The sequence below is a fragment of the Streptomyces sp. NPDC015345 genome (assembly GCF_043078805.1).
GTDB lineage: Bacteria > Actinomycetota > Actinomycetes > Streptomycetales > Streptomycetaceae > Streptomyces.
On the sequence record NZ_JBIBTX010000009.1, the window covers coordinates 1 to 57,671 of the forward strand.

Below are 57,671 nucleotides of genomic sequence, written 5' to 3' on the forward strand. Positions count from 1 at the left end.
GCACGCCGCACGAAGGCGTCGAAGTCGTCCAGCGTCCCGAGGTCGGGGTGCACGGCGTCGTGCCCGCCCTCCGGCGAACCGATCGCCCACGGCACACCCACGTCGTGCGGGCCCGGGGACAGGGAGTTGTTCGGGCCCTTGCGGTGGGTGGTGCCGATCGGGTGGATCGGCGGCAGATACACCACGTCGAAACCCATGTCCGCCACGGCGGGCAGCCGCTCGGCGGCCGTGCGGAACGTACCCGGGACCGGCGGCTCGCCCGCACGGACCACCGCGCCCTCCGAGCGCGGGAAGAACTCGTACCACGACCCGAACAGCGCCCGCTCGCGCTCCACGACGAGCGGGAACTCCGGTGAGACGGTGACCAGTTCGCGCAGCGGGTGGCGGTCGAGCGCCGACACCACCTCGGGGGTGAGGGCGGCCGCGAGGCGGGCCGCGGGCCGGCGGGCCGGATCGCGCAGGGCCTGCGCGGCGCCGAGCACGGCGGCCCGCCCGTCGCCGGGAATCCCGGCGGCGGCGCGTTCATGGAGGCGGGCGCCCTCCTCCAGGACGAGGTCGGTGTCGATGCCCGCCGGTATCTTGATCCGCGCGTGGTGGCGCCAGGTCGCGACCGGGTCGCCCCACGCCTCCACGGCGTAGGTCCAGCGGCCCTCGGCGTCCGGGGTGACGTCCGCGGCCCACCGGTCGGTGCCGGGCGCGAGCTCCCGCATCGGCGTCCAGGGCCCGGCGCGGCCCTCGGGATCGCGCAGCACGACATTGGCGGCGACCGCCTCATGCCCTTCGCGGAAGACGGTGGCGGACACCTGGAACGTTTCGCCCGGCACGGCCTTCGCCGGTTTTCGGCCGCAGTGGACGGCGGGCCGGACGTCCAGAACGGGGATGGTGGGCTGGGGGGTTGAGCCAAGAGGCATGTCTGACCGCTCCTGTCCGCGTGCACGGATACGGGGGTGTGGAGAGGTTCCGCGGCGCGTGCCGGCCGCGGTGTGCCGGAGTGCGTACCGCAGGAGCCTTCCCACACCCCCCGGGTGGGCAATCCGGCGCTTTGTTAACTACTAGTGCGTAACGGCACATGCAAGACCGGCCCCGACGCGAACGGTGTTCGAGGTCCGAAAATGCACTGTTCGGTACGGGACAGCCGCATATGCCCGAGGGGTGCTCGGCGGGGCGTCCGGGCGTCCGCCGCCCGGCAGGCACGTATGCCGCCGAGGGGCCCGCCCCGCGGCGACGCATGGCGCGGGCGCGCGCGACTGGCGTGTTTCTTCCCCACGGTGCCGGACCCGGGCAGCCGGGGGCGGTCAGGGCGCGTAGCCCGAGAGGATCCTGCCGTCGCCGGTGGCGGCGAAGAGGGCGCCGCCCGCGTACAGGGGCGCGCCGAGCGGCCGGCTGTCGTCGTACTCCGTCTTCCCTTCGGGGCGGGGGATGTTCTTCCTGCGGTACGAGTCCAGATCGTCGGCGGTGGAGCGGCCCCACATCTCGTACCGGCCCACGGCCAGCACCCGCTTGCCCGCAAGGGCCACCGCCCCGGTGTCCTGCGGGGCGCCGTAGCGCCAAAGGCGCCTGCCCGTACGCCAGTCGAAAGCCGACATGTAGTGCGTGACGGGGTCGTCGGCGTCGGGGTTGCGGGTCACCACCACCAGGACGCCCGCCTCGCCGACGACCGGGGGCAGCGCGGGCTCCAGGCCGGGGGCCAGCGTGCGGCGCGTGGCCAGGGTCGCCGGGTCGAGCTCGCGGATTCCCCGGGCGTCATGGTCCCAGCACAGCAGGGACGAGCGGTGGGAGAGCAGGCCGTAGCAGGGCTGCGCGGGGGCGGTGCGGACGGTCTCGCCGGTCTTCGCGGAGAGGGCGAGCACGCCCTTGCCCTCGATCGCCGCGTACAGCCGGCCGCCCTCGGCCAGGAGCGCGTGCTGGACCTTGGCGGGCAGGCGCGGTGACGTCCACAGCTCGCGGCCGTCCTTGGCCCGCCGGGCGCGGACATGGGCCTCGCCGGGCGCCGTCGCCTCGTCCGAGAAGCCGAACTCGGCGGTGTAGACCACCCCGTCCGCGTAGGTGAGCGCCATGACCGCCGTGCCCGAGGGCGCCGGCTTGCGCCAGCGTTCGGTGCCGGAGGACACGTCCACCGCGATCACGCCCCGCTCGCTGGGGACGTAGACCCGCTCGCCGTCGCTCTCCGGCGCCACGGTCTGGACGCCCTGGAGGGCGTCGGCGTCCGCCGCGAAGCCGCGCGAGGTCCAGCGGTGGCCGCCGGTCGCCGCGTCCAGGGCCGTCGCGGCGCCCTTGCCGTCCCGGCACACCAGCGTGGACGCCACGAGGACACAGCCGTGGCCCCGGTCGTCCAGGCTCTCGGGCCGTGCGACCGACCAGGGCCTCCAACCCTTGGGGCGGGCCGGGGCGCGGGTGGCGGCGGCCCCGAAGTCACCGGTGCGCCCGGGGTTTCCGTACTCGGTGACGATGCGGGGCGCGTTGCCGTCGCCGTCGCCGCTGCTTCCGGCGCCGGCGGAGCCGTTGCCGCCCGGGGCGCCCCCGTCGTCCCCCGGAAGCAGCACCGCCGCCAGCGTCACCGCGACGGCCGCCAGCGCCGTCGCGAGGATCCACGGCCGGCGGCGGGTGCTCACGGGGCCGGAAACCGCCGGGGCCCAGGGAGCCGGGGCGGGAGGCGGGGGCGCCGGCAGGAGCGGAGACCGGCCGCCCGTGGCCGTGGCGGTGTCGGCCGCCGCGAACGACGCGCGCGCCGCCGCCTGTTCGCAGCGCGCCACCGCCTCCCGGTGCTCGGCGAAGAGGGAGAGCACCGGAGCGGGCCAGGGCACGCCCGCCCTGGCGGCATCCGCGAGGCGGTCGGCGAGCCCGGCGGCGGTGGGCCGGTCGCCGGGCGCCCGGCGCAGGCAGTCGGTGACCACGTCGCGCAGGTCGTCGGGGACGCCGGAGAGGTCCGCGTCGCCCCGCGCGATACGGAAGATCACCGAGGCCAGTTCCTGGTCGTCGAAGGGGCCGCGCCCCGTCGCCGCGAAGCACAGCACCGCGCCCAGCGTGAACACGTCGGAGGCGGGCACCACCGCGTGACCGCCCTCGATCTGCTCGGGCGCCATGAAGCCGGGCGTGCCCACGACCATCCCGGCCGCCGTCAGCGCCGTCGCGTCGAAGGCCTGCGCGATGCCGAAGTCGATGAGCGTCGGGCCCTCCGGGGTGAGCAGCACGTTGCCCGGCTTCAGGTCGCGGTGCAGGACCTGCGCCGCGTGCACCGAGGCGAGCGCGCGGGCCAGACCGGCGCCGAGCGCGCGCACCGCGCCGGCCGGCAGCGGCCCGCACCGCCGTACCGTCTCCGCGAGCGAGGGCCCGGCGACGTACTCCGTGGCGAGCCACGGCACCTGGGTGTCCGCGTCCCCGTCGAGCAGTTCGGCCGTCCCCGGGCCCGACACCGCGCGCGCAGCCGCGATCTCGCGCCGGAAGCGGATCCGGAACTCCCGGTCGACGTCGAGGTCCGGCCGCACCGTCTTGACCGCGACGAGCGGCGCGCCGGGCCGTGCCGCGCGGGCGAGATACACCTCGCCCATGCCGCCCGCGCCGATCAGGGCCAGCAGCCGGTACGGGCCGACGTGGCGCGGCGGCCCGGACAGGGGGTCGAGCACGGCTCCTCCAAAGGGTGCGGGGCGTGGGGCGCGGGGCTCAGGAGGGCAGTTCGACCGAGACGACGGTCCCCTGGTCGTACACGATCGTGGCGATCCCGCCGAGCGGCAGGACCGTCGGCGGCTTCGGCAGGTCCGCGAGGACCGTGCCGGTGTCCTGCGGCGGCTCCGGGCGGCGGTCGCCGGGCGCGCCGGGGACCTTGACGCCGCGCACCTCGCCCGACTTGGTGAGCGGCACGGTGCGCAGGGTGGTGTTGTCGGCGGTCAGGGCGCGGTCGCCGATGACCAGCGCCCCGGAGGAGACGGGGCGCTCGATGACGTAGTCGACGACGGAGAGGCGTTCCTCGCGGGTGACGCGGCCGTTCTTCGGGTCGGCCACGAGCAGCCTGCCGCCCGTCGTGTCGTACGCGAGGGCGGCGTCCGGGGTGACCGCGCTCACCACGATGTCCAGGCCCGGGTGCCCGTCGGAGCCGATCGGCGGGGCCTTGAAGCCGAACTTCCCCTCGACCGCGAGCGTACGGGGGTCAAGGCGCGTCACGCGGGTCTGCGGGTCGGCGGTCGGGTCATCGAACTCCCCGGTGTCGCCGATGACCTGGGAGCACAGGAGCTGCCCCGACGCGGGCTCCGCCATGAGGGTGCGGCACTGGCCGTCGTCGTAGGCGCCGCCCACCCGGTCGCCCTTCTTCTCGTCGAGCGCGATGACCCCGTCCTCGGAGTCCGCGTAGACGACGCCGTCATGGGCGAGCGCGGCCGTGTAGCCGCCCTGCTCGGCCTTGGCGAGTGTCTTGGTGGCGAGGTCGTACGTCCACACGGGGTCGTCGCCGCGTCCTTCGCGGGGGAAGGCCTGGACCGTGGCCCCCAGAGGGCCGTCCGGGCCGCCCGGCTTGCCCTCCGAGGAGACGATCAGGTGGTCGTCCGTGAGCAGCGCTCCGGTGACCTTCTTGCCGGCAGGCGCGCCCACGGTCCACCGCACGTCACCGGAGCGGGACTCCCGCACCTGCAACCGCCCCTTGTACGCGATGACGGTCGTCCCGCCGCGCACGACGGGGTCCTGGTCGTCGCCCGGCATGAAGAGCGCCCCGGTCGGGCCGAGATACGCCTCGCCGTTCGTGCCGCGGTCCTCGGCCGAGCGGCCGTCGGAGGTCCACAGGCTGTGCCCGTCGGCGGCGTCGCGCGCCTCGTACGTGCCATTGGTCAGCAGGCACACCACCGCCTCGGTGTCGGCCGCGCACTTCAGCGGCGTGTGGCTGAACGTGGCCCGCCACGGCTGCCAGCCCTTGGGCCGCTGTTCCTCGTACTGCGGGACCAGGCCGCTGCGGTCGGCGGTGCCGGACGCGTCGACCCCGGCGCGGGCGACGAACTGGGCGCGGGAGAGGGACGGTCCGTCGGCCCCCGGCGTCCTGGACCCCGTGGCGCCCGCGCTCCCCGCGCCCTCGCCGTCCGCCCCGGCTCCGGAGCCGCCGCCGCGCAGGGCGAGCAGCGCGCCGACGGCGGCGCCCGCCACGGCCACGGCGGCGATGACGGCGACCGCGCCACGGCGTCCGAGGCCGCGCCTGGCGGACGGCGGCGGGGCGGAACTCATGGTGGGCAGGCCGTGCACCTCGGAGCTCTGCGCGGAGGCGGCCGGGGCCGGGGTCCAGGTGGGGACCTGCGTCGGCGGGTGCGCGGGGGCGGCCGCGGGCCGCGCGGGCAGGGGCAGCAGGGGCCGCCCCGAGGCGCACACCTGCTCGACGTCGCGGCGCACCTCGGCGATGGCGGTGAGCACGGCCGCGGGCCACAAGGAGCCGCCGCCTTCGTCGGCTGCTTGGTCGGCACCGTCACCGTCGCCGCCGTCGCCGTCCCGCAGGGCCGTCAGCCGGACGGCCAGCTCCGCCGGTTCCGGCCGCTGGGCCGGGTCCGCTCTCAGGCAGGACGCGACGACGTCCCGCAACGGCGCCGGTACGCCGCCAAGTTCGGCCTCGGCGCGCGCGACGCGGTACAGCACCGCGGCCACCGGGCCGTCCCCGAACGGGTCGGCGCCGGACGCCGCGTACGCCAGGACCGAACCGAGGCAGAACACGTCCGAGGCGGCCACCACATGGCGCCCGCCCGCCACATGCTCGGGGGACATGAAGCCGGGCGTGCCCACGAGCAGGCCCGTCGACGTCATCGTGGTCGCGCCGAGCGCCCGCGCGACACCGAAGTCGATGAGCTTCGGCCCCGCCGCGCCGAGCAGCACGTTCGCCGGTTTCAGGTCGCGGTGCAGGGCCCCCGCCGCGTGCACGGCCGCCAGCGCGCGGGCCACCCCGGCGCCCAGCGCGGCGACGGACGCGACCGGCAGCGGGCCGTGCCGCCGCACGGCCTCGGCGAGGTTCGGCCCGGCGACGTACTCCGTGGCGAGCCACGGCTGCCCGGCGTCCGCGTCACCGGCGACGACATGCGCGACGTAGGGACTGTCCACGGACCTCGCGACGGATATCTCGCGCCGGAACCGGTCCCGGAACGGTGCGTCGCCCGCGACATCCGCGCGGATGGCCTTGACGGCGACGAGCGCGTCCGGTTCGTAGGGCCCCGGCGTGGCCAGGAACACCTCGCCCATGCCGCCGGAGCCCAGCCGGGCCAGCGTCTCGTACGGCCCCACCCGCAGCGGCGAAGTCTCCCGCAACCGGCCGATCATGCGCCCCACCCCCCGGTGGTTCTGTTGTCAATTCCTGTGACGCGTCAGCACATCGCAGATTACAGCGGGTAGGGGGCCGACCGCGGCGTACGCGACTGGAACGCGGGGGATGGCGCGTGGCACGCGAGGCGTGCGCCCCGTGCGCCGTGGTGGCGGACGGCGGCCCGCCGCTACCTTCGTGTGGCGTAGGCCGATATGTGCCGCACCTCTGTGCATTGCAGCGAATTCCTGTGAATCCCCGTGAAACCCCGCGAAGGTGGAGACCGTGAAGGCAATCCGTCGTTTCACCGTCCGTCCCGTCCTTCCCGACCCCCTCGGCCACCTCGCCGAGCTGGCCCGCAATCTGCGCTGGTCCTGGCACCCACGCACCCGTGAACTCTTCCGGTCCGTCGACCCGGGCCTGTGGGAGGCGTCCGGCTGCGACCCGGTGCGGCTGCTCGGCGGCGTCCCGCCCGCGCGCCTCGCCGAACTCTCCCGCGACGAGGACTTCCTGCGCCGCCTCGGCGAGGCCGCGGGCGACCTGCGGGAGTACGTCACCGGGGAGCGCTGGTACCAGCAGCGGGCAGGAGGATCCGCGCACCTGCCGCGCGCCATCGCGTACTTCTCACCGGAGTTCGGCATCACCGCCGCCCTGCCGCAGTACTCCGGAGGCCTCGGCATCCTCGCCGGGGACCACCTCAAGGCCGCCAGCGACCTCGGCGTCCCGCTCATCGGCGTCGGCCTGCTCTACCGGCACGGCTACTTCCGCCAGTCGCTCTCCCGCGACGCCTGGCAGCAGGAGCACTATCCCGTCCTCGACCCGAACGAACTGCCCCTGACCCTGCTCCGCGAGACGGACGGCACCCCCGCCCTCGTGGCGCTCGCCCTGCCCGGCGGACGCTCGCTGCGCGCCCACGTCTGGCAGGCGCAGGTCGGCCGCGTACCGCTGCTGCTGCTCGACTCCGACGTGGAGGAGAACGACCGCGGCGAGCGCGACGTCACCGACCGGCTCTACGGCGGCGGCAGCGAGCACCGGCTGCTCCAGGAGATGCTCCTCGGCATCGGCGGGGTGCGCGCCGTACGGACGTACTGCCGGCTGACCGGCCACCCCGAACCGGAGGTCTTCCACACCAACGAGGGGCACGCGGGCTTCCTCGGCCTGGAGCGCATCCACGAACTGACCGGCCCCGCCGTGGGCTTCGACACCGCCCTGGAGGCCGTCCGCGCCGGGACCGTCTTCACCACCCACACGCCCGTCCCCGCGGGCATCGACCGCTTCGACCGGGAGCTGGTCGCCCGCCACTTCGGGACCGACGCCGAACTGCCGCGCGTCGACGTCGGCGACATCCTGCGGCTCGGCATGGAGACCTACCCCGGAGGCGAGCCCAACCTCTTCAACATGGCCGTGATGGGCCTGCGCCTGGGCAGCCGCGCCAACGGCGTCTCCACCCTGCACGGCGCGGTCAGCCGCGAGATGTTCGCCGGCCTGTGGCCGGGCTTCGACCCCGAGGAGATCCCGATCACCTCGGTCACCAACGGCGTGCACGCCCCGACCTGGGTCGCCCCCGAGGTCCTCGCGCTCGGCGCCCGCCAGATCGGCGAACGGCGCACCGAGGACGCCCTGTCGGTGGGCGGCTCCGACCGCTGGGACGCGGTGGCCGACATCCCCGACACCGACATCTGGGAGCTCCGCCGCACCCTGCGCGGGCAGCTCGTCGACGAGGTCAGGCGGCGCCTGTACGCCTCCTGGCGCCAGCGCGGCGCGGCCACCGCCGAGCTGGGCTGGATCGACGACGTCCTCGACCCCGACGTCCTCACCATCGGCTTCGCGCGCCGCGTCCCCTCGTACAAGCGGCTGACGCTCATGCTGCGCGACCGCGACCGGCTGATGGAGCTGCTGCTGCACCCCGAGCGGCCCCTCCAGATCGTCGTCGCGGGCAAGGCGCACCCGGCGGACGACGGCGGCAAGCGGCTCATCCAGGAACTGGTGCGCTTCACCGACGACCCGCGCGTGCGCCACCGCGTCGTGTTCCTGCCGGACTACGGCATGGCCATGGCACAGAAGCTCTACCCGGGCTGCGACGTGTGGCTGAACAATCCGCTCAGGCCCCTGGAGGCATGCGGGACCAGCGGCATGAAGGCCGCCCTGAACGGCGCGCTCAACCTCTCGGTCCTGGACGGCTGGTGGGACGAGTGGTTCGAGCCCGACTTCGGCTGGGCGATCCCCACGGCGGACGGCGCCGCCACCGACGACGAGCGCAGGGACGACCTGGAGGCCGCCGCGCTCTACGACCTCCTTGAGCGCCGCGTCGCCCCCCGCTTCTACGAGCGGGGCCCCGACGGGCTGCCCGACCGGTGGATCGAGATGGTCCGCAGGACGCTGACCCGGCTCGGCCCGAAGGTCCTTGCGGGCCGCATGGTGCGCGAGTACGTCGAGGAGCTGTACGCCCCCGCCGCCCGCGCCCACCGCGCGCTCGACGTCACGGCCGCAGGCGAGCTTGCGGCGTGGAAGGCCCGGGTGCGCGCGGCCTGGCCGCGGGTGACCGTCGACCACGTGGAGGCCTCGGCGACGGGTGCCACCGCCGAACTGGGCGCCACGCTCGCCCTGCGGGTGCGCGTGCACCTCGGCGAGCTGACCCCCGACGACGTGGAGGTCCAGGCGATCGCGGGCCGCGTCGACCCGGAGGACCGCATCACCGGCGCCACGCCGGTGCCGCTGAAGCCGGTCGGCGGGCCCGACCAGGAGGGGCGGCGGGTGTACGAGGGGCCGCTCGCGCTGGACCGGACGGGGTCGTTCGGGTACACGGTGCGGATCCTTCCGGCGCACCGGCTGCTTGCGGACGGGGCCGAGCTGGGACTGGTGACCGTGCCGTCGGAGGCCACCGGTGAGGCGGCGGGGGTACTGCTGCGGTGAACGCGAAAGGGGCGGCGCCCCGTCGGACGCCGCCCCTTTCCCGGGGGGTACTGCCTGCTACCTGCTACTTGACGTTGACGCCGGTCCAGGCCGCGGCCACGCGCTTGTACTCGGTGGAGTCCGCGCCGTACAGGTCCTTCGCGGCACGCAGCGTGCCCTTGCGGGCCGCCTTGTAGTCCGTGGTCGACGTGAAGTACGTCGTCAGGGCCTTGTACCAGATCTTCTCGGCCTTGGCGCGTCCGATGCCAAGGACCTTGGAGCCGTCGGCGGTCGGCGAGTTGTACTGGACGCCGTTGATCCGCTTCTTGCCGCTGCCCTCGGACAGCAGGTAGAAGAAGTGGTTGGCGATGCCCGAGGAGTAGTGGACGTCGACGTTCCCGGCGCCGGCCTTCCACTTGTCCAGGGAGCCGCCGTCCTTGCTCGGCTTGTCCATGTAGCGCAGCGGGGTGCCGTCGCCGTTGATGTCGATCTTCTCGCCGATGAGGTAGTCACCGACGTCCTTGGGGTTCTTGGCCCTGAACTCCACGGCGGTGGCGAAGATGTCGGAGGTGGCTTCGTTGAGGCCGCCGGACTCGCCGCTGTACTCCATGTTGCCGGTCGCCGAGGTGACGCCGTGCGTCATCTCGTGGGCCGCGACGTCGATCGAGGTGAGGGGCTTCTTGTTGCCCTCGCCGTCGCCGTACGTCATGCAGAAGCAGCTGTCGTCCCAGAAGGCGTTGACGTAGTTGTTGCCGAAGTGGACCCGCGACGTGGCGCCCTTGCCGTCGCCGTTGATGCCCTTGCGGCCGTGCACGGCCTTGTAGTAGTCCCAGGTGAGCTGGGCGCCGTAGGCGGCGTCGACGGCGGCGGTCTGCGCGCTGGAGGGCTTGCCGTTGCCCCAGACGTCGTTGGCGTCCTTGAAGAGCTTGCCCGCGCCGCTCTCCGCGTGCTTCAGGTCGAAGGTGCGGTGGCCGCCGCGGGCCTTGTCGGTCAGCTCGTAGCCGCTCGCGACCTTCTTGGAGCCGACCTTCACCTTGCCGCTGTACTGGCTGTTGCCGGTGCCGTTCTCGATCTCCTGGTGCTGGTACAGCTTCTTGCCGGTCGTGGCGTCCGTGATGACGTGGAGCCGGCTGGGCGTGCCGTCCTTCTGCACCCCGGTGACGACCGTCTCGTACGCGAGGACGGGCTTGCCGGAGGCGGCCCAGATCACCTTGCGCGGGGCCTGTGCGTCGGCCTGCGCGGTCTTCGCCTTCGCGGCGGTCGACTCGGCGGACCTCGCCACGGAGGACTTGGGCTGCTCGGCCTGTGTGGAGGCCACCTTGACGGTGGCCTCGGTCGCCTTGGTGACGCCCTTCGGCTCGCCGTTCCTCGCGGTGTGCACGACGAGGTCGCCGCCGAGGACGGGCAGGCCGTCGTAGGTGCGCTCGTAGCGCGTGTGGGTCGTGCCGTCGCGGTCCTTGACGACGTCGCGGACGACGAGCTTCTCCTTGGCGCCGAGGCCGATGCGCTCGGCGGTCGCCGATCTGTCGGCGTTCGCGTCCTGGAGGAGGTCCGCGCGGGCCGTCGCCGAGAGGGCGACGGGGGAGCCGGACGGCTCGGTGTCCTGCTCCGGCTGGGCGGAGGCGCCGGTGGTCAGTCCGGCGGTGAGCAGCGCTCCTGCCGCGACGGCGGTGGCTATCGCGAGCGTCGAGCGCTTGGCGGATATACGAGAGGTCACGCGGGCTCCATCTGTGGGGGCCTGGACGGCATGGAGGGCCGCCCAGGGCAGAAAAAGACGCGATGCGGATGTGCGGAGTGGTGCCGCACGTGCAGCGTGTTGCGGGGAAGCGTGTCATTCGAGCCAGGTACATGTCAGCATTTTGGCTGGATGTTGGCCGGATATGGTCCGTTGAGCGATGGTCGACATACGTAATGCGAACAGGGCGTGAACGTGCCCGGCCGCCACAACACGCGCGCCGCCCCGGGGAGTCGATCACCCGGGGCGGCGGCGTGTCTGTGTGCTGGGCGGAACTCGCGCTGGGCGCGGGGCCTACGGGAAGGTGACCTTCCAGCTGTTGATGTAGCCCGTGTCCTGCGCGGCCTTGTCCTGGACCTTCAGCTTCCAGGCGCCGTTGGCGACCTCCGATGAGGCGTTGACCGTGTACGTCTCCTTGACGTTGTCCGCCGAGTCCGAACTGCTCGTCGGCTTCAGCGGGTAGACCGTGCCGTCGGGGGCCACCAGGTCGACCTGGAGGTCACCGCGCCAGGTGTGCACGATGTCGACGCCGACCTTCAGGGCGCTGGGCGCGTTGCCGGTGCGTCCGGTGACGTTGACCGTGGAGGTGACCGCGGCGCCGTTGTCGGGAATGGAGACGTCCGTGGTGTTCTCGAAGGAGGTGCCGCCGGGCTCCTCGCCGCCGGGGCGGGCGCCGACGTTCACGGCGGCCCAGGCGTGGGCGACCGCCTTGTACTCGGTGCTCGTCGTGCCGTACAGCTCACCGGCGACCGCGAGCGTCCCGGTGCGGGCCGCCGCGTAGTTGGTCGTCGTCGTGAACTTCGTGGTGAGCGCCTTGAACCAGATCAGCGACGCCTTGTCCCGGCCGATGCCGGTCACCGGCAGGCCGTCGGAGGTCGGCGAGTCGTACTGGACGCCGTTGATCTCCTTCTTGCCGCTGCCCTCGCTGAGCAGGTAGTAGAAGTGGTTGGCGACGCCCGACGAGTAGTGGACGTCGATGCCGCCTATCCCGGAGTACCACGAGTCCTTGGACGAACCGTCCTTGCTCGGCTTGTCCATGTAGCGCAGCGGGGTGCCGTCGCCGTTGATGTCGATCTTCTCGCCGACGTTGTAGTCGCCCTTGTCCTGCGCGTTGTTGGCGTTGAACTCGACGGCCGCCGCGAAGATGTCCGAGGTGGCCTCGTTCAGGCCGCCGGACTCGCCGCTGTAGGTCATGTTGCCGGTCGCGGCCGTCACGCCGTGCGTCATCTCGTGGGCCGCCACGTCGATGGAGGTGAGCGGCTTGGCGTTGCCCGCGCCGTCGCCGTACGTCATGCAGAAGCAGCCGTCGGACCAGAACGCGTTGACGTAGTTGTTGCCGTAGTGGACCCGGGAGTACGCGCCGACGCCGTCCCCGCGGATGCCGCTGCGGCCGTGCACGTTCTTGTAGTAGTCCCAGGTCAGCGCGGCGCCGTAGTGGGCGTCGGCGCCGGCGGTCTCCAGGTTGGCGGGCAGGCCGTTGCCCCACACGTCGTCGGCGCCCGAGAAGAGGGTGCCGGTGCCGGAGGTGCCGCGGTTCAGGTTGTACGTCTTGTGGTTGCCGCGGGTGGTGTCGGTGAGCGTGTAGTTCGACCCCGACTGGGCGGTGCCGAGGGGCACCTGACCGCTGTACTGGGTGTTGCCCGTGCCGTTCTCGATGCCCTGCCACTGGAAGAGCTTCTTGCCGGTGGCGGCGTCCGTGACGACGTGCAGCTCGTTCGGCGTGCCGTCGTGCTGGAGACCGCCGACCACGGTCTCGTACGCGAGGACCGGCTCGCCCTTGGCCAGCCACACGACCTTGCGCGGCGCCCGGTCCGCGTCCGTCTTCTTCGAGCCCTCGGCCTTCGCGGCGCTCAGCGCCTGCTTCTCCGCGGCCGACGCCTTGACCTCGGCGCTCATGTCGATGCCCTTGAGCCGCGCCTTGGCGGCCTTGGTGACGCCCTCGGTCTTCCCCGACTTGGCGGTGTCGACGATCAGGTCGCCGCCGAGGACGGGCAGGCCGTCGTAGGTGCGCTCGTAGCGGGTGTGGACCGTGCCGTCACGGTCCTTGGTGACGTCGCGGACGACGAGCTTCTCCTTGGCGCCGAGACCGAGGTCCTTGGCGGTGTCCGCCTTGGTGGCGTTGGCGTCACGGATGAGCTCGGCGCGCTGGGCGGGGGAGAGCTTGGCGGCGAGCGCGCCGGGGTCGACCTTCCCGAGCCTCTGGGTCGCGGTGGGGGACTTCGCCGCGGGGTCGTCGGCCGAGGCGGGGCCCGCCTGGACGGCGACGGCCAGCAGGGCGGCGACTGCGGAGAGGGCGCCGACGGCGGTCGCGCGGGTGCGGGCCGAACGGCGGTGGGAGGTCGGTCTGTGGGAGGTGTTTCTCAACACGGACTCCTTCTGCGCGGCCGCGGGGTGGCGCGGCCAGAGCTACCGGGCGGCTGGATCGCCGTCCGGGCAGAGCGGGGGCGGTACGCAGAACTTGGGCGGTACGCGGAACTGGGCGTTGCACAAGGGGCATTGCGTGAAGAGAAACCGTCGCGTTGTTGAAAGCCGTGCGGCGGTCGAGGGGAAGAGTGGCACCGGAGCCGTGTCTCTGTCAGGAGCGCATCAAGAGTTGGCCGGAATTAGTCCGTTGGCCGGTTGGGCGCGTTCGTTATGCGGAGTGGTGGCCGGAGGGTGGGGCGACTCCGGTGCGGGCGGCCCGTGCGCGGTCAGGCACTCCTCTCGCGCACGGTGCGCTGCTCGAAGCTCAGCCAGCTGATCCGCCCGTAGCCCGCGGGCGCGGGTCGATCCACAACGCCTCGCCGACCGCGCACAGTTCGCCCCGCGCCGTGGCCACCGCCACGCCCATCGTGTGCTTGCGGCCCGTCGTGGCCGTCGGCCAGGCGTACGTGATGTGGTCCTCGCCGGTGGCCACCGGGCGCAGCAGTGTCGCCGTGAGCGAGGCCGTGACCGCGCCGGGCCGCAGCGTGCCGACGTGGATCCCGGCCCAGGCCGTCGGGCAGTCGAGGACGGCCCAGAGCAGCTCCGCCCGCAGCAGTCCCCGCGCGTCCGCGAACGCGGGGTGCGGGGTCCAGGCGGTCGCCACCATGTCGCTGCCCGGCACCCGCGCGCAGTGCTGGCGCAGGCCCCGGTCCGGCGGCCGGTGCCCGCAGCCGAAGCAGTCCACCGACGTCCCGTCCACGGCGAGGCCGGTGAGCCCGCCGGCATGGAACGCCTCGGTCGCCGCCCGGGCCCGCTCCAGGGACGGCGCCGGCGGCACGTCGGCCACGGACACGGCGGGAGCCGGCGTCGCCGTCGCCAGCACGGCGTCCGCCCGGCCGGTCAGCCGGGCGCCGCCGCCGTCCAGTTCCGCGAGCCTCAGCGGTACGCCGACCGGGGTCGCGGCCCGGAAGTCCACCCGGACGGTGCCGGCCGACGCGCACCCGGCGAGCAGCCCCGCGACGTACCCCCCGAAGGCGACGTCCGGGTACCCCTGGTACTGCGTGGGAATGGTGCACATGCCGTGGGACCGTTCACGGACAGCCTCCGCGACCGCCTGCGACACGCCGCCGCGCGCCCCTGGTCCCCTCGACGCATCCGCGTTCGTGCCCGTGCCCGTGCCCGCGTCCGTCATGCCGTCAGCTCAACTCCCCGCCCATGGTGCCGTCATGTGCTCGTCTCCCCGCCGGTTCTCCCGTGCCCTCAGCCCACCACACTCTCCCGCCACGCACGGTGCAGGTCAGCGAACGAGCCGGCCCCCCCGATGAGTTCGGTGGGGCTGCCGTCCTCCACGATGCGGCCGTGCTCCATGACCAGGACCCGGTCGGCGATCTCCACCGTGGAGAGCCGGTGGGCGATCACCACGGCGGTGCGTCCGCGCAGCACCGTGTGCATGGCGCGCTGCACGGCGCGCTCGCCCGGGATGTCCAGGGAACTGGTCGCCTCGTCGAGGATCAGCACCGCCGGGTCGGCGAGCAGCGCCCGTGCGAAGGCCACCAACTGCCGCTGCCCCGCCGAGATCCGGCCACCGCGCTTGCGTACGTCCGTGTCGTAGCCGTCGGGGAGCGCCGCGATGAAGTCATGGGCGCCGATGGCCTCGGCGGCGTGCTCGATCTCCTCGCGGGTGGCGTCGGGGCGGCCGATGGCGATGTTCTCGGCGACCGTCCCGGAGAACAGGAACGCCTCCTGCGTCACCATGACCACCCCGCGCCGCAGCTCCGCACCGGCCAGCTCCCGCAGATCGACGCCGTCCAGGAGGACGCTGCCCTCCGTCGGGTCGTAGAAGCGGGCCAGCAGCTTGGCCAGCGTCGACTTGCCCGCACCGGTCGAGCCGACCACGGCGACGGTCTGCCCGGCGGGCAGCGTCAGGTCGAAACGGGGCAGCACCTCACCGCCCGTGCGGTAGGCGAACCGCACCCCGTCGAAGCGGACCTCGCGGCCCGGGTGCGCCGACTCCAGCGCGGGCAGCGGACGTGCGGCGGAGGCCTCCGGCTCCGGCACGGTCGGGGTCTGGGCGAGCAGCCCCGCCACCTTCTCCAGGGAAGCCGCCGCCGACTGGTAGGAGTTGAGGAACATGCCGAGCCGGTCGATCGGGTCGTAAAGCCGCCGCAGGTACAGCACGGCGGCGGCCAGCACACCGAGCGCGAGGCCGCCCTCCGCGACGCGGTGCGCGCCCCACAGGACGATCCCGGCCACGGCGACGTTGGCGACCAGGCGGGAGCCGATGACATAGCGGGCCATCTCCAGGATGGCGTCGCCGTTGCTCCGCTCGTGGCGGCTGTTGAGCGCGGCGAACTCCGCGTCGTTGGCCCGCTCCCTGCGGAAGGCCCGCACCGGCCGGATGCCGTTCATGGTCTCCGCGAACTTCACGATGACGGCGGCGATCGCGGTCGAGCGGTTGCGGAACATCACCCCGGCGCGCCGCTGATAGAGGCGTACGAGGCCGTAGAGCGGCACGAAGGACGCCACCGCGAGCGCGCCGAGGCCCAGGTCGAGCCAGAGCAGCATCGCCGAGATGTAGACGAAGGAGAGCAGGACCGTGATGAGTTCCTGGAGACCCTCGCTGAGCAGTTCGCGCAGCGACTCCACGTCGGTGGTGGAGCGGGAGATCAGCCGCCCGGAGGTGTACCGCTCGTGGAAGTCGACGCTGAGCGCCTGGGCGTGCCGGAAGATGCGCCCGCGCAGATCGAGCAGCACGTCCTGGTTGACGCGCGCGGAGGCGACGATGAAGGCGTACTGGAGGGCACCCGACGCGCCCGCGCAGAGCAGATAGCCCACGGCGACCGCGATGAGCGGGCCGTAGTCGTCGGCGCGCACGGCCGGCACGCCCCGGTCGATGGCGTACGCGACGAGGAGTGGCCCGGCCTGCACGACGGCCTGCTGCACGAGCAGCAGGACCGCGGCGAGGACGACGCGCCCGCGCAGCGGCGAGAGCAGCGAGCGCAGGAGGGCGCGGGTGGCGCCGGGCGGCGCGGGAAGGTCGTCCTTGTCGAAGGGGTCGTCGGCGTTCGCGGAGTGCGGGTCCGGCACGGCGCTCGGAGGTGCTTCGGCTCCGGAGCCCTCGGGGCCCGAGGGCTTCGTGGTCCGCGACGTGGACGTCGACGTCGACGTCGACGAGGTGGTCATCGGGCAGCCTCCTCGGCGGTGCGGTCGGCGGTGACGGTGTTGTCGGCCGTGTCATCGGGGGTGTCGTCGGTGGTGTCGGCCCCTGACATCAGCCAGGCGTACTCCGCGTTCTCCCGCAGTAGTTCCTGGTGGGTGCCGACAGCGGTGATGCGCCCGCCCGACAGCAGCGCGACACGGTCGGCGAGCTGCACCGTGGACGGGCGGTGCGCGACGATCAGCGCGGTCGTGTCCGCGAGGACCCGTCGCAGAGCCGCCTCCACGAGCGCCTCCGTATGGACGTCGAGCGCGGAGAGCGGGTCGTCCAGGACCAGGAAGCGCGGGCGGCCCACCACCGCGCGGGCCAGCGCGAGCCGCTGGCGCTGACCGCCGGACAGGCTCAGGCCCTGCTCACCGACCTGCGTGTCCGTGCCCTGCGGCAGGGCGTGCGCGAAGTCGGCCTGCGTCACGTCGAGCGCCCGCGCCAACTCGGCCTCCCCTGCGGCCTCTTCGGCACCCATCAGGACGTTCTCCCCGACCGTGGCGGAGAACAGCGTGGGCTCCTCGAAGGCCACGGAGACCAGCGTGCGCAGCCGCTCGCGGTCCATCGCGGTGATGTCCTCGCCGTCCAGCGTGATGCGGCCACCGCTCACCTCGTGCAGGCGCGGCACCAGCGCGGTGAGCGTCGTCTTGCCGCTGCCGGTCGCGCCGACCAGGGCCATCGTCTCGCCGGGGCGGATATGGAGGTCGATGCCGCTGAGGACCGGCGGCGCGTCCGGCGGTGCGTCGGGATATCGAAACGCCACGTCGTGGAAGCGCAGCCCGCCGTCCGGGCGGGTCCTGCCGTCGGTGGAAGCGGCCGTCTCGTCTTTCGTGTCCGGGCGGGCCCCGTCGCCGCCGGCGGAAGCGGCCGGCTCCCCCTCCGCGCTTCGGCCGACGGCACACGCGTCCGCGGCACCCTCCGGCTTGGCGTCCATCACCTCGAAGTACCGCTCCGTGGCCGTCGCCGACTCCTGCGTCATCGCGAGCAGGAAACCGATCGACTCCACCGGCCAGCGCAGCGCCAGCGCCGTCGACAGGAACGCGACCAGCGTGCCCGCGGACAGGTCGCCGTCCGCGACCCGCACCGTGCCGAGCACGAGCGCCGCCCCGATCGCGGCCTCCGGCAGAGACATGATCACCGCGTAGATCGCCGCGAGGATCCGGGCCTTGGCCAGCTCCGTGCCCCGCAGTGTGTGCGACAGTTCGCGAAACGCCCGCGCCTGGCTGCGGTGGCGGCCGAAGCCCTTGATGATGCGGATGCCGAGCACGCTCTCCTCGACGACCGTCGTCAGATCGCCGACCTGGTCCTGCGCGCGCCGCGCCACCGCGGTGTAGCGCCCCTCGTAGTACGCGCAGACGATCACCATCGGCGCCACGGGCGCAAGCAGCACAAGGCCGAGCAGGAAGTCCTGGCCCAGCAGGATGACCACGCCGACCAGGATCGTCGCGCCGTTCACCAGCAGGAACGTCAGCGGAAAGGCGAGGAACATGCGCAGCAGCATCAGATCCGTCGTGCCGCGCGAGAGCAACTGCCCCGACGCCCACCGGTCGTGGAAGGCCACCGGGAGCCGCTGGAGATGGCGGAAGAGGTCCGCCCGCATGGAGGCCTCCACACGCGCCAGCGGCCGGGCGACGAGCCAGCGCCGCAGCCCGAAGAGCAAGGCCTCCGTCACCCCGAGCGCGAGCAGCAGAAGCGCCCCCAGCCACACCCCCGCGCCGTCCCCGTCGGCCACCGGGCCGTCCACCATCCACTTCAGTACGAGGGGGAAGAGCAGCCCCGTACAGGAGGCGACGACGGCCACGACGGCCGCGGTGACGAGGCGGGCCCTGACCGGGCGCACATACGGCCACAGGCGCAGCAACGACCGTACGGTGGACCGCCCCTCGGCAGGGGCGGCTGAGGCGGGGGCATCTGATTTCGGCATCAAGAGCGAGCCTACGGACGGCCACTGACAGAGCCCACCGAGTTTTGGCCCGTACGCGGTACTCCGCTGGTCGTAGGTCCAGGCGGGCCCGAGGCGTACAGCAGGGGCATCGTCGGCTGAGCCGCGATGCCCCTGAAAGGGGCGCGGGGAACTTGCGCGATCAGCCACGAACCACCCGCGGCCGACTGGTCAGCGCTCAGGCGGCTTCCCACAGCGCCGGGGTGCTGGGCGGCTCCCAGCCCTGCTGCGCCTGATGCGGCTGCAAGCACCGGTACGTGGCGCCGCCGTACGTGACCGAGTCACCCGCCGCGTACACCTTGCCGGCAGCCCACGTGCCGCCCGGCTCGGGCTCACCGGGACCAGGGCCCGGGTCGCCGCCCCCCGTGGTCCTCAGCGTCAGCCCGAACTGCTGGAGCAGCGGGTTGATCGGCTGGTGGAAGGTCGTGCCACCGCTGCGGCAGTTGCCCGAGCCGCCCGAGGTGACGCCCTGCGCCTGGCTGCCGGAGATGTAGGAGCCGCCCGAGTCACCGGGCTCCGCGCAGACCGTCGTCCTGGTCACGCCGCTGATGGTGCCCTCGGGATAGGTGACGCTGGTGTTGTGCTGCGAGATCGTGCCGCAGTGCCACCCCGTAGTGGAGCCGGACCGGCAGATCGACGCACCCACCGGGGACTGCGTGGAGCCCCCGACGCCGACCCGCTGGCCCCCCGGGCCCTTCACGTACGGGGTGGCGGTCCACTGTGAATTCGTGGCGACCCAGGCCATGTCCCTGCCGGGGAAGATGGAAGCCTGGAACGTGCCCTGGGCCACCCGGTTGTAGCCGGTGGTCGCCGTGCCCGCGCGTCCGCAGTGCCCCGCCGTGGCGAAGCCCTGCTGGGCGCCCTTGGTGACGGAGAAGCCGATGGAGCAGCGCCCGCCTCCCATGTAGTACGGGTCGCCGCCCACCAGGTCGTACAGCGGACGCGGCCGCTCGCGCGTCTCCTGGACGCGTACGAGGGAGGAATCCACGCCCGCGGCGGAGACGAGGGAGGTGGCGGCGGCGGCCTTGACGGCGCGCACCACGACCGCGTTGGAGCGCACGTCGACGTACCAGACGGGCGCGTCGCGCGTCGCCGTCTTCTTCGCCGCCCGGTCGAGGCGGGCCTTCGCGGCGTCGAGGCGGGCGACGGAGTGCCGCACGACCTCGGCGTTCGCGCCGCGCGCCTCGATGACGGGCACCTCGGCGGCGTCGGTGGTGGCCACGGTGAGCTTCTGGGAGGTGGCGCCGTGCACCCAGGCGCCCGCGAAGGAGCCGCCGAGCGCGTTCCGCAGGGCTCCCGCGTCGGCGCCGGCCTCGGCCTCGTTGACCAAACGAGCCTTGGCCTGCGCCGACGTGAGGCCGAGGTCGCGCTGCATCGCCTTCAAGACTCCGGGAGAGGTCTTGCCGACGGCGGCGCTCTCGGCGGGGGAGGGGAACGGGGAGGCGGCGGGGTCGGTCTGGGCGGACGCGCTGCCGGGCAGCCCGGCGAGGACCAGCGCACCGGCCGCGGCGAGCGCGGCACAGGCGGCCGCGGCACGTCTGTGTGGGGTGGGGAGCATGCGGGGATCTCCTCGGGTGGCGAGGGATGAGTGGGGATCGCCTCACACCGTAGAAGCCTCAACTGCCCCTCAGCAGCTGTCAGTCGACCCCCGTCCCCGGCGTTATGGAAGGTGCCGCGAGCCACGCCGTGTAGCTCTCGCTGCGGGCCGCGGCCTCGGTGTGCGCCGTGCGGGCCTGCGCGAAGACCGCGGCCGCGGTGTCGTGGGCCGGGGCCGCCGGATGCCAGCCGAGCACGTGCCGCCAGTACAGCGGCGTCCCCGCGAGCGCCCGCGTCACCAGACCCGGCGTCGGCGGGAACGTCGCCCGGCACAGCCCCACCGCCCGCCCCACCTGCACCAGATGGACGCAGGACGCGACATCCGTCTCGTACACCCGCGACGGAGTGAACCCGGCGCGCGCGCACGCCGCGTTGAAGCAGTCCGCGAAGCAGCCGTCACCCGGCACGTCCGTCCAGGCCTCACCGGCGAGCCGCCCCAGCTCTATCTCCTGGTGGCCGGCGAGCGGATGGCCGGTCGGCAGCATGACGAAGACGGGGTCGCGGCCCACCTCCCGCCACACCAGCAGGTCACTCTTCGGCGGCGCGCTCGCCCCGCAGGTCCCCACCAGCGCGAAGTCAAGGCTCCCGGCCGCCGTCAGCGCCGCGATCTCCCGCTCCGACCAGGAGGTGTGCGTCGAGACGGGCACCCCCGGATGCGCGGTGGCGAGCCGGTCCACCAGGGCGCCGAGCAGCGGCCCGTGCGTCCCGCCGAGCCGGAACCCGCGGCCGTCCTCCCAGGCCCGCGCGAACCGCTGCGCCTCCTCCCGCAGCCCGCTCACCGCGGGCAGTACGACCCGCGCCCGCGCCAGCACGAACTCGCCGAGCGCGGTGGCCCTTACCCCGTGCCGCCCCCGCTCGAACAGCTCCCCGCCAAGGGCGCGCTCGATCCGCTTCAGCTGCGCGCTCAGCGCGGGCTGCGCCAGCCCGAGCACGGTGGCCGCCTTGGTCAGGCTGCCCGCGTCGGCGATCGCCCGAATCGTCTTCAGGTGCCGCAATTCGAGGTCCATGGCCCGAGCTTGGCGCCAGCCCGGGGGCGCGGCAATACTCCGGTCTGGACCAAGTGCCGGCGGGCATCGGGAGAGGCGGCTCCCGAAGGTGGCCGGGCCCCTGCCCGATGCCCACGTCAGGCGTGGCCGACCCGCAGCAGCAGCACCGACCGCCCCGGCACCGTCACCGCGGCCCCCGCCCGGTGCACGGTGCCCGGCGGCGCCTCCTGCTCCTCCAGCGCCGTGTCCACGACGACCTCGTAGGACCGCGCCCACGGCGGCCCCGGCAGCACGAAGTCCAGCGGCTGCTCCGCCGCGTGCAGGATGGCGAGGAAACTGTCGTCGGCCACCGGCGCGCCCCGCGCGTCACGGCCGGGTATGTCCCGCCCGGAGAGGTACATGCCGAGCGTCGCGGCGGGCGCGTACCAGTCGGCCTCCGTCATCTCCGTGCCCCGCGGCGTGAACCATGCCAGGTCCCGCAGGCCGTCCGCCGAGTGCGCCCGCCCGGAGAAGAACGCCCGGCGCCGCAGCACCGGATGCCGGTGCCGCAGCTCCATCAGGCGTGACGTCAGCGCGAAGAGCTCGCGCCACCCCGGCTCGTCCCGCAGCCCCCAGTCGACCCAGCTGATCTCGTTGTCCTGGCAGTAGGCGTTGTTCGAGCCGCGCTGCGTGCGCCCCATCTCGTCGCCCGCGACGAACATCGGCACGCCGGTGGAGAGCAGCAGCGTCGTCATGAGATTGCGCAGCTGCCGCCGCCGCAGCGCCGTGACGCCCTCGTCGTCCGTCTCGCCCTCGGCGCCGCAGTTCCAGGAGCGGTTGTCGTCGGAGCCGTCGCGATTGCCCTCGCCGTTGGCCTCGTTGTGCTTGCGCTCGTAGGTGACCAGGTCCCGCAGGGTGAAGCCGTCGTGCGCGGTCACGAAGTTCACCGACGCGTACGGCCTGCGCCCGCCCCACGCGTACAGATCGCTCGACCCCGAAAGCCGGTACCCCAGATCCCGGACGTCCGGCAGCGCGCCCCGCCAGAAGTCCCGCACCGCCCCTCGATAGCGGTCGTTCCACTCCGTCCACAGCGGCGGGAAGGCACCCACCTGATAGCCCCCCGAGCCCACGTCCCACGGTTCGGCGATCAGCTTCACCCGCCGCAGGACCGGGTCCTGCGCGATCACCGCGAGGAACGGCGAGAGCATGTCGACGTCGTGGAAGGACCGCGCCAGCGCCGCCGCCAGATCGAAGCGGAAGCCGTCCACCCCCATCTCCGTCACCCAGTACCGCAGCGAGTCCGTGATGAGGCGCAGCACGTGCGGCTGGACGACCTGGAGGGTGTTGCCGCAGCCCGTGTAGTCCGCGTACCGCCGCGCGTCGCCCGGCTGGAGCCGGTAGTAGCCGCGGTTGTCGATGCCCTTGAGCGACAGCATCGGGCCCAGCTCACCGGCCTCCGCCGTGTGGTTGTAGACCACGTCGAGGATGACCTCGATCCCCGCCTCGTGCAGCGCCCGCACCATCCGCTTGAACTCGCCGACCTGCTGCCCCGCCGTCCCCGACGCCGCGTACGCCGCGTGCGGCGCGAAGTAGCCGATGGAGTTGTACCCCCAGTAGTTCTTCAGCCCTCGCCGCAGCAGATGGTCCTCGTGCGCGAACTGGTGCACCGGCATCAGCTCGACCGCCGTCACGCCGAGACGTACGAGATGCTCCAGCGCCGCCGGATGCGCCAGACCGGCGTACGTACCGCGCAGCTCCTCGGGAATCCCCGGGTGCAGCTTGGTGAAGCCCCGCACATGCAGCTCGTAGATGACCGAGTCCGCCCACGGCGTCTTCGGCCGCCGGTCGTCGGCCCACTCGTCGTCCGGCGCGTCGTCGTGCACGACCACGCCCTTGGGGACGTACGGCGCCGAGTCCCGGTCGTCGCGCACGGTGTCCGCCACGTGCTGTTGGGGCCAGTCGCGCACATGGCCGTACACCTCCGCCGGCAGCGTGAAGTCGCCGTCCACCGCACGCGCGTACGGATCCAGGAGCAGCTTCGCCGGATTCCAGCGGGCGCCGGTCCACGGGTCCCAGCGGCCGTGCACGCGGTATCCGTACCGTTGCCCGGGGCGCACGCCCGGCACGAAGCCGTGCCAGATCTCGTGCGTCAGCTCCGTCAGCGGACAGCGCGTCTCGACGACCCCGCCCCCCTCGGTGTCGAACAGGCACAGCTCCACGGCCTCCGCCCCGCCCGCCCACAGCGCGAAGTTGGTACCCGCCACCCCGTCGGGTCCCGCCTTGAAGCGGGCGCCGAGCGGTGTCGGCGCCCCCGGCCACACCGGCCGCGTGGGCGCCACGCGCGCCACGGCCCGCCGGCTCCCGTTCACCGCGGGGGCCGGCCCCTCGGGCGCGGCGCGCTCCTTCGCCCGTGCCTCCCGCACTGTCCTTTGCTCGGATGCGCTCGACACCTGTCAGCCTCCCGCGGCTCTGTCGGCCGACGCGCGAAGAAGGGCATACGGCGTCCCGGCCGCGGCTCCCCCTACGTCGTCCTCCCCACTGTTCTGCCCAGCGCGCGCGTCGCACTCACGTTTCCCCGGGGGACGACGGTCGTTGGGTCCCACGTGAGACAGGTTGCGAGGCGCGCACGGCGCGCAGGAACCGCGCTGGCCGCGGTGGTGGCATGGGCAGGTCTGCTGGCGGGGGCGGCGGGCTGTACCGGTGGCGGACTGGACACGGTCCTCGGCAAATCGCGCTCGCCCGCGGACGCGATCCGGGTGTCGCCCGACGACGGGAGCAAGGCGGTCAAGCCCGACGAACGGTTCGAGGTGACGGTCCCCGGCGGCCGGCTGGAGTCCGTCGAGGTGGTCCGGACGCAGGACGCGCAGAAGTTCGAGGTGCCCGGCCGCATCAGCGTGGACGGCATGACCTGGCGGCCGGTGGACAAGGGCCCGCTCGCGGTCGCCGCCACGTACGCCGTCGACGCCGTCGCCCTGGACGGCCACGGCCGCCGCTCGGCCCGGCACACCACCTTCCGCACGGCCGTCCCCGACGAGCGCTTCGTCGCCTACGTGGCGCCCGAGAACCGCTCCACGGTCGGCACCGGAATGATCATCTCCCTGGAGTTCAACGAGGAGGTCCGCGACCGCGCGGCCGTCCAGCGCGCCATCCACGTGAGCGCGCGCCCGGCCGTCGACATCCGCCCGCACTGGTTCGGCGGCACCCGCGTGGACTTCCGCCCCGAGAAGTACTGGAAACCCGGCACCAAGGTCACCGTCGCCCTGCGCCTGCGGGACGTCGAGGCCGCCCCAGGGGTCTACGGCCTCCAGGACAAGACCTTCACGTTCACCGTCGGCCGCCACCAGCAGTCCCTGGTCGACGCCGCCGAGCACACCATGGAGGTACGCCGCGACGGCGAGCTGATCTCCACCGTGCCGATCACCGCGGGCGCCCCCAAGACCACCACGTACAACGGGAAGATGGTGGTGACGGAGATGCTGGAGGTGACCCGCATGAACAGCCGCACCGTCGGCTTCGGCGGCGAGTACGACATCCCCGACGTGCCGCACGCCATCCGCCTGACGACCTCCGGCACCTTCCTGCACGGCAACTACTGGGCGCCGGACGCCCCCGGCAGGAAGAACGTCAGCCACGGCTGCGTGGGCCTGCGTGACGTGAAGGGCGGCAGCTCCAAGACGCCCGCGGGCTGGTTCTTCGACCGCACCCTCATCGGGGACGTCGTCGAAGTGGTCAACAGCAAGGACCGGAAAGTCGCTCCCGACAACGGCCTCGGCGGCTGGAACATGGCGTGGAAGGACTGGGTGAAGTCGGGGTGAAGAACGGCTGACCAAGATCCATCCGCACCCCGCGGGCAGTTGGAACGGAACGGTGACATTGGCGGGGAGTCATCGCCCGGATCCGTGTGGTTATCTATCGCTTGCGCGTGTCTGAAACGCGCAGGTGCACTGGGGTGCGGGCCTGGATCCAGGCCGTGCGAGGGGAGACACATCGTGAACGGGCGACCTATATCGGGGGCTTCGGCGGACGCGCGTGGGCGCGTGCGGCGGAGGGGCGCCAGAGGGCTGACGGCAGTGCTGTCGGGAGCGGCACTGCTGGCGGTCGCGGCATGCGGGGGCGGCGGCTCGGACGCCGGGGACGACGGCAAGGACAAGGCGGACAAGAACGCGCCGTCGGCGGCCGTCGTGACGATAGCCCCCAAGGACGGCGCGGAGTCGGTGGCCACCAGCGGCGCCCTGAAGATAGCCGCCGACAAGGGCAAGCTCTCCGAGGTCAAGGTCGTGGACAGCAAGGGCAACCCGGTCCCCGGCAAGATCACCTCGGGCGGCACAGGATGGACCCCCGCGCACCACCTCGCGGCGGCCACGAAGTACAAGGTCCACGCGGTCGCGAAGGACTCCGAGGGCCGCGCGTCCGCCAAGGACACCACCTTCACCACGCTGACCCCGAAGAACACCTTCATCGGCCAGTTCACCCCGGAGGACGGCGCGAAGGTCGGCGTCGGGATGCCGTTCTCGGTGAACTTCACCCGGGGCATCACCGACCCGGAGGCCGTCGAGAAGGCCATCCAGATCAAGACCGAACCTTCGGTGCCCGTCGAGGGCCACTGGTTCGGCAACGACCGCCTCGACTTCCGCCCGGAGAAGTACTGGAAGGCCGGGACCAAGGTCACCGTCAAGCTCAACCTCGACGGCGTCGAGGGCCGCCCGGGCGTGTACGGCAAGCAGTCCAAGACCCTGAACTTCACCATCGGCCGCAGCCAGGTCTCAACCGTCGACGCCAAGACGCACCAGATGACGGTCGTCCGCGACGGCAAGCAGATCAAGAAGATCCCGATCACCGCGGGCGCGCCCGGCACGACCACGTACAACGGCGAGATGGTCATCAGCGAGAAGCTCCAGGTGACCCGGATGAACGGCGAGACCGTCGGCTTCGGCGGCGAGTACGACATCAAGGACGTCCCGCACGCGATGCGCCTGTCGACCTCCGGCACGTTCATCCACGGCAACTACTGGTCGGGCGGCGCCTTCGGCAACACCAACGCCAGCCACGGCTGTATAGGCCTGAGCGACGTGCGCGGCGGCTACAGCAAGAAGACGCCCGGCGGCTGGTTCTTCAACAACTCGATGATCGGCGACGTCGTCGTCGTGAAGAACTCCGCCGACAAGAAGATCCAGCCGGACAACGGCTACAACGGCTGGAACATGCCGTGGGAGGAGTGGAAGGCGTAAGCCCTCCCGGTGAGTGCCCCGAGGGGCCCGGCGCGCTGAGAACCAGTGCGCCGGGCCCCTCTCCTCTTCCGCGTTAGCCCCCGTTAACCTGCTGGCATGACCGCAACCCTCGAAGTCGCCGAAGGCGTCGGCACGATCCGACTCGACCGCCCCCCGATGAACGCCCTGGACATCGCCACCCAGGACCGCCTCAAGGAGCTCGCCGCCGAGGCCACGCGCCGCGACGACGTGCGCGCCGTGGTCATCCACGGCGGCGAGAAGGTGTTCGCGGCCGGCGCGGACATCAAGGAGATGCAGGCCATGGACCACGCGGCCATGATCGCGCGCTCCGGGGCCCTCCAGGAGTCCTTCACCGCCGTGGCCCGCATCCCCAAGCCCGTCGTCGCCGCCGTCAACGGCTACGCCCTCGGCGGCGGTTGCGAGCTGGCGCTCTGCGCGGACTTCCGCATCGCCGCGGACAACGCCAAGCTCGGCCAGCCCGAGATCCTGCTCGGCCTCATCCCCGGCGCGGGCGGCACCCAGCGCCTGGCCCGCCTGGTCGGCCCCTCGAAGGCCAAGGACCTCATCTTCACCGGGCGCCAGGTGAAGGCCCCGGAGGCGCTCGCCATCGGCCTGGTGGACCGCGTCGTGCCCGCCGCCGAGGTGTACGAGCAGGCGCACGCCTGGGCCGCGCGCCTCGCCCGGGGCCCGGCCATCGCGCTGCGCGCCGCCAAGGAGTCCATCGACGCGGGCCTGGAGACGGACCTCGACACAGGGCTGGCCATCGAGCGCACGTGGTTCGCGGGCCTGTTCGCCACGGAGGACCGGGAGCGGGGCATGCGCAGCTTCGTGGAGGATGGCCCGGGCAAGGCCAAGTTCCTCTGAACTCACCCCGTCTGCCCATCAGTTGGGCCGACGTCAGCCGGGGCCGTCCCCCGAAGGAGCGGTTTACGACCGGCTTAACGCAACCTTAAGTCTGCCCCGCGCCCGGTGCGCCGCACTTGCCCGTGAGCGGGAGGACGCCGCAGGTCAGGCTCGATTTTTCGAGGGCTTTCTGCCACTGGCATATGTCTATCCGGCCCCCCGGAACGCTTGGTTCCGGGGGGCTTATTCCGTCGGAAGGGCCCCGGAGGCCCCGCTGGGCGGCCATGATGGGGGGCATGGCGGGGCTGGATGGTTTCGAACGGCCGCGGCGGCACGGGAGTGCGACCGCGGCACGCTGGTCGCCGGCGGCAGAGGACGAACACGCGCTGAAAGCGCTGGAGTTGTTCGGCAATCCGACGGAAGCGGAGGTGCGGCTGCCGTCGCGCCCGGAGTCCGCCGCCATCGCGCGCCGGCTCGCCCAGGTCGTCGTCCTGCGCACCTGGCGGCTCTCCCCGAAGCTCACCGAGGACGTCGTCCTGCTCGTCTCCGAGCTCGTCGGGAACGCCGTGCGGCACACCGGCGCCCGCGTCTTCGGCCTGCGCATGGAGAAGCGGCGCGGCTGGATCCGCGTCGAAATCCGCGACCCCTCGCGCGGACTGCCCTGTCTGATGCCGGTCCATGAGATGGACCTGAGCGGCCGCGGCCTCTTCCTCGTCGACAAGCTCTCCGACCGCTGGGGCGTGGACCTGCTGCCGCGCGGCAAGACGTCCTGGTTCGAGATGCGGGTCAGCGACCGCTGAGGGGCAAAGCGCGCGGGTACGCGAAAGCCCCCGTCGGCCGCGGTCGGGCACGGTGGGGGCTTTCGAGAAGCGCCGTGGACGTATGGGGTGTGTTCCACGGACGCCGTGACGACCTGAGCCCGGGTCAATGGGGGTCGTGTCCCCGACTATGGCAGACGGGCGTCACTGATCCAAAAGTACTTCTCGCTGCATATTCGGGCAAACCGTGACAGTTTAGATGTGAATCATTGGTGAGATGGGACACCTGCCTGGTAAACGCTGGTTAAGCGCTGCCTGTGACAGGCGATACGCAAGGACTGGGGAGCGGGCGTCGCCCTCCGGCTCTCGACCCGCAAGAGGAATGAAGCGGGCAATAAGCGCCTTTCCCCGTCTTTCCCCATTAAATGGTCGCGTGATCGAGACCGACCGCCGCAGAGTCCTGCGCGCGGGCGCCCGCCTTGCCGCCGCGAGCGCGCTCACCGCCGGGTGCGCCGCGACCGGCGGTGCCCCCGCCCGCGACCGCCCGCCCGCGTCCGGGACCCCCGGCCCGTCCCCGACCAGGGCCCCCCGCCCGGCCCCGGCGGCCGCCCCCGCGCCCCGCCGCTTCCCCGGCCGTCCCGTCCAGATCACCCACGGCGCCCGCACCCGGGCCGAGGTCGCGCTCACCTTCCACGGCCACGGCGACCCCGCCACCGCGAAGGCGCTGCTCACCGAGGCGGAGAAGGCGGGCGCCCGCGTCACCGTGCTCGCCGTCGGCACCTGGCTCGACGAACACCCCGGCCTCGCCCGCCGCGTCCTCGACGGCGGCCACGACCTCGGCAACCACACCCTGCGCCACCTCGACATCAACGGCATGCCCGAGGCCGACGCCTACGCCGAGATCACCGGCTGCGCGGACCGCCTGCGCCGCCTCACCGGCTCCATCGGCACCTGGTTCCGCCCCTCGCGCACCCGGACGGCGACCCCCCTCGTCGAACGCCTCGCCCGCCGCGCCGGCTACCCGCACGTCCTGTCGTACGACGTCGACTCCCTCGACCACACCTCACCGGGCGCCCCGGCCATCACCCGCACGATCGCCGCCGGGGTCCGCGCGGGATCCGTGGTGAGCCTCCACTTCGGGTACGCGGACACGGTCGCCGCGCTCCCCGACGTCCTGCAAGAACTGGAACGCCGCGGCCTGCGCGCGGTGACGACCACGGAGCTGCTGACCTGATGCCCCCCACGAAACTCGACCTGACCAAGCGCACCGCCGCGCTGCTCGCCACGGGCGCGGTGCTCGCCGCACTCGCCGGCTGCGGCACCGACCAGCGGTCCGACGAGGCCCTCGGCACCAAGGGCGCCCGCGAGCCCGCCAAGCCCAAGGTGGTCCCCGGCCTGCCCGGCATGCCGCCGGTCCTCGACCCGAAGGACGCGTACGCCGCCGACCGCCCGAACGCCCTGGCACCTGTGGCGAAGAAGTTCCTGTCGCGCGTCTACGTCCCGAACACCGAGTCCGACACCATCTCGGTCATCGACCCCAAGAAGTTCAAGGTCGTCAAGACCATCAAGGTCGGCGACCAGCCGCAGCACGTCGTCCCCTCCTGGGACATGAAGACGCTCTGGGTCAACAACGACCTCGGCGACAGCCTCACCGCCATCGACCCGGTGACCGGCAAGACCGGCCGCACCGTCGACGTCTCCGACCCGTACAACCTCTACTTCACGCCGAACGGCAAGTACGCCGTCGTCATGGCCTCCATGGACCGCGAACTCGTCTTCCGCGACCCCAAGACCATGAACCGCGTCAAGACGGTCCCCGTCAGCTGCGCCGGCGTCAACCACGCCGACTTCTCCATGGACGGGCGCTACTTCATCGTCTCCTGTGAGTTCTCCGGAGAACTCCTCAAGGTCGACACGGAGAAGATGAAGATCGTCGGCCAGCAGAAGCTCCCCCTCAAGGGCGCCATGCCGCAGGACGTGAAGATGTCCCCCGACGGCAAGAAGTTCTACATCGCCGACATGATGGCGCACGGCATGTGGGTCCTCGACGGGAAGAAGTTCACGACGCCGAAGCTGCTGCGCACCGGCAAGGGCTGCCACGGCCTGTACGTCAGCCGCGACTCCAAGGAGATGTACATCTCCAACCGCGGCGAGGGCTCCATCTCCGTCTTCGACTTCCCGAAGAACAGGCTCACCAAGAAGTGGAAGCTCCCGCAGGGCGGCAGTCCCGACATGGGCGGTGTCTCGGCGGACGGCAACACCCTGTGGCTGTCCGGCCGTTACGACGACGAGGTGTACGCCATCGACACCCGCACCGGAGTCCAGCTGGCCCGCATCCCCGTGGGCAGCGGCCCGCACGGTCTGGCCGTCTATCCGCAGCCCGGCCGGTATTCACTCGGACACACCGGCATCTTCCGTTGACAAATTGACGGTTGATGGTTCATGGACGCCACCACCGGGCACAAAAGGGGCAGTTCACAAACCCCCCCACGGTACCGCCCCTCCTGGAGGCCGCCCATGCTGCGTGGCATCGATGTCAGCTCCTACCAGTCGACGTTCAACACCGACGGCCTCTCCTTCGTCATCATCAAGGCGACGGAGGGCCGCTCGTACGTCAACCCGAGACTGGCCGCCCAGACGAAGCTGGCCCGCGACGGCGGCTGCGTCGTCGGCTACTACCACTTCCTGTGGCCGGGGAACATCGCGGACCAGGCCAAGTACTTCGTGGGCAAGGCCCCCGAGAAGGCGGGGGACCTGCTCGCGGTGGACTGGGAGTGGACGGGGGACCACACGGCTGCCTCCAACGCGGAGAAGGACCGCTTCATCCGCGAGGTGAAGCGGCTGCGCCCGAACCACAGGGTCCTGCTGTACTGCAACCGCGATTTCTGGCTGAACCGGGACAGCACGTCCTACGCGGGCGACGGCCTGTGGATCGCCGACTACGTCAGCGCGGGCAAGCCCCGCATCAAGGCGAAGTGGAAGTTCCACCAGTACACGTCCACGCCGCTGGACAAGAACGTGGCCCGCTTCGAGAGCGAGGACGCTCTGCGGGAGTGGGCCACGCCCTAGGGCCTGTCTGACAATTCCCGCCTGCCTCGCGACGCCATGCACGCACTCTCGCCGCACCGGGCGCAGAGCCAAGTACATCCAGTACGAGGCCCTACGCCCGGCACGCCGAGAGCACGCACCTGACGCCGCGAGGCCGCCCTCCGGGCGACGACGCGAATTGTCAGACACGCCCTAGCTGCCTCCCTGGGCATCGGTGTCAGGCGAGCCACTCGGCCGTGCGCTCCGGGGAGGCCGCTTCGAGGGCCTTGCGGATCTCCTCGACGCCACCGACGTTGCCGTACACGGGAGTTCCGGGCTGCTGGCGCCAGGACTCGTCCTGGCCGCCGTTGTCGACGGTGTCGAAGCCGAGCTCGTCGAGAAGCTCGCGTACGACCTTCTTGGCGGCCTCGTCGTCACCGGACACCGGCAGGGCGACCCGGTCGGGGGCGCCCTTGGGGCGCGGCTTGTCGAGGATGTCGGCGGCGTACGTTCCGTTGAACGCCTTGATGACGGGGTGGCCGATCTGCCGCTCCGTCCAGCGGCTCTCGGTCAGGCCCTCCTCGATCTCGGCGATCCTGCCGTCGCGCTGCTGCGGGTAGTAGTTGCCGGTGTCGATGACGGCGACGTCATCGGCCGCCCCGTCGAGGAAGCCCTTGGGCAGGTCGGGCACGGCCTTGAGCGGGACCGTCACGACGACGACCCGCGCGCCGCGCGCGGCCTCCTCGACGGGGACTGGCTTCGCGCCGGTCTCCTCGGCGAGAGCGCTCAGGGTGTGCGGGCCACGGGAGTTGGCGACGGAGACGTCGTGGCCGAGAGCCGTGAGGCGGCGGGTGAGGTTGCCGCCGATGTTGCCCGCGCCGATGATGCCGATCTTCATGACTGCCCCTTTGGTGTGTCACTCAGGCGACTGAGTCACTGTCGTGGATGAATCGTGGATGGATCACTGTCGTAGGTGGATCGCTGTCGTAACGGAGGTAACCTCCGGATCCGGCGGGCTATTCCGGACCGCGTGTCGCCGGGTGAGCGCCGTACGCAGCGCGAGGAACAGCAGCAGGCCGAACGGCGAGAGCAGGATCGTCAGGACGAGCAGCGGCCCGGTCACCACCGGATGCACGCCGAGCCTGCGCGACTCGCGGTACATCCACTGCCCGAGCAGCAGGTCCCAGGCGATGACCTGCGCCCAGATCGCCCCGGCCCCGTTGGCCCGCGCCGTCAGCTCGCGGAAGCCGTCGATGTCGGGGCTGCTGACGGCGGACCACAGCTCGGGCATGACCGGGAGCGCCATGGCGAGGTGGACGACGAGGATCGGGACGACGGTCAGGGGCGACGCGGCCAGGCGGGCGGTCGGCCCCCAGCCGGGTGCGAAGACCATGAGCAGCCAGACCGGGGCGGCCAGCCAGAACGACAGCTCGAAGAGGAATCCGGTCATGACGCGACCTCGGCGTCCTTCTGAAGGGGCTGGGCGGGCTGGGTGTGCTGGAGGGGCTGGGCGGGTTCCGTGCGGTGCGGTGACCGGCCGGCGGTGACACGGCCGGGCGGCCCGGCCGGGGCCCGCAGCGCCGCGTACGCCCCCACGGCCGTGGCGCAGGTGATCAGACCCGCCGCCGTCAGGGTCGCGCCGTCCGGGTGGAGCAGCGGCTGACCGCGCAGCGCCTGCCAGGTGACCAGGCCGAAGAGTGCCGCGTACGCTGCCGAGCCCACCAGGACCAGCCGCAGCCGCACCCGTGCGTCGGCGAGGCGGGCGACGCGCGGCGCGAGCACCGTCAGTGCCATGACGAGCAGCGGTAGCAGTTGCAGCGCGTGCATGCCGAAGAAGTGCGGGATGCGCAGGTCGCCGCCGGTCGTCGACCAGCCGGTCAGCGGCATCGAGGGCCCGCCGTCCGGGACGCCCACGCTGTGCGCGCCGACCACCGGGGACTCGCCGCGCCGCTGACCGGCCGCGGGCCGCGTCATCAGGAAGCCGACGGCGGCTCCGGCCAGCGCGATGGTGATGCCGCAGCGCATCGCCCAGGCGGAGGCCCGGTCGGCGATCCGGGCGCGCAGGAGCAGGGCCGCGATGACGACTGTGCCGAGCCAGAGGATGACGACGGTGACGGCCATCGCGTTGAACAGCGTCTCGTCGAAGGGGGTCTGGTGGTTGAAGTGGCTGCGTTTCCCGCGCACCACCTGCCCGGTGATGATCAGCATTTCGATGGTGCTGGTCGCCGCGACCACCGTGCCCGCCCACCATCCCGCGCGCCGCCCGCGGTCGAGCAGCGACAGCATCCAGGCGAGCGACAGCCCGTACGCGACGAACGAGAGCGAGAACTTGAACGGCTTGGCCCAGATCCGGGCGCCCGTGAGAACCCGGTCGTCGACCACGAGCCCCACCGCGGAGACGAGGGCCAAGGCGACCATGGAGGCCGAGAACAGTACGAGTGGTCGGTGCCATGAATGCCATAAGGGCGTGCGGACGGGCATGGGAGATCCCCCTGGTCTGTGGTCCGTGGTGTCTGGCTCTACGACGAATAGATAGTGGTGCTATCTGCTATCTGATAGCGCCACTATCTATGATGGGTCGGAGGTTGGCAAGGGAATCCGATGAACAGGAGCGGGAACGGGCCGTGCGCATTGGCGAGTTGAGTCGCAGAACCGGCGTTCCGGTGCCGACGATCAAGTACTACGTCCGGGAAGGCCTGCTGTCGCCGGGTGAACTGTCCAGCCCCAACCAGGCGCACTACGACGAGACGCACGAGCGCAGGCTGCGGCTGATCCGCGCGCTGCTGGAGGTCGGCGGGCTGAAGGTGGCCGCCATCTCGGAGGTGCTCGGCGCCGTGGACGACCCGAGCCGCCCCCTGCACAAGGTCCTCGGCGCGGCGGCGGACCGGCTCGGCGGCGAGGGCGTCGCCGACGACGACGCCGAGGCGGACGCCGCGAACGCAGTCGTCGAGGCGCTGATCGCGCGGCGCGGCTGGCGTACGCACGAGTCGAACCCGGCGGCGGCGGACCTGTCACGGGCGCTGGCCGCCATGGCCCGGCTCGGCCACGGGGCGTTCCCGGAACTGCTGGACGAGTACGCCGACGCCGCGGAACTCGTCGCCCGAGCCGACCTCGGTTACGTGGACCGGCGGGTCGCGGTCGAGGACCGGGTGGAGAGCGTGGTGATCGGTACGGTCCTCGGCGAGGCGGTGTTCAACGCGATGCGCAGGCTGGCGCATGTGGATGCTTCGGTGCGGTTGTACGGGGCCGGGGCGGAGGAGGGGCCGGGGGAGTCGGGGGAGCCGGAGGGGTCGAGCTGACGCAGGGCGGGGCGGCGCGGCGGGTGTGGGGCCGCGCGGCGCCGCTCAGTCCTGCGCGAGCAACAGCCGCAGCGTCGCCTGGAGTTCCGTCTGCGCCACCCGCGCCGCCCCTTCGGCGTCCATCGACTCGACGGCACGCACCAGTTCGGCGTGCGAGGCGTCGCCATGGTCCGCCTCCTCGCTGCGTACGTCGATGAGTTCGAGGAGGTCGATCAGGCCTTGCCGCAGCGCGGGCATGAACTCCGCGAACAGGTCGGTCAGCACCGGATTGCGCGCCGCCGCCACGACCGCCGCGTGCAGGGCGATGTCGGCGTCGACGAACGCCGCGTCCCCCTCGGCCGCCGCCGCCCTGCGCCCCTCCAGCGCGGCCCGCATCGCCGCGATGTCCTCGTCGGTGCGCCGCAACGCCGCCAGCCGGGCCGCCTGCACCTCCACCAGCATCCGCACCTCGTACACGTCGGTGACCGCCGCCCGCCGCAGCCGGGTCGGCCAGTCCGCGACGGGTTCCGTGGCGATGACGAAGACGCCGGCGCCCTGCCGCGCCCGCACGAGCCCCGCCCCGGCGAGCGCGCGCAGGGCCTCGCGGAGGGTGGAGCGGCCGACGCCGAGCTCCTTGGCGAGCGTCGTCTCGCCCGGCAGTCTGGTCCCGACGGGCCAGTCGCCGCCGGTGATCTGCTCGCGCAGCCGGGCGGCGGCCTGCTCGACGAGGGGGCTGGGGCGGACGGAGTCGAGGGGCATCGGGGGCCTTTTCGGTGGCGTGCTTGTCTGTGGAGTACTTGTCTGAGGAGTACTTGTCTGAGGACCTGAGGTGTGACTACTGTATCGCCATGATCTTCCGCGGTCTTCTCCTTCTCGGCTGCCGCGGCGGGGCCTGAAGCGACCGGCACCCCGCCGCGGGGTGCCGTGCTGCCGGTCTCCCGACCGAGCCCCGCCAGGAGCAGACCCGCCGTGACCACGCCTCCCGTCACTTCACCCACGTACGACTGGAACCCGCAGCGCCCGGGGCCCATGCCGTACCACCGCTACCGTCCCTACCAGGAGCGGGTGAACGTCCCTGACCCGCACCGGAGTTGGCCGGACGCGCGCATCGAGCGCGCGCCCCTGTGGGTGCCCGTCGATCTGCGCGACGGCAATCAGGCGCTCGCCGAGCCGATGGACACCGGCCGCAAGCGGCGCTTCTTCGATCTGCTCGTCTCGATGGGGTTCAAGGAGATCGAGGTCGGCTATCCGTCGGCCAGCAGGACCGACTTCGACTTCGTCCGCCACCTCGCTCGGCGCGGCGGCGACGACGCGCTGCCCGACGACGTGACCGTCGTCGTCTTCACGCCCGCCAAACCCGAGCTGATCGACCGTACCTTCGAGTCGATCGAGGGACTGCCGCGCGCCGTCGTCCACCTGTACATCCCCACCTCGCCCGTCTGGCGTGACGTGGTCCTCGGGCGGTCGCGCGCCGAGGTGTACGACGTCGTCGAGGAGGCCGCAGCCCACATGGCGCGGCTCGCCGACGCGCGGCCGCACGCCGACATCCGTTTCCAGTTCGCCCCGGAGACGTTCAACCTCACCGAGCCCGACTACGTCCTCGAAGTCTGCGACGGCCTGACCGAGCTGTGGGACGCGAGCCCCGACCGGCCCGTCACGCACAACCTGCCGGCGACCGTCGAGATCGCCACTCCGAACGTGTACGCGGACCAGATCGAGTACATGCACCGGCATCTCGCGCGCCGCGACTGCGTCATCCTCTCCGTCCATCCGCACAACGACCGCGGCACGGGCGTCGCCTGCGCCGAACTCGCCGTACTGGCGGGCGCCCAGCGCGTCGAAGGCTGCCTCTTCGGCAACGGCGAGCGGACCGGCAACGTCGACCTGGTCACACTCGCCCTCAACCTCTACGCCCAGGGCGTCGACCCGATGATCGACTTCTCCGACATCGACGCCGTGCGCGATGTCGTCGAGTACTGCAACCGCCTGCCCGTGCACCCCCGCCACCCCTACGCCGGTGACCTCGTCCACACCGCGTTCTCCGGCACCCACCAGGACGCCATCAGCAAGGGGTTCGCCCATCACGCGCGGCGCGCCGCCGAGTCGGGGCTCCCGGAGCGCGAGGCGCCGTGGGACGTCCCGTATCTGCCCATCGACCCCGCCGACATCGGCCGCACCTATGAGGCCGTCATCCGCGTCAACTCCCAGTCGGGCAAGGGCGGCATGGCGTATCTGCTCCAGACCCGGCACGGTCTCGACCTGCCGCGGGGCATGCGCCCCGACTTCTCGCGCGTGGTGCAGGAGGCCACCGACGACAGCGGTCAGGAGGCGACGGCGAAGGAGCTGTACGAGCTGTTCCGCGCGACGTACGTGGCGCCCGGGCTGGAAGGCGAGGTCGCCCTCTGCTCCTGGACCACCGACCGGGCCCCGGACGGCGCGCACCGCTTCGTCTGCACCCTCCAAGTGGGCGACCGGACAGGGGACTTCGAGGGCGTCGGCAACGGGCCGCTGTCCGCCTTCGCCGACGCCCTCGCCGCCGCCGGGATCACCGTCGACATCCTCGACTACGCCGAACACGCGGTGGGGGAGGGCGGCGCCGTCGAAGCCGCCGCGTACGCGCGGTGCCGGGTCGGGGACGCCGTTTGCTGGGGCGCGGGCCTGGACACCTCGGTGCTGACCGCGTCCGTACAGGCCGTCCTCGCCGCCGTGAACCGGGCGGGGGCGGCACGGTGACCCGGGAGACCTCACCGGCCCCCGGGTCCGCGGAGACCGTCCCGCCCGTCCTGCACGCCGACGCCGTCACCGTCGTCCGCGACGGCCGCGCCATCCTCGAAGACGTCACCCTCACCGTCCGTCCCGGAGAGCACTGGGCGCTGCTCGGCGCCAACGGCGCGGGCAAGTCGACCCTGCTCGGCCTCTGCGGCGCCGTCGCCCACCCCACGCGCGGCACGGTCGAGGTGCTCGGCCGCCGACTGGGCAGCGTCGACCTGCGCGACCTGCGGGCGTACGTCGGTCATGTGAACCCGCGCCATCCGCTGCGCTCCCCGCTGCCGGTCCGTGACGTCGTCCTCACCGGGCTGACCAACAGCGTGGAGCCGGTACCACGTTGGCGTCCGACGCCCGAGCAGGAGGAGCGGGCCGACCACCTGATCGCCCTGCTCGGCCTCGCGCACCGCGCCGACGCCCGCTGGCCCACGCTCTCCCAGGGCGAACGCGGCCGCACCCTGATCGCGCGGTCCCTGATGCCGAGCCCGCGCCTCGTCCTGCTCGACGAACCCGCCACCGGCCTCGACCTCGCCGGACGGGAACGCCTGCTCGACAGCCTGGACACCCTGCGCGCGACCCACCCGGAGCTGGCCACGGTCCTGGTCACGCACCATCTGGAGGAACTGCCCGCCGGCACGACCCACGCGCTGCTCCTGCGCGACGGGGCCGCGCTCGCCTCCGGCACCGTGGACGACGTACTGACCGGTGACTGGATCAGCAAGTGCTTCGACCACCCCGTGCGCCTGGAGCGCACGGAGGGGCGCTGGAGTGTACGTACGCACCGCTGAGCGGCATCACGGAGGGGCCCGGCGCCACCCACGCGCCGGGCCCCTCCGCTCCACCCGAGAAAACGACGGGCGGCTACTTGTTCAGGCTCGCCCAGAACTCGTCGAACGACAGCCGCTTGTCCGCGTTACTGTCCTTCGTGCCGATGACGGCCTCGGCCACCGTCTCGGTCATGTAGAAGTCGCCCATCTTGGCCATGGCGCTCTTCCACTCGGCCGCCGTGATGAAGCCGTCGCCGTCCGCGTCGAACTGGTCGAACGTCTTGCGCGCTTCGTCGATGTCCGCCACCGGATCCACCCCTTCTTGGTGCACTACTGACGGGGGTCAGGGTATCCGCCGCCCCACCGCCGGATCACAAGGAGTACACCCATGGCCAGCGCCTCTCGTGCCTCTCGCGCCTCTGCCGAGCTCGGGACGATCCTGGAGGCCGCCGCACGCGGTACGTTCCCGCCGCCGGACGGCGCGATCACCGTCGTGCCGCAGCCCGGCCACCGCGACGCGGGGGTGATCGCCTTCACGGCGCACTCCGTCGTCTTCACCGACGAGGACCCCGCCTGGGTGCGGGCCACGCTCGCCGCCCTCGACTGCGACCCGCTCGCGGCCGCCATGAACGCGCGCTTCCACGCCGCCTTGACGGACCGGACGGGCCGTACGACGGACACCATCGACCTGCTGACCGCGGCCACCGCCCGGCCGGGCACCCCCGACCCGCGCCTCGAACTGCGCGAGCTGGACGACCCGGACCACCCACGCGTCGCCCGCGCCCGCGAGCACCGCGACGACGTACGCGTATGGACGTCCGCGGGCGGCGGCGTCCTGATCACCGGCCGGGGCGTCGCGGGCCGCTGGGAGACGGCGGTCGAGGTCGAGGAGGACGCACGCCACCGAGGCCTCGGCCGCGCCCTGGCCGGCGCGGCACGCCATCTCGTCCCGGACGGCGACGTGGTGTGGGCGCAGCAGGCCCCGGGCAACGCGCGCGCCGTGCGGGCCTTCCAGGCGGCGGGGTACCGGCCGGTGGGGTCGGAGGCGCTGTTCGTGCCACCGCGTCAGGGAGCCCTCAGCACTCGATGATGTTCACCGCGAGCCCGCCCCGCGCCGTCTCCTTGTACTTGACGCTCATGTCGGCGCCCGTCTCCTTCATGGTCTTGATGACCTTGTCGAGGGAGACCTTGTGGGAGCCGTCGCCCCGCATCGCCATCTTCGCCGCGGTCACGGCCTTCACGGCCGCCATGCCGTTGCGCTCGATGCACGGGATCTGGACGAGGCCGCCGACCGGGTCGCAGGTCAGGCCGAGGTTGTGCTCCATGCCGATCTCCGCGGCGTTCTCGACCTGCTCCGGGGAGCCGCCGAGGACCTCGGCGAGCGCGCCCGCCGCCATCGAGCAGGCGGAGCCGACCTCGCCCTGGCAGCCGACCTCGGCGCCGGAGATCGAGGCGTTCTCCTTGAAGAGCATGCCGATGGCGCCCGCGGCGAGCAGGAAGCGCACCACGGCGTCGTCCTTCTCCTCCTGGGAGGCGCCGCCGGGCACGAAGTTCATGTAGTAGTGCAGGACGGCAGGGATGATGCCCGCGGCGCCGTTGGTCGGGGCGGTCACGACGCGGCCGCCCGCGGCGTTCTCCTCGTTCACGGCCATGGCGTAGAGCGTGATCCACTCCATCGCGCGGGCCTGCGGGTCGCCCTCGGCGCGCAGCTGGCGGGCCGAGTTCGCGGCGCGGCGGCGGACCTTCAGGCCGCCCGGCAGGATGCCCTCGCGGGACATGCCGCGCGAGACGCAGGCCTGCATGGTGCGCCAGATGTCGAGGAGGCCCTCGCGGATCTCCTCCTCCGTGCGCCAGGCCTTCTCGTTCTCCAGCATCAGCGCGGAGATGGACAGGCCGGTCTCCTGGGCGAGGCGCAGCAGCTCGTCGCCGGTGCGGAAGGGGTACTTGAGGACGGTGTCGTCCGGCACGATCGGGTTCTCACCCTCCGCGCCCTCCTGCTCCAGCACGGTCTCGTCGACGATGAAGCCGCCGCCCACCGAGTAGTACGTCTTCTCCAGGACGAGGGCGCCCTCATGGTCGTACGCGAAGATCGTCATGCCGTTGGCGTGGTACGGCAGGGCCTTGCGGCGGTGCAGGATCAGGTCCTCGTCGAAGTCGAAGCCGATCTCGTGCATGCCGAGGAGGCTGAGGCGACCGCTGCTCTTGATCGCCTCGACCCGGGCGTCGGCACTCTCCACGTCCACCGTGCGCGGCGACTCGCCCTCCAGGCCGAGCAGCACGGCCTTCGGGGTGCCGTGGCCGTGGCCGGTGGCGCCGAGCGAGCCGAAGAGCTCGGCCCGTATGGCGGTGGTGTGGGCCATGAGGCCCTCGTTCTTGAGGCGGCTCGCGAACATGCGGGCGGCGCGCATCGGGCCGACCGTGTGGGAGCTGGACGGGCCGATGCCGATCGAGAACAGGTCGAAGACCGAGATGGCCACGGGGAACTCCAAAGACGAAAAGATCAAGAGGCGGACGTGGTGCGGGGCACCCTGCTCACTGTCCAGTGTGCGGGGTGCCCCGACCTTTCGTACGTACGAACAAAAGCGTACGAAGCTGTTCCGGTCTGAAGTGTACGAAAAAGCGTACGAAACTACTTCAGAACTACTTCAGGCCGGGGTACAGCGGGTGCTTGTCGGCCAGGGCCGTCACGCGGGCCTTGAGGGCGTCCGCGTCGAAGCCCGGCTTGAGAGCCTCGGCGATGATGTCGGCGACCTCGCGGAAGTCCTCCGCCTGGAAGCCGCGCGTGGCGAGCGCCGGGGTGCCGATCCGCAGGCCCGAGGTGACCATCGGGGGGCGCGGGTCGTTCGGGATCGCGTTGCGGTTGACCGTGATGCCGACCTCGTGGAGGCGGTCCTCGGCCTGCTGCCCGTCGAGCTCGGAGTTGCGCAGGTCCACCAGGACCAGGTGCACGTCCGTGCCGCCGGACAGGACGTCGACGCCGACGGCCTTCGCGTCGTCCTGGACGAGACGCTCGGCCAGGATGCGGGCACCGTCCAGGGTGCGCTGCTGGCGCTCCTTGAACTCCTCGCCCGCCGCGATCTTGAAGGAGACGGCCTTGGCCGCGATCACGTGCTCCAGCGGGCCGCCCTGGAAGCCGGGGAAGACCGCGGAGTTCAGCTTCTTCGCGAAGTCCTTGCTGCGGGCCAGGATGACGCCGCCGCGCGGGCCGCCCAGGGTCTTGTGCGTGGTGGAGGTCACCACGTCCGCGAACGGCACCGGGTTCGGGTGCAGCCCGGCGGCGACGAGACCGGCGAAGTGCGCCATGTCGACCCACAGGTACGCGCCGACCTCGTCCGCGATGCGGCGGAACTCGGCGAAGTCCAGGTGACGCGGGTACGCGGACCAGCCCGCGATGATCACCTTGGGGCTGTTCTCCTTGGCCAGGCGCTCGACCTCGGCCATGTCGACCAGGCCGGCCTCGTCGACGTGGTACGCGACCACGTTGAACTGCTTGCCGGAGAAGTTCAGGCGCATGCCGTGGGTGAGGTGCCCGCCGTGTGCCAGGTCCAGGCCGAGGATCGTGTCGCCGGGCTGGGCGAGCGCGAAGAGGGCGGCCTGGTTGGCGGAGGCGCCGGAGTGCGGCTGGACGTTGGCGTACTCGGCACCGAACAGGTCCTTGATCCGCTCGATCGCGAGCCGCTCGGTGACGTCGACATGCTCGCAGCCGCCGTAGTAGCGGCGGCCGGGGTAGCCCTCGGCGTACTTGTTGGTGAGGACCGTCCCCTGGGCCTCCATGACGGCGACCGGAGCGAAGTTCTCCGAGGCGATCATTTCCAGGGTGGACTGCTGGCGGTGGAGCTCGGCGTCGACGGCGGCGGCGACCTCCGGGTCCAGCTCGTGCAGAGGGGTGTTCAGAAGCGACATCGGGGAGATCCTTAGCTGCCGGAGAACTCGGTGTACTCGTCCGCGGAGAGCAGGTCCTTCGGCTCCTCCGTGGTGCGGACCTTGAAGAGCCAACCGCCCTCGAACGGCGCGGAGTTCACCAGCGACGGGTCGTCCACGACGTCCTGGTTGGCCTCGACGACCTCGCCGGTGACCGGGGAGTAGAGGTCGCTGACCGACTTGGTCGACTCCAGCTCGCCGCAGGTCTCGCCCGCGGTCACCGTGTCGCCGACCGCCGGAAGCTGCACGAAGACGACGTCACCGAGCGCGTTGGCCGCGTGCTCCGTGATGCCGACCGTCGACACGCCCTCCTGGGCGTCCGACAGCCACTCGTGCTCCTTGCTGTAACGCAGCTGCTGGGGGTTGCTCATGACCTGAATTCTCCTGTACGCGGGTGGGTGCTGCGGAACGGGAAAGATGTGCGGGGGGTCACTTGTGACGGTCGGGGCGTCACTTCTGGCGCTTGTAGAACGGCAGCGCCACGACCTCGTACGGCTCATGCGTACCGCGGATGTCCACGCCCACACCGGGGGTGCCGGGAGCGGCGTGCTCCGCGTCCACGTACGCCATCGCGATCGGCTTGCCCAGCGTCGGGGACGGGGCGCCGGAGGTGACCTCGCCGATGACCTTGCCGTCCGCGACCACGGAGAAGCCCGCGCGCGGGACGCGGCGGCCCTCGGCGATCAGGCCGACCAGCTTGCGAGGCGGGGCGGACTCGGCACGCTCGGCGGCGGCGGCCAGGGCCGCGCGGCCCACGAAGGAGTCCGACCGCGACGTCTTGTCGAACTTCACCACCCGGCCGAGGCCCGCGTCGAACGGCGTGAGCCCGGCGGTCAGCTCGTGCCCGTACAGCGGCATGCCCGCCTCCAGGCGCAGCGTGTCGCGGCAGGAGAGGCCCGCCGGGACCATGCCGACGGGGGTGCCGGCCTCCATGAGCGCGTTCCACAGCTTCTCGGCGTCACCGGGGGCGACGAACAGCTCGAAGCCGTCCTCGCCGGTGTAGCCCGTGCGGGCGATCAGCGCGGGGACGCCCGCGACGGTGCCGGGCAGGCCCGCGTAGTACTTCAGGCCGTCCAGGTCGGCGTCCGTGAGGGACTTCAGGATGCCGGGGGACTCGGGGCCCTGGACGGCGAGCAGCGCGTACGCGTCGCGGTCGTCGCGGACCTCGGCGTCGAAGCCGTCGGCGCGGGCGGTGAGGGTGTCAAGGACGACCTGTGCGTTGGAGGCGTTGGCCACCACCATGTACTCGGTCTCGCCCAGGCGGTAGACGATCAGGTCGTCCAGGATGCCGCCGTCCTCGGCGACGATCATGGTGTAGCGGGCGCGGCCGACACCGACGGAGCCGATGTTGCCGACCAGCGAGAAGTTCAGGAAGTCGACGGCCCCGGGGCCGGTGACGGTGATCTCGCCCATGTGGGAGAGGTCGAAGAGACCGGCCTTGGTGCGCACGGCGTTGTGCTCGTCGCGCTCGCTGGCGTACCGCAGCGGCATGTCCCAGCCCGCGAAGTCGGTCATGGTCGCGCCGAGCGCGCGATGCACGCCATCGAGGGCGGTCAGACGGGGGGCAGTGCTCATGAAGAAAACTCCCAGGGCATGACGGGCGAGGTCGATCCTCCCCATCTGTCATCGGAACCTGAGAGGTTCGCCGCGAGCGTCCCGGCATATGGGACGCACGGCTTGCACCTTGGGTGGGACCGACGGCTGCCGGCCCGCTTTTCAGATGTGCCTCGCCCGCGCGGTACGGGGCCTGAGAGATTCAAGGGAGGGACTTGCTCCTTCGGCGCCCCGAACCCATACATGCTGGTCCGGGAACTCTCCCGCGCGGATTCAAACGGCCGGTATGGAGTTGGCGCGCACATCATTGCACGCGACCGTGGCCAGGGGGGACGCGTGGTCGAGTAATCCTCTTGTGCCGCATTACCTTCTCTTTACACTTGCCGGGGAAAGCAGTACGTGACCGCTATGGGGAGGCCGATCACGGTGCGCAGCAGGACGAGTGTCTACGCCACTACCACGGGGGTGGCGCTGCCGAAGCAGGCTGCCGCCCCGCTCCGGGAGGGCTGCGGTCCGCTCCCCGTGGCCGTCGTCCGCGATCTGCGGCAGCGGGCCGGGCACAGCCCGCGCCGCCTCACCTTCGCCGAGGGCGACCTGGTCGTCGTCTCCGGGCTGCCCGGTGGCGGAAAGTCGACGCTGATGCGGCAGGCCGTCAGCGGCAACCGCGTCGACTCCCAGGACACCCGCGACCGCTGGGCGGCCCGCATGCCGCGGCTGCTGCCGTACGCGGTCTACCGCCCCGTGGTCCGCCTCGCGCACTACGCGGGCCTTCGCCGGATCCTGCGCTCCGGCGCCGGCGTCGTCGTGCACGACTGCGGCACCCAGGCGTGGGTGCGCCGCTGGCTCGCCCGGGAGGCCCTGCGGCGCGGCGGGACGCTGCATCTGCTGCTCCTCGACGTCCCCGCCGACACCGCGCTCCAGGGCCAGCGCGAGCGCGGCCGCGGCGTCTCGCGGTACGCCTTCGCCCGGCACCGCAGAGTGATCTCGCGGCTCGTGGCGGCCGCCGAGCGGGGCGACCTGCCGCGTGGCTGCGGCTCCGCGGTGCTGCTCGACCGCGCGGCGGCGCAGGTGCTGCGGGAGATCGCCTTCGACCGCTGAGGACCAGCGGCGTTAGGGTGCGAGCCGCAGGCAGAGCGGTCGCGAGCAGGGGTTGGGACAGATGGACTTTCCGGCGCAGGCACACGCCCATCCGTACGGCGGATGGCCGGGCAACGAACTGGAGCAGGTCCTCGCGGCCTCGCTCGGCGCCCCCGCCTCGGCGGGTGCCCGCATAGTCGAGGTGCTGGGCCGCAGCCGGCTCTGGATCCCGCTGCCCAACGGCGGCGGCCCGGAAAGTGGCACCCTCGACCTGCCGACCCTGGAGATCGACGGACAGGCGTACGTCCCCGTCTTCACCTCCGAGGAGCAGTTCCGCCAGGCGCTCGGCGGCGCGGCCGACCGCATGGGGTGCACGGTGGCGCCCGCCGTGGAGTTCGCGCGGGGCCTTCCGCCGCAGCTGGGCATCGTGCTGAACCCGGACGGCACCGTCGGCGTCCCCCTGCCGCCGCCCGCCGTGGCCGAGCTGTGCCGGGCCGGCCGCACCCCGCTGGACGGGCCCACCACCGGCGGCCGGGTCCGCCTCTTCGAGCCGGACTGGCAGGAGGACCCGGTGGACTTCCTGGCCGCCGCGGGCCGTGAATTCGAGGCGGCGGGCATCGTGCTCACCGCGCGCCGCTGCCTGGCCGCCATCGAGACGGACGATCCGACCCTCTTCGTCGGCGTCGAACTGGCCACCTGGGAGGGCGACGCCCGCGACCTCCCGATGCAGGCCCTCGGTCGCGCCCTGACCCTGGTCCCGGTCCCCTGGCCGGTCAACCTCGTCCTGCTCGACGTGGCCCAGGACCCGGTGGCGGACTGGCTCCGCGCGAAGGTGCGGCCGTTCTACCTCCGGGGGGCCTGAGTCGCGGGGCCCGAGTCCAAGGGGGTCGCGACGCTCGACGTCGCGTACGTCAAGTCCGGGCGGGGATCGACGCTTAAGCTGGTTCCAGGACCGGGTCCGTCAGGGCAGGGCAGGGCGGGTCCATGGGATTGATCGAGTCGTCGGGTTCGGCGTGAAGGGGCGGTTACGGGTGAGTGCGTCGGGCACGGCCGCGGGCGATGGGGTCTCCCCTGGCCGAGCACAGCCGAGACCGGGAGGACAGGTCGAGCAGCTGCTGCGCCAAGTGACGCCCGGGCGTTACGACGCGTACGAGGCACTGCTGCGCGCGCTCGCCGCCGAGCAGCTGTGGATGCTGCTCTGGCACGGCCAGGCCGGCTCCCCCGACGCCCAGTACGGGAACATGGAGGTCGAGGGCCTCGGCTACGCCCCCTGCGTGACCTCCGCCCAGGAGCTGTCCGCCAGCGGCTGGAACCGCTCTTACGAGGTCGTGCGCGGTATCGACGTCGCCCGCACCCTGTACCCGGACCACTACGGCCTGTGGCTCAATCCGCACGCCCCCGGCGGCGGCGTCGGCATCCCGTGGCTGGATCTGCGCCGTATCGCCTCGGGCCTCGACCTGCTGCCCGCGGGACCGCTCAGGCTGACCGAGCCGAACATCGAGATCCCCCAGTTCTACGCCCTGTTGACGCAGAACGCGCACCGCACCCCCGTCGTGCGCTCACTGCGCCGCGCCTGGGTGCAGCCCGCGCTCGGGGCGCCCTATCTGGCCATCGGCCTCGACGTGTACGACACGTCACCGCCGTCGGTCGACGCGGTGCGCACGATGATGCAGCAGTCCATCTCCGCCGTCCCCGAGGGCCTGCCCGTGTCGACGGTCGCGATGTCCGACGACCATGACCCGGTCGCCATGTGGCTGCGGGCCAGCGCCCGGCCGTTCTACGACCGCGAGGCCCAGGCCGCGCCCGCCCCGGCCGGCGGGTACGGCTACCCCGCGCGGTACTGAACAGCAACTGAACGGCACTGAACAGCGGGAACGGACACGATGACCGTTCTGATGGGGGTGGGGCCCTATAGGCTCCCGTGCCGCCTTGCGCCCCAACTGCCCCGTGTTCGCCCCTCGTTCACTCGCGTCCGCATAACGGAACACCTCGATCAGCATCACGGTTGCGCATCCTTTCCCCGTCAAGTCTGGTAACAGATCACAACGTGGATGAAGACTCCCGCTCCAAGGGGCCTTCGCCCCTGCGTACGACGGACTGATCACGTCGCTACAGCGGCAAGTGCGGGCCGGTCACCACCGGTTGAGAGGGGTCCCTGCCACGATGACGGCACCATTGCATGACACACCTGCGGACGCGGACCCGACCGAGGACGTCGCTCCCGCAGTTGATGCAGGGGTGAAGAAGGTCGAGGGGCGGTCCCTCAAGCAGATCGCCTGGAATCGCCTGAAGCGGGACAAGGTCGCCCTCGCGGGCGGCATCACGGTGGTCCTCCTGGTCCTGGTCGCCGTCTTCGCGCCCCTGATCGTGAGCCTCCTCGGCCACCCGCCCAACGACTTCCACCAGGACGAGCTCGACGAGCTGACCAACCTCCCCAAGGGCGCGCTCGGCGGCATGAGCAGCGACTTCCTCTTCGGGGTCGAGCCCAACAAGGGCCGCGACGTCTTCAGCCGCATCGTCTACGGCGCGCGGATCTCGCTCCTGGTGGCGTTCCTCGCCGCCATCGTCGCCGTGGTGCTCGGCACGCTCTTCGGGATCATCGCCGGCTACTTCGGCGGCTGGGTCGACGCCCTGATCAGCCGCGTGATGGACGTGCTGCTCTCCTTCCCGCAGCTGCTCTTCATCATCTCCCTCGTCTCCGTGCTCCCCGACGACCTGCTGGGCCTGACCGGCTCCAGCGTGCGCGTCGCGATCCTCGTGCTGGTCATCGGCTTCTTCGGCTGGCCCTATGTCGGACGTATCGTCAGGGGGCAGACCCTTTCGCTCCGTGAGCGCGAGTACGTGGAAGCGGCCCGCAGCCTCGGCGGCGGAAAGCGCCACATCCTCTTCCGCGAGCTGCTGCCCAACCTGGTCGCCCCGATCACCGTCTACGCGACGCTGATGATCCCGACCAACATCCTCACGGAGGCGGCCCTCAGCTTCCTCGGCGCCGGTGTCCGGCCGCCGACGGCCTCGTGGGGCGGCATGCTGCGCGACGCGCTGGAGACGTACGAGCACGACCCGATGTTCATGGTCTTCCCCGGCGTGACGATCTTCATCACGGTGCTGGCCTTCAACCTCTTCGGCGACGGGCTGCGCGACGCGCTCGACCCGAAGGGGACGCGCTAGAAGTCCCCGACCGACTTGCCCCTGCCGCATGTCAGGTGGCTCTCACCATGGTTCTCCGGCAGTTCAAGGCCAAGGACCGCGAATCTCGGAGGTTACGAGAAAATGCCCACAGTTTCCTCGAAACGACGGCTCGCCGCCGGCGCGGCCCTCGTGGTCGCGGCGCTGGTGACCACCACGGCGTGCGGCGGCGGTGACGGTGACGGAGGCGACTCGAAGGGTGCCGGTTACAACGCGGCGTTCAACAAGGTTGCCAACCCGTCCAAGGAGAAGGGGGGCACGCTGAGGATGGTCGGCAAGCAGGACCTCGACTCGGCCGACCCCCAGCGTGCCTACTACGGCATGTCCTGGGACTTCATGCGCTTCTACACCCGCCAGCTGGTGACGTACGACACCAAGCCGGGCAAGGCGGGCACGAAGCTGGTCCCGGACCTCGCCACCTCCACCGCGAAGATCTCGGACGACGGCAAGACCTACACGTACAAGCTGCGTGATGGTCTGACCTGGGAGGACGGCTCCAAGCTGACCGCCCAGGACATCAAGTACGGCATCGAGCGCGTGTGGGCGACGGACACCATCACCGGTGGCCCCGGCTACATCAAGCAGACGCTCGACCCCAAGGGCAAGTACAAGGGCCCGTACAAGGACACGTCGAAGAAGGGCCTGGACGCGATCCAGACGCCCGACGACCAGACCATCATCTTCAAACTGCCCAAGCGCAACGGCGACTTCGAGCAGTTCCTCGCGATGCCGACCGGCTCCCCGGTGAAGGAGTCCAAGGACACCAAGGCCAAGTACACCCAGCGGCCCTTCTCGTCCGGCCCGTACAAGTTCCAGCAGTACAAGGCCGGCAAGAAGATCGTCCTGGTGCGCAACGAGAACTGGAAGAAGTCCTCGGACCCGATCCGCGCGGCGCTGCCCGACAAGGTCGACGTGACGATCTCCGCCAACCTGGAGGAGAACGACAAGAAGCTGATGGCGGGTGACTACGACCTCGACATGAACGGCACGGGCATGACCCAGTCCGGCCGTGTCACCGCCGTGCAGAAGCACCGCGACAGCGTCGACAACATGCACACGTCCTTCGTGCGCTACGTCGCCCTGGTCCACACCGCGAAGCCCTTCGACAACGTCCACTGCCGCAAGGCCGTGTTCTACGCCACCGACTTCGCGAGCCTCCAGCAGACCCGAGGCGGCAAGGTCGCCGCCGGTGACATCGCCAACAGCACGTTCCCCAAGGCGATCCCCGGCTACAGCGACTACGACCCGTACGGTGTCCTGGCGCGCAAGGGCAAGCCCGACGCCGCCAAGGCCAAGGAGGAGCTGAAGAAGTGCGACAAGCCGAACGGCTTCAGCACCAAGCTCACCGCCCGCAACAACAACCCGGGTGAGGTCGACGCCGCCGAGGCGCTCCAGGAGCAGCTCGGCAAGGTCGGCATCAAGGTCCAGGTCGACTCCCTCGACGGCGCCGACACCTCCAGCATCACCGGCTCGCCGTCCGTCGTGAAGAAGCGCGGCTACGGCATGACGATGAGCGGCTGGGGCCCGGACTTCCCCTCCGGCCAGGGCTACGCGCAGCCGCTGTTCGACAGCCGCTTCCTGAACCCGACCGGCAACTACAACGAGTCCCAGATCAAGGACAAGAAGGTCGACGCGCTCTTCGACAAGGCGATCGCCGAGACCGACCCGGCCAAGGCCGGCGAGATCTACAAGGAACTCGACAAGCGGATCCTCGACAACGCCGACTGGATGCCCTTCCTCTACGAGAAGAACATCACCTGGCGCGGACCGCGGCTGACCAACGCCTACATGTCCGACGGCTACAACGGCCGTTACGACTACGTCTCGCTCGGCGTCAAGAAGTAGCACCCGGCAACACCCGCCGCAGCAAAAGCAGTTGATTGTCCCACCGCCGCCGAATCCCGCCAGTCCGAAGGGCAGGTGATGGCCCCGGGCGGCGGCCAGGACTCCCCACAAGGGGGTGCTGGCCGCCGCCGGGCCGCGCACAGTGCTTGCTTATCTCATCCGGCGCCTGATCGCCGTCGTCATCATGGTGCTGGTCGTACTGCTCGCGACCTTCACCGTCTTCTTCATGCTGCCCAAGTGGGCGGGACAGGACATCGCCGTCCTCTTCGCCGGCAAGGCCACCGGTGCCGAGCAGATCGAGGGCATCCGGACCAAACTGGGGCTCAGCGACCCCCTCCTCGTCCAGTTCTGGGACTTCATCAAGGGCATCCCGATGGGGCGCGACTACGTCAACGGCAGTGACGTCACGCACTGCCCGGCGCCCTGCTTCGGCTACTCCTTCCGCACCGAGGCCCCCGTCTGGGAGACCCTCAAGGACGCCCTGCCCGTCACCGGCGCGCTCGCCGCCGGAGCGTGCGTGCTGTGGCTCGCCGGCGGTGTCGCCACCGGCGTCATCTCCGCGCTGCGCCGGGGCACCATCTGGGACCGGGCCGCGATGACCACCGCGCTCGGCGGCGTCTCGCTCCCCGTCTTCTTCACCGGCATGATCGCGATGGGCGTCTTCGTCCACCAGCTGGGCTGGGTCAAGATCGCGGACAGCCTCAGCACCGACGACTCGGCGGGCGTCTGGCTCCAGACGCTGATCCTGCCGTGGATCGTCCTCGCCTTCCTCAACGCCGCGATGTACGCCCGGCTCACCCGCGCCACCATGCTGGAAGTGCTGGGCGAGGACTACATCCGCACCGCCCGCGCCAAGGGCCTCGGCGAGTCCGTCGTCATCCGCAAGCACGCGCTGCGTTCCGCGATGACGCCGATCCTCACCGTCTTCGGCCTCGACCTCGGTGTCCTGATGGGCGGCGCCGTGCTCACCGAGTCCACGTTCAACCTGCCGGGGCTCGGCCTGGAGGCGGTCAGGGCCATCAGCAGCAAGGACCTGCCCGTCATCCTCGGGGTGACCCTGTGCGCGGCGCTCGCGATCGCCGTGGCCAACCTCGTCGTCGACCTTATGTACGCCGTCATCGACCCGCGAGTGAGGCTGGGATGACCGAACTGTCCAAGAGCGGGGCCGCGGTGGGCGAGCCCGTCGTCGACTCGCCCGCTCCCTCCGCCTTCCTGGAGGTGCGCGACCTCAAGGTGCACTTCCCGACCGACGACGGCCTGGTCAAGTCCGTCGACGGGCTGAACTTCACGCTGGAGAAGGGCAAGACCCTCGGCATCGTGGGCGAGTCGGGCTCCGGCAAGTCGGTCACCTCGCTCGGCATCCTCGGCCTGCACACCGCCGGCCAGTACGGTGCCCGCAGGGCGCAGATCTCCGGCGAGATCTGGCTGGGCGGCAAGGAGCTGCTCGGCGCCGACCCCGCCGAGGTGCGCAAGCTGCGCGGCCGCGAGATGGCGATGATCTTCCAGGATCCGCTCTCCGCGCTGCACCCGTACTTCTCCATCGGCAAGCAGATCACCGAGGCGTACCGGGTCCACAACGACGTCGACAAGAAGACCGCGCGCAAGCGCGCGATCGAGATGCTCGACCGGGTCGGGATCCCGCAGCCCGACAAGCGTGTGGACAGCTACCCGCACGAGTTCTCGGGCGGCATGCGCCAGCGCGCGATGATCGCCATGGCGCTGGTGAACAACCCCGAGCTGCTCATCGCCGACGAGCCGACCACCGCCCTGGACGTCACCGTCCAGGCGCAGATCCTCGACCTCATCCGGGATCTGCAGAAGGAGTTCGGCTCCGCCGTCATCATGATCACGCACGACCTGGGCGTCGTCGCCGAGATGGCCGACGAACTGCTGGTCATGTACGGCGGCCGGTGCGTCGAGCGCGGCACCGCCGAGAAGGTCTTCTACGAGCCGCAGCACCCCTACACCTGGGGTCTGCTCGGTTCGATGCCCCGCATCGACCGCGAGGAGACCGAGCGGCTCATCCCGGTCAAGGGCTCGCCGCCCAGCCTGATCAACCTGCCGAGCGGCTGCGCCTTCAACCCGCGCTGCCCCTACGCCGACATCCCCAAGGACCAGATCACCCGCCGCGAGCGCCCCGAGCTGCGGCTTGTGGCCGACGGGCACTACTCCGCCTGCCATATGTCGCAGGACGAGCGCACCCGGATCTGGACCGAAGAGATTGCGCCGAAGCTGTGAAAGACGATGCGAAAGACCCGAAGGACACGGCGGAGGGCCAGGAGATGACGAGCCCGGCACAGACGAAGAGCTCGCCCGAGCCGCTGCTCAAGGTCGAGGGCCTGGTGAAGCACTTTCCCATCAAGAAGGGGCTGCTCCAGCGCCAGGTGGCGGCCGTGCAGGCGGTCGACGGGCTGACCTTCGACGTCCGTCCCGGGGAGACGCTCGGCGTGGTCGGCGAGTCCGGCTGCGGCAAGTCGACGATGGGCCGGCTGATCACCCGCCTGCTCGAACCGACCGGCGGCCGCGTCGAGTTCGAGGGCACGGACATCACGCACCTGAACACGGGCAGGATGCGTCCGCTCCGCCGTGACGTGCAGATGATCTTCCAGGACCCGTACTCGTCGCTGAACCCGCGGCACACCATCGGCACGATCGTCGGCGCGCCCTTCAAGCTCCAGGGCGTCAAGCCCGAGGGCGGCGTGAAGAAGACCGTGCAGGAGATGCTGGAGCGGGTCGGGCTCAGCCCCGAGCACTACAACCGCTACCCGCACGAGTTCTCCGGCGGCCAGCGCCAGCGCATCGGCATCGCGCGGGCGCTCGCCCTGCGGCCCAAGCTGGTGGTGGCGGACGAGCCGGTCTCGGCCCTGGACGTCTCCATCCAGGCCCAGGTGGTCAACCTCCTGGACGATCTTCAGGACGAGCTGGGCCTGACGTACGTGATCATCGCGCACGACCTGTCGGTCATCCGGCACGTGTCGGACCGCATCGCGGTGATGTACCTCGGCAAAATCGTGGAGCTGGCGGACCGCAAGGACCTCTACTCCACGCCGATGCACCCGTACACCAAGGCGCTGCTCTCCGCGGTGCCGGTGCCCGACCCCAAGCGGCGCGGCGTCAAGAGCGACCGCATCCTGCTCCGCGGTGACGTCCCGTCGCCGATCGACCCGCCCTCCGGCTGCCGCTTCCACACGCGGTGCTGGAAGGCGACGGAGATCTGCAGGACGAAGGAGCCGCCGCTGATCCCGCTCGCCTCCGGGCACCAGGTGGCGTGCCACCACCCGGAGAACGCGCCGGACCAGGCGCCCGAGGACACCACGCTGCTCTCGGCCGCCAAGGAGGCGATCGAGGTGGTGACGGTGGTCGCCAAGGCCGAGGAGACGGCGGCGACGGAGAAGGCCGACTCGGGCAAGCCGGCCGACAAGTAGTCGTGGTGAAGGCCGACAAGTAGTCGTGGTGAAAGGAGGGCACGCGCAGGGGCGCGTGCCCTCCCTTCGTGCGTGTCACTCCGTGACGGTCCAGCGCCCCACTTTTCGGTACGCCGAGTCGTGGACGCTCTCGCCGTCCCCGGGCGTCAGCGCGTAGTGGCCGAGGTTGCCGCCCCAGTACCGCAGGATCCGGCCGAGCTCCTCCGCCGCCTTCCCCTCGAACGCGTCCTCGCCCATGTCGACCTCCAGCAGGAACTTCATGGCTGCCTCGCTCCTCTCGTCACCGGTGCTTCAACTTTCTCATTGAAGTCCTTTGTGAGACTTTCCGGACGGTCCCTGCTGCTGTAGCGGGGACGACGGGCGGCCAACCCTCAAATGAGGGTGAGGCCCGCGGCGGGGCCGGGCCGGGCGCGGGTAAGAATGGCGCGTGCTCCAGGATCTGTTCACCCCCTCCGTCCAGCACGCGCTCGACATCGTGGGGATCTTCGTCTTCGCGATCTCCGGCGCGCTGCTCGCCGTGCGCAAGAACTTCGACGTCTTCGGCATCGCCGTCCTCGCCGAGGTCACCGCGCTGGGCGGAGGACTCTTCCGCGACCTGGTCATCGGGGCGGTCCCGCCGGCCGCCTTCACCGACCTCGGGTACTTCATCACCCCGCTGTTCGCGGCGGCCCTGGTCTTCTTCCTGCACCCGGAGGTGGAGCGCACCCAGCTCGCGGTGAACGTCTTCGACGCCGCCGGGCTCGGCCTCTTCTGCGTCGCGGGCACCACCAAGGCGTACGACTACGGCCTCGGCCTCACCGCGTCGGCCACCCTCGGCCTGATGACCGCGGTGGGCGGCGGCGTACTGCGGGACATCGTCGCCAACGAAGTGCCCTCGCTGGTCCGCTGGGACCGCGACCTCTACGCCGTGCCCGCCATCGTGGGCGCGACGATGGTCGCCCTGTGCATCCGCTTCGATGAGCTGACGGCGTTCACCAGCGGCCTCGCCGTCGTGACGACGTTCGTCCTGCGGCTGCTGGCGCTGCGCTATCACTGGCGGGCGCCGCGCGCCTGGAACCGGCGGTCGACCGCGGTCGAGGCGGAGGCCGAGGAGACGCCGTAGACGCCGTAGCGAGGAAAAGCTACCGCTCAGTAATCGAATGTTGTACGTTGCTGCCATGGCAACGGCAGCATCGGCACCCTCGGCAGCCTCACTCCCCGCATCGACGACCGCGCGCATCGGCGACAGCGAGTTCGACCGCGACACCGCGGTCACCCGGCGCGAGCCCGGCGTCTACGACACCGAGCTCTCCGCCGGCTGGACGATCATCAACGCCGTCAACGGCGGCTATCTCCTGGCCGTCCTCGGCCGCGCCCTCGCCGACGCGCTGCCGCACGCCGACCCCTTCACCATCTCCGCGCACTACCTCACCGCCTCGGCCCCCGGCCCCGCGGTGATCCGCACGGACGTGGTGCGCGCCGGCCGGACCCTCTCCACCGGGCAGGCCTCCCTCTTCCAGTACGACGAGGAGGGCCGCGAGGTCGAGCGGATCCGCGTGCTCGCCTCGTACGGAGACCTCGACGCGCTCCCCGACGACGTCCGCACCACCGCCGAGCCGCCCGCGATCCCGCCGCTCGACCAGTGCTTCGGCGCGCAGGACGCTCCCGACCACCGCCCGGTGCCCGGCAGTTCCGCCATCGCCGACCGCCTCTTCCTGAAGCTCGACCCCGCCACGCTCGGCTGGGCGCTCGGGCAGCCGTCCGGCAAGGGGGAGATGCGCGGCTGGTTCGGCCTCGCGGACGGCCGCGACGCCGACCCGCTGTCGCTGCTGCTCGCGGTGGACGCGCTGCCGCCGACCGCCTTCGAGATGGGACTGACCGGCTGGGTGCCCACCGTGGAGCTCACGGTGCACGTCCGCCACCGCCCCGCCCCCGGCCCGCTGCGCGTCGCGATCACCACGCGGAACCTCGCGGGCGGCTTCCTGGAGGAGGACGCGGAGGTCTGGGACAGCGAGGACCGGCTGGTGGCCCAGTCACGCCAGCTCGCCCGGGCCCGGCTCTCCTAGGGCTCCTCCGGGTTCCCGCGGCCCCCGGGTCGGGCAGGCGTACGAGATCCTTGTGCGCGTGAAATCCGACCGGCTGCTCTCGATCCTGCTGCTGCTCCAGACGCGCGGCCGGGTGCCCGCGCACGAGCTGGCCGCCCGTCTCGAAGTCTCCGTCCGCACGATCTACCGGGACGTCGAGGCCCTGTCCGCCTCCGGTGTCCCGGTCTACGCCGAGCGCGGGCGGCACGGCGGCATCGCACTGCTCGCCGGGTTCCGCACCGACGTGACGGGACTGACCGCCGACGAGTCACGGGCTCTGTTCGTCCTCGCCGCGCAGGGCGCGCACGCCGCGCTCGGCCTGGACGAGGCGCTCGGTTCCGCGCTGCGCAAGGTCATGGCCGCGCTGCCCGAACCGCACCGGCCCGGCGCGGAGTTGGCGAGCCGCCGCATCCTCGTGGACGCCTCGCGCTGGATGAAGGGGCCCCTGCCCGTCGACCTGGAGGTGCTCCAGGACGCGGTCTTCGCCGACCGCAGGCTGCGGCTGCGCTACCGGCACAGCGGCGCCGCGCAGGCGCGCACGTACACCGTCGACCCGTACGGCCTCGTGTGCAAGGCCGGCATCTGGTACCTGGTCGCCGACCGGCGCGGCACGCCGCGCCTCTTCCGGGCCGACCGGATTGGCTCGGCGGCCGTCACCGACGCCCCGGTGCGGCGCCGCCCGGACGCCGAACTGGCGGACGTGTGGGCGGTGTTGAAGCACGCGGTGGAGAACCGGCCGGGCGACCTCAAGGTGACGGTCCGGGTGCGGCGCGCCCGCTACGACCTGTTCCTGCGCATCAACGGCAAGTCGGTCACCCGGCTGCCGCCGGACCACGACGGCGAGAGCGAGTGGCTCACGGTCCCCCTCGCCTTCGAAGCCGTGGGCGAGGCGCGGACCCTGCTGCCGTTCGCCGACGACGTCGAGGTGCTCTCGCCGCCCGAGGTGCGCGACGAACTCGCCCGGGCCGCCGCCGCGGTCACCCGTCTGTACGCGGGGAAGCCTCTGCCCGCAGGAAACGGGCCAGCTCCCCGGTGAGTTCGGCGGGCGCGTCCTCCTGTACGAGGTGGCCCGCGCCCTCGATCAGGCGCAGCTCGGCGCCGGGGATCGCCGCGGCCAGCTCATGGCCGCGCGCCACCGGGAGCCAGGTGTCGTCGGCGCCCCAGCAGATCAGTACGGGCAGGTCCAACTCCCCGTACCTGCCCTGGATCTCATCGGTGTACCGCTGGTCGTTCTGCTGGATCTGCCGGTAGAAGGCGGGTTGCCCCTCGGCCGTGCACCAGGGTGCCACGAGCCGGTCGAGCACGGCCGGATGCAGACCGCGGTGACTCGCTGAGCTCACGTACTCGCGTACGAGCGCCTCGTGCAGATTGACCGGCAGCTGCCCGAAGACCTCGGCGTGCGCGCCGAGGAGCCGGTAGGTGGCGGTGCCCCACGGGGCGAGGGCCACGGGGTCGACGAGGGCGAGGCGGGCGTAGCGGGCGCCGTGCAGCAGGTGCGCGCGCAGGGCCACGCAGCCGCCGAAGTCGTGGGCGAGGACGGCGGGCCGCGCCAGGCCCCAGTGGCCGAGCAGCTCGGTGAGGACCCGGCCCTGCGCGGCGAGCGAGACGTCCTGCCCCTGCCGCATCTCCGAGGCGCCATATCCGGCCAGGTCCCAGACGTACACGCGGTGTTCGCGCGCGAGGGAGCGGGCGACGGCCCGCCAGACGTACGACGAGAAGGGGGTGCCGTGGACCAGCACGACGGGCGGGGCGTCGGCGGGGCCGAGCGCGGCCCAGCGGACGGTGCCCGAGGAGCTGGGGAAGGTCTGGTCGAGGGTCCAGGTGTCCTGTGCGGTCGTCATGACCGTAGAGGCTAGTTGCCCCTTACGCGGGAGTCGAGAGGGCGCTGCCCTGTTGTTCGGGCGCCGGCGGTCAGCGCTCGTCCAGCCAGTGGCGGCGGCCGAGACTGACCAGGCGCAGCTGGCGGCGCGCCGTGGCCGCCACCCGTTCCGCGGCCCCGGGGTCGGCGCCCGCCGCGCCCGCTTCCAGGAGTGCCGACGCGGTCATCACCATGTGGTCGACGTACATCCCGGCGAGCATCAGCAGATCGTCCTCGGCCCAGCCCGCCGCCTGGGGCTCGTGGGCGAACTGGTCCCTGACCTCCTGGGCGAACAGGGCGAGCTGGCCGCCTATCGCGGCGCGCACGGCCTGTACGCCGCCGTGCTGTTCGCGGGCGATGAAGCGGACGTGGGCGGGGTGGGTGCGGACGTACGCGGCGATCAGTTCGACGGTGGCCGCGATGCGCTCCTCCCCTTCGTCCTCGCCCGCGCTGTCGCCGGTCGCGGAGAGCAGGGCGGTGAGCGCCGTGTGCAGGCTGCCGAGCGCCTCCTCGACGAGCGCCACGCCGAGGTCGGCCATGTCGCGGAAGTGCCGGTAGAAGGCGGTGGGGGCGACGCCCACGGCGCGGGTGACCTCACGCAGGCCGAGGCTGCTCAGGCTCTGCTCCTCGAGCAGCTGGAGCGCCGCGTCGAGAAGTGCCTGCCGGGTCTTCTGTTTCTGGGCCTGCCGGACGCCGAGCGTGTGACTCATGACATGCAGTTAACAACTGTTCTCCGAGTTTTGGAAGCGCGGGGGCGGCTACCCTGTAAGTCAGTGAACAGTTGTTACCACAAGCGTTCACCGAACTGCTCCCGGCCTCCGGGGGCGCGTTCGCCGATTGGAGAGGGATCTCATGCTCTTCGTTGTCGCCGCCCTGCTCCTGCTGGGTGTGGCCATGGGTTCAGTGGCCCACCTCCCGCTGCCGGCCACGCTGGTCGCCGCCTTGGCCATCGGTGCGTGGCTCGCGGTCTTCGCGGTCCGCGAGCGCACGCGCCACCACCACTGAGCCGGAAGGAGCCCGACCATGGCACTCACCACCGAACGCGCTGCCGAGCGCACCGCCGAACGTACTGCCGCTGAGCGCC

At 71.7% G+C, this 57,671-nt stretch carries 47 protein-coding genes and 1 riboswitch; of the genes, 24 read left to right on the forward strand and 23 right to left on the reverse strand.

Annotated elements, in window-relative coordinates; genetic code table 11:
* The 3 genes from ACF062_RS31435 to ACF062_RS31445 form a co-directional block, all read right to left on the reverse strand.
* A partial coding sequence (locus tag ACF062_RS31435) for a maltotransferase domain-containing protein (RefSeq protein ID WP_392143032.1) occupies positions 1 to 911 on the reverse strand: 911 nt, incomplete at its 3' end.
* A 384-nt stretch (positions 912 to 1,295) separates the two neighbouring features.
* Positions 1,296 to 3,623 (reverse strand): protein kinase, encoded by a 2,328-nt coding sequence (locus ACF062_RS31440; RefSeq protein WP_392143033.1) that lies wholly within the window; start codon positions 3,621 to 3,623, stop codon positions 1,296 to 1,298.
* A gap of 37 nt (positions 3,624 to 3,660) precedes the next feature.
* Complete coding sequence (locus tag ACF062_RS31445) at positions 3,661 to 6,276, reverse strand: serine/threonine-protein kinase (RefSeq protein WP_392143034.1); 2,616 nt, start codon at positions 6,274 to 6,276, stop codon at positions 3,661 to 3,663.
* A 265-nt stretch (positions 6,277 to 6,541) separates the two neighbouring features.
* Here ACF062_RS31445 and glgP point away from each other — a divergent pair, with 265 nt between their 5' ends.
* On the forward strand, positions 6,542 to 9,169 hold the full coding sequence (gene glgP, locus ACF062_RS31450) for an alpha-glucan family phosphorylase (protein WP_392143035.1): 2,628 nt from the start codon (positions 6,542 to 6,544) through the stop codon (positions 9,167 to 9,169).
* A gap of 64 nt (positions 9,170 to 9,233) precedes the next feature.
* Here the strand turns inward: glgP and ACF062_RS31455 are convergent, their stop codons facing one another.
* The 8 genes from ACF062_RS31455 to glgX all read right to left on the reverse strand — a co-directional run bounded on the left by ACF062_RS31455 (position 9,234) and on the right by glgX (position 23,441).
* Entirely contained in the window at positions 9,234 to 10,865 is a 1,632-nt protein-coding gene (locus tag ACF062_RS31455) for a M4 family metallopeptidase (RefSeq protein ID WP_392143036.1), read from the reverse strand.
* A gap of 312 nt (positions 10,866 to 11,177) precedes the next feature.
* Positions 11,178 to 13,247 (reverse strand): M4 family metallopeptidase, encoded by a 2,070-nt coding sequence (locus ACF062_RS31460; protein ID WP_392143037.1) that lies wholly within the window; start codon positions 13,245 to 13,247, stop codon positions 11,178 to 11,180.
* A 364-nt stretch (positions 13,248 to 13,611) separates the two neighbouring features.
* On the reverse strand, positions 13,612 to 14,364 hold the full coding sequence (locus ACF062_RS31465; RefSeq protein WP_392143038.1) for a PaaI family thioesterase: 753 nt from the start codon (positions 14,362 to 14,364) through the stop codon (positions 13,612 to 13,614).
* Between the two features lie 182 nt (positions 14,365 to 14,546).
* Entirely contained in the window at positions 14,547 to 16,469 is a 1,923-nt protein-coding gene (locus ACF062_RS31470) for an ABC transporter ATP-binding protein (protein ID WP_392143039.1), read from the reverse strand.
* The gene (locus ACF062_RS31475; RefSeq protein WP_392143040.1) at positions 16,466 to 18,412 is read right to left on the reverse strand and encodes an ABC transporter ATP-binding protein; all 1,947 of its coding nucleotides are present in this window, start codon (positions 18,410 to 18,412) and stop codon (positions 16,466 to 16,468) included. The genes ACF062_RS31470 and ACF062_RS31475 overlap by 4 nt, the downstream gene beginning before the upstream one ends.
* Positions 18,413 to 18,608: 196 nt before the next feature.
* Complete coding sequence (locus tag ACF062_RS31480; RefSeq protein WP_392143041.1) at positions 18,609 to 19,988, reverse strand: carbohydrate-binding protein; 1,380 nt, start codon at positions 19,986 to 19,988, stop codon at positions 18,609 to 18,611.
* A gap of 79 nt (positions 19,989 to 20,067) precedes the next feature.
* The gene (locus ACF062_RS31485) at positions 20,068 to 21,033 is read right to left on the reverse strand and encodes a LysR family transcriptional regulator (RefSeq protein WP_223776875.1); all 966 of its coding nucleotides are present in this window, start codon (positions 21,031 to 21,033) and stop codon (positions 20,068 to 20,070) included.
* Positions 21,034 to 21,149: 116 nt separating this feature from the next.
* Entirely contained in the window at positions 21,150 to 23,441 is a 2,292-nt protein-coding gene (glgX, locus tag ACF062_RS31490) for a glycogen debranching protein GlgX (protein ID WP_392143042.1), read from the reverse strand.
* A 207-nt stretch (positions 23,442 to 23,648) separates the two neighbouring features.
* On the opposite strand from glgX, the gene ACF062_RS31495 reads away from it, so the two are divergent.
* The 7 genes from ACF062_RS31495 (at position 23,649) to ACF062_RS31525 (ending at position 30,889) form a co-directional block, all read left to right on the forward strand.
* Positions 23,649 to 24,806, forward strand: a complete 1,158-nt coding sequence (locus ACF062_RS31495) for an Ig-like domain-containing protein (RefSeq protein WP_392143248.1) — start codon at positions 23,649 to 23,651, stop codon at positions 24,804 to 24,806.
* A 174-nt stretch (positions 24,807 to 24,980) separates the two neighbouring features.
* Positions 24,981 to 26,219, forward strand: a complete 1,239-nt coding sequence (locus ACF062_RS31500) for an Ig-like domain-containing protein (RefSeq protein ID WP_392143043.1) — start codon at positions 24,981 to 24,983, stop codon at positions 26,217 to 26,219.
* 96 nt (positions 26,220 to 26,315) lie between these two features.
* Positions 26,316 to 27,083, forward strand: a complete 768-nt coding sequence (locus tag ACF062_RS31505) for an enoyl-CoA hydratase/isomerase family protein (RefSeq protein ID WP_392143044.1) — start codon at positions 26,316 to 26,318, stop codon at positions 27,081 to 27,083.
* 275 nt (positions 27,084 to 27,358) lie between these two features.
* Positions 27,359 to 27,862 carry an ATP-binding protein gene (locus tag ACF062_RS31510; RefSeq protein ID WP_392143045.1) on the forward strand — a complete coding sequence of 168 codons (504 nt, stop codon included), beginning with the start codon at positions 27,359 to 27,361 and terminating at the stop codon, positions 27,860 to 27,862.
* Between the two features lie 391 nt (positions 27,863 to 28,253).
* Entirely contained in the window at positions 28,254 to 29,054 is an 801-nt protein-coding gene (locus tag ACF062_RS31515; protein WP_392143046.1) for a polysaccharide deacetylase family protein, read from the forward strand.
* Complete coding sequence (locus tag ACF062_RS31520; RefSeq protein ID WP_392143047.1) at positions 29,054 to 30,241, forward strand: YncE family protein; 1,188 nt, start codon at positions 29,054 to 29,056, stop codon at positions 30,239 to 30,241. Before ACF062_RS31515 ends, ACF062_RS31520 begins: the two co-directional genes overlap by 1 nt.
* 96 nt (positions 30,242 to 30,337) lie before the next feature.
* Positions 30,338 to 30,889: a glycoside hydrolase family 25 protein gene (locus ACF062_RS31525; RefSeq protein WP_392143048.1), complete on the forward strand. Its 552-nt coding sequence runs from the start codon at positions 30,338 to 30,340 to the stop codon at positions 30,887 to 30,889.
* Positions 30,890 to 31,085: 196 nt separating this feature from the next.
* Here ACF062_RS31525 and ACF062_RS31530 read toward each other — a convergent pair whose 3' ends face one another.
* The 3 genes from ACF062_RS31530 to ACF062_RS31540 form a co-directional block, all read right to left on the reverse strand.
* The gene (locus ACF062_RS31530; RefSeq protein WP_392143049.1) at positions 31,086 to 31,745 is read right to left on the reverse strand and encodes an NADPH-dependent F420 reductase; all 660 of its coding nucleotides are present in this window, start codon (positions 31,743 to 31,745) and stop codon (positions 31,086 to 31,088) included.
* Positions 31,746 to 31,808: 63 nt separating this feature from the next.
* Positions 31,809 to 32,297, reverse strand: a complete 489-nt coding sequence (locus ACF062_RS31535; RefSeq protein ID WP_392143050.1) for an ABA4-like family protein — start codon at positions 32,295 to 32,297, stop codon at positions 31,809 to 31,811.
* On the reverse strand, positions 32,294 to 33,265 hold the full coding sequence (locus ACF062_RS31540) for a hypothetical protein (RefSeq protein WP_392143051.1): 972 nt from the start codon (positions 33,263 to 33,265) through the stop codon (positions 32,294 to 32,296). The genes ACF062_RS31535 and ACF062_RS31540 overlap by 4 nt, the downstream gene beginning before the upstream one ends.
* 245 nt (positions 33,266 to 33,510) lie before the next feature.
* On the opposite strand from ACF062_RS31540, the gene ACF062_RS31545 reads away from it, so the two are divergent.
* On the forward strand, positions 33,511 to 34,146 hold the full coding sequence (locus ACF062_RS31545; protein ID WP_392143052.1) for a MerR family transcriptional regulator: 636 nt from the start codon (positions 33,511 to 33,513) through the stop codon (positions 34,144 to 34,146).
* A gap of 45 nt (positions 34,147 to 34,191) precedes the next feature.
* On the opposite strand, the gene ACF062_RS31550 is transcribed toward ACF062_RS31545, so the two are convergent.
* Positions 34,192 to 34,884 carry an FCD domain-containing protein gene (locus ACF062_RS31550; RefSeq protein WP_320589879.1) on the reverse strand — a complete coding sequence of 231 codons (693 nt, stop codon included), beginning with the start codon at positions 34,882 to 34,884 and terminating at the stop codon, positions 34,192 to 34,194.
* A 270-nt stretch (positions 34,885 to 35,154) separates the two neighbouring features.
* Between ACF062_RS31550 and leuA the strand changes: the two genes are divergently transcribed.
* Both leuA and ACF062_RS31560 read left to right on the forward strand, forming a co-directional pair.
* A complete protein-coding gene (leuA, locus tag ACF062_RS31555; protein ID WP_392143249.1) occupies positions 35,155 to 36,858 on the forward strand; it encodes a 2-isopropylmalate synthase in 1,704 nt (567 codons plus the stop codon).
* The gene (locus ACF062_RS31560; protein WP_392143053.1) at positions 36,855 to 37,679 is read left to right on the forward strand and encodes an ABC transporter ATP-binding protein; all 825 of its coding nucleotides are present in this window, start codon (positions 36,855 to 36,857) and stop codon (positions 37,677 to 37,679) included. Before leuA ends, ACF062_RS31560 begins: the two co-directional genes overlap by 4 nt.
* Before the next feature lie 73 nt (positions 37,680 to 37,752).
* Here the strand turns inward: ACF062_RS31560 and ACF062_RS31565 are convergent, their stop codons facing one another.
* Positions 37,753 to 37,965 carry an EF-hand domain-containing protein gene (locus ACF062_RS31565; RefSeq protein ID WP_392143054.1) on the reverse strand — a complete coding sequence of 71 codons (213 nt, stop codon included), beginning with the start codon at positions 37,963 to 37,965 and terminating at the stop codon, positions 37,753 to 37,755.
* A gap of 81 nt (positions 37,966 to 38,046) precedes the next feature.
* Here ACF062_RS31565 and ACF062_RS31570 point away from each other — a divergent pair, with 81 nt between their 5' ends.
* Entirely contained in the window at positions 38,047 to 38,748 is a 702-nt protein-coding gene (locus tag ACF062_RS31570; protein ID WP_392143055.1) for a GNAT family N-acetyltransferase, read from the forward strand.
* Here ACF062_RS31570 and ACF062_RS31575 read toward each other — a convergent pair.
* The 4 genes from ACF062_RS31575 to gcvT all read right to left on the reverse strand — a co-directional run bounded on the left by ACF062_RS31575 (position 38,735) and on the right by gcvT (position 43,154).
* Positions 38,735 to 40,135, reverse strand: a complete 1,401-nt coding sequence (locus ACF062_RS31575; protein WP_392143056.1) for an L-serine ammonia-lyase — start codon at positions 40,133 to 40,135, stop codon at positions 38,735 to 38,737. The genes ACF062_RS31570 and ACF062_RS31575 overlap by 14 nt on opposite strands.
* A 163-nt stretch (positions 40,136 to 40,298) precedes the next feature.
* A complete protein-coding gene (gene glyA, locus ACF062_RS31580; RefSeq protein WP_392143057.1) occupies positions 40,299 to 41,561 on the reverse strand; it encodes a serine hydroxymethyltransferase in 1,263 nt (420 codons plus the stop codon).
* 11 nt (positions 41,562 to 41,572) lie between these two features.
* Entirely contained in the window at positions 41,573 to 41,950 is a 378-nt protein-coding gene (gene gcvH / locus ACF062_RS31585; RefSeq protein ID WP_223776893.1) for a glycine cleavage system protein GcvH, read from the reverse strand.
* A gap of 79 nt (positions 41,951 to 42,029) precedes the next feature.
* The gene (gene gcvT, locus ACF062_RS31590; protein ID WP_392143058.1) at positions 42,030 to 43,154 is read right to left on the reverse strand and encodes a glycine cleavage system aminomethyltransferase GcvT; all 1,125 of its coding nucleotides are present in this window, start codon (positions 43,152 to 43,154) and stop codon (positions 42,030 to 42,032) included.
* Between the two features lie 151 nt (positions 43,155 to 43,305).
* Positions 43,306 to 43,409: riboswitch (glycine riboswitch) on the reverse strand.
* Between the two features lie 132 nt (positions 43,410 to 43,541).
* Here gcvT and ACF062_RS31595 point away from each other — a divergent pair.
* The 8 genes from ACF062_RS31595 (at position 43,542) to ACF062_RS31630 (ending at position 52,666) form a co-directional block, all read left to right on the forward strand.
* Positions 43,542 to 44,231 (forward strand): AAA family ATPase, encoded by a 690-nt coding sequence (locus ACF062_RS31595; protein ID WP_392143250.1) that lies wholly within the window; start codon positions 43,542 to 43,544, stop codon positions 44,229 to 44,231.
* A 61-nt stretch (positions 44,232 to 44,292) separates the two neighbouring features.
* On the forward strand, positions 44,293 to 45,072 hold the full coding sequence (locus ACF062_RS31600) for an enhanced serine sensitivity protein SseB (protein WP_392143059.1): 780 nt from the start codon (positions 44,293 to 44,295) through the stop codon (positions 45,070 to 45,072).
* A gap of 169 nt (positions 45,073 to 45,241) precedes the next feature.
* Complete coding sequence (locus ACF062_RS31605; RefSeq protein ID WP_392143060.1) at positions 45,242 to 46,054, forward strand: enhanced serine sensitivity protein SseB C-terminal domain-containing protein; 813 nt, start codon at positions 45,242 to 45,244, stop codon at positions 46,052 to 46,054.
* 319 nt (positions 46,055 to 46,373) lie between these two features.
* Entirely contained in the window at positions 46,374 to 47,378 is a 1,005-nt protein-coding gene (locus ACF062_RS31610) for an ABC transporter permease (RefSeq protein ID WP_223776896.1), read from the forward strand.
* A 102-nt stretch (positions 47,379 to 47,480) separates the two neighbouring features.
* Positions 47,481 to 49,241, forward strand: a complete 1,761-nt coding sequence (locus ACF062_RS31615; protein ID WP_392143061.1) for an ABC transporter substrate-binding protein — start codon at positions 47,481 to 47,483, stop codon at positions 49,239 to 49,241.
* Positions 49,242 to 49,383: 142 nt separating this feature from the next.
* A complete protein-coding gene (locus ACF062_RS31620; RefSeq protein ID WP_223776898.1) occupies positions 49,384 to 50,385 on the forward strand; it encodes an ABC transporter permease in 1,002 nt (333 codons plus the stop codon).
* On the forward strand, positions 50,382 to 51,479 hold the full coding sequence (locus ACF062_RS31625) for an ABC transporter ATP-binding protein (RefSeq protein WP_320589875.1): 1,098 nt from the start codon (positions 50,382 to 50,384) through the stop codon (positions 51,477 to 51,479). Before ACF062_RS31620 ends, ACF062_RS31625 begins: the two co-directional genes overlap by 4 nt.
* Positions 51,480 to 51,523: 44 nt before the next feature.
* The gene (locus ACF062_RS31630; RefSeq protein WP_392143062.1) at positions 51,524 to 52,666 is read left to right on the forward strand and encodes an ABC transporter ATP-binding protein; all 1,143 of its coding nucleotides are present in this window, start codon (positions 51,524 to 51,526) and stop codon (positions 52,664 to 52,666) included.
* A gap of 75 nt (positions 52,667 to 52,741) precedes the next feature.
* Here the strand turns inward: ACF062_RS31630 and ACF062_RS31635 are convergent, their stop codons facing one another.
* Positions 52,742 to 52,927, reverse strand: a complete 186-nt coding sequence (locus ACF062_RS31635; protein WP_392143063.1) for a hypothetical protein — start codon at positions 52,925 to 52,927, stop codon at positions 52,742 to 52,744.
* Positions 52,928 to 53,093: 166 nt separating this feature from the next.
* Here ACF062_RS31635 and ACF062_RS31640 point away from each other — a divergent pair, with 166 nt between their 5' ends.
* Genes ACF062_RS31640 through ACF062_RS31650 form a run of 3 tightly spaced genes read left to right on the forward strand, consistent with a single transcriptional unit; the run spans position 53,094 to position 55,765 of the window.
* Complete coding sequence (locus ACF062_RS31640; RefSeq protein WP_392143064.1) at positions 53,094 to 53,768, forward strand: trimeric intracellular cation channel family protein; 675 nt, start codon at positions 53,094 to 53,096, stop codon at positions 53,766 to 53,768.
* Positions 53,769 to 53,823: 55 nt separating this feature from the next.
* Positions 53,824 to 54,711, forward strand: a complete 888-nt coding sequence (locus ACF062_RS31645) for a thioesterase family protein (RefSeq protein ID WP_392143065.1) — start codon at positions 53,824 to 53,826, stop codon at positions 54,709 to 54,711.
* Between the two features lie 58 nt (positions 54,712 to 54,769).
* Complete coding sequence (locus tag ACF062_RS31650; protein WP_392143066.1) at positions 54,770 to 55,765, forward strand: helix-turn-helix transcriptional regulator; 996 nt, start codon at positions 54,770 to 54,772, stop codon at positions 55,763 to 55,765.
* On the opposite strand, the gene ACF062_RS31655 is transcribed toward ACF062_RS31650, so the two are convergent.
* Both ACF062_RS31655 and ACF062_RS31660 read right to left on the reverse strand, forming a co-directional pair.
* Positions 55,707 to 56,570 carry an alpha/beta fold hydrolase gene (locus ACF062_RS31655; protein WP_392143067.1) on the reverse strand — a complete coding sequence of 288 codons (864 nt, stop codon included), beginning with the start codon at positions 56,568 to 56,570 and terminating at the stop codon, positions 55,707 to 55,709. The genes ACF062_RS31650 and ACF062_RS31655 overlap by 59 nt on opposite strands.
* Positions 56,571 to 56,640: 70 nt before the next feature.
* Positions 56,641 to 57,297 carry a TetR family transcriptional regulator gene (locus ACF062_RS31660; RefSeq protein ID WP_392143068.1) on the reverse strand — a complete coding sequence of 219 codons (657 nt, stop codon included), beginning with the start codon at positions 57,295 to 57,297 and terminating at the stop codon, positions 56,641 to 56,643.
* 142 nt (positions 57,298 to 57,439) lie between these two features.
* On the opposite strand from ACF062_RS31660, the gene ACF062_RS31665 reads away from it, so the two are divergent.
* The gene (locus tag ACF062_RS31665) at positions 57,440 to 57,592 is read left to right on the forward strand and encodes a hypothetical protein (RefSeq protein ID WP_392143069.1); all 153 of its coding nucleotides are present in this window, start codon (positions 57,440 to 57,442) and stop codon (positions 57,590 to 57,592) included.
* The last annotated feature ends 79 nt before the right edge of the window (positions 57,593 to 57,671 follow it).

Coding starts and splice junctions, on each gene's coding strand:
- ACF062_RS31445 (WP_392143034.1), bottom strand. CDS start 6,276: ATGATCGGCCGGTTGCGGGAGACTTCGCCGCTGCGGGTGGGGCCGTAC.
- ACF062_RS31465 (WP_392143038.1), bottom strand. CDS start 14,364: ATGTGCACCATTCCCACGCAGTACCAGGGGTACCCGGACGTCGCCTTC.
- ACF062_RS31470 (WP_392143039.1), bottom strand. CDS start 16,469: ATGACCACCTCGTCGACGTCGACGTCGACGTCCACGTCGCGGACCACG.
- ACF062_RS31475 (WP_392143040.1), bottom strand. CDS start 18,412: ATGCCGAAATCAGATGCCCCCGCCTCAGCCGCCCCTGCCGAGGGGCGG.
- ACF062_RS31480 (WP_392143041.1), bottom strand. CDS start 19,988: ATGCTCCCCACCCCACACAGACGTGCCGCGGCCGCCTGTGCCGCGCTC.
- ACF062_RS31485 (WP_223776875.1), bottom strand. CDS start 21,033: ATGGACCTCGAATTGCGGCACCTGAAGACGATTCGGGCGATCGCCGAC.
- ACF062_RS31505 (WP_392143044.1), top strand. CDS start 26,316: ATGACCGCAACCCTCGAAGTCGCCGAAGGCGTCGGCACGATCCGACTC.
- ACF062_RS31510 (WP_392143045.1), top strand. CDS start 27,359: ATGGCGGGGCTGGATGGTTTCGAACGGCCGCGGCGGCACGGGAGTGCG.
- ACF062_RS31520 (WP_392143047.1), top strand. CDS start 29,054: ATGCCCCCCACGAAACTCGACCTGACCAAGCGCACCGCCGCGCTGCTC.
- ACF062_RS31525 (WP_392143048.1), top strand. CDS start 30,338: ATGCTGCGTGGCATCGATGTCAGCTCCTACCAGTCGACGTTCAACACC.
- ACF062_RS31530 (WP_392143049.1), bottom strand. CDS start 31,745: ATGAAGATCGGCATCATCGGCGCGGGCAACATCGGCGGCAACCTCACC.
- ACF062_RS31535 (WP_392143050.1), bottom strand. CDS start 32,297: ATGACCGGATTCCTCTTCGAGCTGTCGTTCTGGCTGGCCGCCCCGGTC.
- ACF062_RS31540 (WP_392143051.1), bottom strand. CDS start 33,265: ATGGTCGCCTTGGCCCTCGTCTCCGCGGTGGGGCTCGTGGTCGACGAC.
- ACF062_RS31550 (WP_320589879.1), bottom strand. CDS start 34,884: ATGCCCCTCGACTCCGTCCGCCCCAGCCCCCTCGTCGAGCAGGCCGCC.
- leuA (WP_392143249.1), top strand. CDS start 35,155: ATGCCGTACCACCGCTACCGTCCCTACCAGGAGCGGGTGAACGTCCCT.
- ACF062_RS31570 (WP_392143055.1), top strand. CDS start 38,047: ATGGCCAGCGCCTCTCGTGCCTCTCGCGCCTCTGCCGAGCTCGGGACG.
- glyA (WP_392143057.1), bottom strand. CDS start 41,561: ATGTCGCTTCTGAACACCCCTCTGCACGAGCTGGACCCGGAGGTCGCC.
- gcvH (WP_223776893.1), bottom strand. CDS start 41,950: ATGAGCAACCCCCAGCAGCTGCGTTACAGCAAGGAGCACGAGTGGCTG.
- gcvT (WP_392143058.1), bottom strand. CDS start 43,154: ATGAGCACTGCCCCCCGTCTGACCGCCCTCGATGGCGTGCATCGCGCG.
- ACF062_RS31595 (WP_392143250.1), top strand. CDS start 43,542: ATGGGGAGGCCGATCACGGTGCGCAGCAGGACGAGTGTCTACGCCACT.
- ACF062_RS31600 (WP_392143059.1), top strand. CDS start 44,293: ATGGACTTTCCGGCGCAGGCACACGCCCATCCGTACGGCGGATGGCCG.
- ACF062_RS31610 (WP_223776896.1), top strand. CDS start 46,374: ATGACGGCACCATTGCATGACACACCTGCGGACGCGGACCCGACCGAG.
- ACF062_RS31615 (WP_392143061.1), top strand. CDS start 47,481: ATGCCCACAGTTTCCTCGAAACGACGGCTCGCCGCCGGCGCGGCCCTC.
- ACF062_RS31625 (WP_320589875.1), top strand. CDS start 50,382: ATGACCGAACTGTCCAAGAGCGGGGCCGCGGTGGGCGAGCCCGTCGTC.
- ACF062_RS31630 (WP_392143062.1), top strand. CDS start 51,524: ATGACGAGCCCGGCACAGACGAAGAGCTCGCCCGAGCCGCTGCTCAAG.
- ACF062_RS31635 (WP_392143063.1), bottom strand. CDS start 52,927: ATGAAGTTCCTGCTGGAGGTCGACATGGGCGAGGACGCGTTCGAGGGG.
- ACF062_RS31645 (WP_392143065.1), top strand. CDS start 53,824: ATGGCAACGGCAGCATCGGCACCCTCGGCAGCCTCACTCCCCGCATCG.
- ACF062_RS31655 (WP_392143067.1), bottom strand. CDS start 56,570: ATGACGACCGCACAGGACACCTGGACCCTCGACCAGACCTTCCCCAGC.
- ACF062_RS31660 (WP_392143068.1), bottom strand. CDS start 57,297: ATGAGTCACACGCTCGGCGTCCGGCAGGCCCAGAAACAGAAGACCCGG.
- ACF062_RS31665 (WP_392143069.1), top strand. CDS start 57,440: ATGCTCTTCGTTGTCGCCGCCCTGCTCCTGCTGGGTGTGGCCATGGGT.